At 43.9% G+C, this 47029-nt stretch carries 60 protein-coding genes and 1 pseudogene; 27 read left to right on the forward strand and 34 right to left on the reverse strand.

The window, feature by feature from the left end:
* The first annotated feature begins 240 nt into the window (after positions 1–240).
* Positions 241–783 carry a helix-turn-helix domain-containing protein gene (locus tag BET10_RS06145; protein ID WP_070984069.1) on the forward strand — a complete coding sequence of 181 codons (543 nt, stop codon included), beginning with the start codon at positions 241–243 and terminating at the stop codon, positions 781–783.
* Between the two features lie 72 nt (positions 784–855).
* Positions 856–1119 carry a hypothetical protein gene (locus BET10_RS06150; RefSeq protein ID WP_139158741.1) on the forward strand — a complete coding sequence of 88 codons (264 nt, stop codon included), beginning with the start codon at positions 856–858 and terminating at the stop codon, positions 1117–1119.
* Between the two features lie 370 nt (positions 1120–1489).
* Here BET10_RS06150 and BET10_RS06155 read toward each other — a convergent pair whose 3' ends face one another.
* The 16 genes from BET10_RS06155 to BET10_RS06225 all read right to left on the reverse strand — a co-directional run bounded on the left by BET10_RS06155 (position 1490) and on the right by BET10_RS06225 (position 10552).
* Positions 1490–2623: a phage head morphogenesis protein gene (locus tag BET10_RS06155; RefSeq protein WP_070984071.1), complete on the reverse strand. Its 1134-nt coding sequence runs from the start codon at positions 2621–2623 to the stop codon at positions 1490–1492.
* Between the two features lie 7 nt (positions 2624–2630).
* Complete coding sequence (locus BET10_RS06160) at positions 2631–3155, reverse strand: hypothetical protein (RefSeq protein ID WP_070984072.1); 525 nt, start codon at positions 3153–3155, stop codon at positions 2631–2633.
* Positions 3156–3165: 10 nt separating this feature from the next.
* Entirely contained in the window at positions 3166–3780 is a 615-nt protein-coding gene (locus BET10_RS06165) for a DUF3164 family protein (protein ID WP_070984073.1), read from the reverse strand.
* The gene (locus BET10_RS06170) at positions 3773–5260 is read right to left on the reverse strand and encodes a phage portal protein family protein (RefSeq protein WP_070984074.1); all 1488 of its coding nucleotides are present in this window, start codon (positions 5258–5260) and stop codon (positions 3773–3775) included. The genes BET10_RS06165 and BET10_RS06170 overlap by 8 nt, the downstream gene beginning before the upstream one ends.
* Entirely contained in the window at positions 5253–6992 is a 1740-nt protein-coding gene (locus BET10_RS06175) for a hypothetical protein (RefSeq protein WP_070984075.1), read from the reverse strand. The genes BET10_RS06170 and BET10_RS06175 overlap by 8 nt, the downstream gene beginning before the upstream one ends.
* Complete coding sequence (locus BET10_RS06180; protein ID WP_070984076.1) at positions 6992–7495, reverse strand: DUF1804 family protein; 504 nt, start codon at positions 7493–7495, stop codon at positions 6992–6994. Before BET10_RS06180 ends, BET10_RS06175 begins: the two co-directional genes overlap by 1 nt.
* Position 7496: 1 nt before the next feature.
* The gene (locus BET10_RS06185; protein WP_070984077.1) at positions 7497–7748 is read right to left on the reverse strand and encodes a hypothetical protein; all 252 of its coding nucleotides are present in this window, start codon (positions 7746–7748) and stop codon (positions 7497–7499) included.
* Positions 7745–8158 (reverse strand): glycoside hydrolase family protein, encoded by a 414-nt coding sequence (locus tag BET10_RS06190; protein ID WP_070984078.1) that lies wholly within the window; start codon positions 8156–8158, stop codon positions 7745–7747. The genes BET10_RS06185 and BET10_RS06190 overlap by 4 nt, the downstream gene beginning before the upstream one ends.
* Positions 8124–8393, reverse strand: a complete 270-nt coding sequence (locus tag BET10_RS06195) for a hypothetical protein (protein ID WP_070984079.1) — start codon at positions 8391–8393, stop codon at positions 8124–8126. The genes BET10_RS06190 and BET10_RS06195 overlap by 35 nt, the downstream gene beginning before the upstream one ends.
* A gap of 139 nt (positions 8394–8532) precedes the next feature.
* Positions 8533–8673: a hypothetical protein gene (locus tag BET10_RS21435; RefSeq protein ID WP_170829116.1), complete on the reverse strand. Its 141-nt coding sequence runs from the start codon at positions 8671–8673 to the stop codon at positions 8533–8535.
* On the reverse strand, positions 8670–8897 hold the full coding sequence (locus BET10_RS06200) for a hypothetical protein (protein WP_070984080.1): 228 nt from the start codon (positions 8895–8897) through the stop codon (positions 8670–8672). Before BET10_RS06200 ends, BET10_RS21435 begins: the two co-directional genes overlap by 4 nt.
* A gap of 171 nt (positions 8898–9068) precedes the next feature.
* Positions 9069–9233 carry a hypothetical protein gene (locus BET10_RS21440; RefSeq protein ID WP_170829117.1) on the reverse strand — a complete coding sequence of 55 codons (165 nt, stop codon included), beginning with the start codon at positions 9231–9233 and terminating at the stop codon, positions 9069–9071.
* Positions 9230–9628 (reverse strand): Mor transcription activator family protein, encoded by a 399-nt coding sequence (locus BET10_RS06210; RefSeq protein WP_240503656.1) that lies wholly within the window; start codon positions 9626–9628, stop codon positions 9230–9232. The genes BET10_RS21440 and BET10_RS06210 overlap by 4 nt, the downstream gene beginning before the upstream one ends.
* Positions 9618–9812, reverse strand: a complete 195-nt coding sequence (locus tag BET10_RS06215) for a hypothetical protein (protein ID WP_070984082.1) — start codon at positions 9810–9812, stop codon at positions 9618–9620. The genes BET10_RS06210 and BET10_RS06215 overlap by 11 nt, the downstream gene beginning before the upstream one ends.
* A complete protein-coding gene (locus BET10_RS06220; protein ID WP_070984083.1) occupies positions 9790–10200 on the reverse strand; it encodes a phage protein GemA/Gp16 family protein in 411 nt (136 codons plus the stop codon). The genes BET10_RS06215 and BET10_RS06220 overlap by 23 nt, the downstream gene beginning before the upstream one ends.
* Before the next feature lies 1 nt (position 10201).
* Positions 10202–10552: a hypothetical protein gene (locus tag BET10_RS06225; RefSeq protein ID WP_070984084.1), complete on the reverse strand. Its 351-nt coding sequence runs from the start codon at positions 10550–10552 to the stop codon at positions 10202–10204.
* Positions 10553–10613: 61 nt separating this feature from the next.
* On the opposite strand from BET10_RS06225, the gene BET10_RS06230 reads away from it, so the two are divergent.
* Positions 10614–11108: a hypothetical protein gene (locus tag BET10_RS06230; protein WP_070984085.1), complete on the forward strand. Its 495-nt coding sequence runs from the start codon at positions 10614–10616 to the stop codon at positions 11106–11108.
* Between the two features lie 14 nt (positions 11109–11122).
* On the opposite strand, the gene BET10_RS06235 is transcribed toward BET10_RS06230, so the two are convergent.
* Genes BET10_RS06235 through BET10_RS06255 form a run of 5 tightly spaced genes read right to left on the reverse strand, consistent with a single transcriptional unit; the run spans position 11123 to position 15738 of the window.
* Positions 11123–12361, reverse strand: coding sequence for an AAA family ATPase (locus tag BET10_RS06235; RefSeq protein WP_070984086.1), 1239 nt, complete (start codon positions 12359–12361; stop codon positions 11123–11125).
* Positions 12362–13999: a Mu transposase C-terminal domain-containing protein gene (locus tag BET10_RS06240; protein WP_070984087.1), complete on the reverse strand. Its 1638-nt coding sequence runs from the start codon at positions 13997–13999 to the stop codon at positions 12362–12364.
* The gene (locus BET10_RS06245) at positions 13999–14904 is read right to left on the reverse strand and encodes a hypothetical protein (protein WP_070984088.1); all 906 of its coding nucleotides are present in this window, start codon (positions 14902–14904) and stop codon (positions 13999–14001) included. Before BET10_RS06245 ends, BET10_RS06240 begins: the two co-directional genes overlap by 1 nt.
* 58 nt (positions 14905–14962) lie before the next feature.
* Positions 14963–15391 carry a hypothetical protein gene (locus BET10_RS06250; protein WP_070984089.1) on the reverse strand — a complete coding sequence of 143 codons (429 nt, stop codon included), beginning with the start codon at positions 15389–15391 and terminating at the stop codon, positions 14963–14965.
* Between the two features lie 29 nt (positions 15392–15420).
* Positions 15421–15738, reverse strand: coding sequence for a hypothetical protein (locus tag BET10_RS06255; RefSeq protein WP_070984090.1), 318 nt, complete (start codon positions 15736–15738; stop codon positions 15421–15423).
* A gap of 132 nt (positions 15739–15870) precedes the next feature.
* Between BET10_RS06255 and BET10_RS06260 the strand changes: the two genes are divergently transcribed.
* Genes BET10_RS06260 through BET10_RS06270 form a run of 3 tightly spaced genes read left to right on the forward strand, consistent with a single transcriptional unit; the run spans position 15871 to position 19625 of the window.
* Entirely contained in the window at positions 15871–16350 is a 480-nt protein-coding gene (locus tag BET10_RS06260; protein WP_070984091.1) for a hypothetical protein, read from the forward strand.
* A gap of 11 nt (positions 16351–16361) precedes the next feature.
* On the forward strand, positions 16362–16886 hold the full coding sequence (locus BET10_RS06265) for a hypothetical protein (protein WP_070984094.1): 525 nt from the start codon (positions 16362–16364) through the stop codon (positions 16884–16886).
* 51 nt (positions 16887–16937) lie between these two features.
* Positions 16938–19625: a sensor histidine kinase gene (locus tag BET10_RS06270; RefSeq protein ID WP_070984098.1), complete on the forward strand. Its 2688-nt coding sequence runs from the start codon at positions 16938–16940 to the stop codon at positions 19623–19625.
* A gap of 181 nt (positions 19626–19806) precedes the next feature.
* On the opposite strand, the gene BET10_RS06275 is transcribed toward BET10_RS06270, so the two are convergent.
* Entirely contained in the window at positions 19807–20217 is a 411-nt protein-coding gene (locus tag BET10_RS06275; protein WP_070984100.1) for a GNAT family N-acetyltransferase, read from the reverse strand.
* 9 nt (positions 20218–20226) lie between these two features.
* Positions 20227–20583, reverse strand: a complete 357-nt coding sequence (locus BET10_RS06280) for a hypothetical protein (protein WP_070984102.1) — start codon at positions 20581–20583, stop codon at positions 20227–20229.
* 173 nt (positions 20584–20756) lie between these two features.
* Between BET10_RS06280 and BET10_RS06285 the strand changes: the two genes are divergently transcribed.
* Complete coding sequence (locus BET10_RS06285; protein WP_070984104.1) at positions 20757–21116, forward strand: hypothetical protein; 360 nt, start codon at positions 20757–20759, stop codon at positions 21114–21116.
* Here BET10_RS06285 and BET10_RS06290 read toward each other — a convergent pair.
* The 5 genes from BET10_RS06290 to BET10_RS06310 form a co-directional block, all read right to left on the reverse strand.
* Positions 21113–21343: a hypothetical protein gene (locus BET10_RS06290; protein ID WP_070984106.1), complete on the reverse strand. Its 231-nt coding sequence runs from the start codon at positions 21341–21343 to the stop codon at positions 21113–21115. The two genes, BET10_RS06285 and BET10_RS06290, sit on opposite strands and share 4 nt — an antisense overlap.
* A 300-nt stretch (positions 21344–21643) precedes the next feature.
* On the reverse strand, positions 21644–21907 hold the full coding sequence (locus BET10_RS06295) for a hypothetical protein (protein ID WP_070984109.1): 264 nt from the start codon (positions 21905–21907) through the stop codon (positions 21644–21646).
* A 26-nt stretch (positions 21908–21933) separates the two neighbouring features.
* On the reverse strand, positions 21934–22416 hold the full coding sequence (locus BET10_RS06300) for a hypothetical protein (protein ID WP_070984111.1): 483 nt from the start codon (positions 22414–22416) through the stop codon (positions 21934–21936).
* 10 nt (positions 22417–22426) lie between these two features.
* Complete coding sequence (locus BET10_RS06305; RefSeq protein WP_070984114.1) at positions 22427–22669, reverse strand: hypothetical protein; 243 nt, start codon at positions 22667–22669, stop codon at positions 22427–22429.
* Positions 22669–22992, reverse strand: coding sequence for a hypothetical protein (locus BET10_RS06310; protein ID WP_070984116.1), 324 nt, complete (start codon positions 22990–22992; stop codon positions 22669–22671). Before BET10_RS06310 ends, BET10_RS06305 begins: the two co-directional genes overlap by 1 nt.
* 150 nt (positions 22993–23142) lie before the next feature.
* Between BET10_RS06310 and BET10_RS06315 the strand changes: the two genes are divergently transcribed.
* From BET10_RS06315 to BET10_RS21780, 20 genes are all read left to right on the forward strand, one after another.
* Positions 23143–24291 carry a hypothetical protein gene (locus tag BET10_RS06315; protein WP_070984119.1) on the forward strand — a complete coding sequence of 383 codons (1149 nt, stop codon included), beginning with the start codon at positions 23143–23145 and terminating at the stop codon, positions 24289–24291.
* Positions 24291–24671 carry a hypothetical protein gene (locus tag BET10_RS06320; RefSeq protein ID WP_070984121.1) on the forward strand — a complete coding sequence of 127 codons (381 nt, stop codon included), beginning with the start codon at positions 24291–24293 and terminating at the stop codon, positions 24669–24671. Before BET10_RS06315 ends, BET10_RS06320 begins: the two co-directional genes overlap by 1 nt.
* An 11-nt stretch (positions 24672–24682) precedes the next feature.
* Complete coding sequence (locus BET10_RS06325) at positions 24683–25621, forward strand: capsid protein (RefSeq protein ID WP_070984124.1); 939 nt, start codon at positions 24683–24685, stop codon at positions 25619–25621.
* Between the two features lie 61 nt (positions 25622–25682).
* Entirely contained in the window at positions 25683–26147 is a 465-nt protein-coding gene (locus BET10_RS06330; RefSeq protein ID WP_070984126.1) for a phage protein Gp36 family protein, read from the forward strand.
* Complete coding sequence (locus tag BET10_RS06335) at positions 26147–26590, forward strand: phage virion morphogenesis protein (protein WP_070984128.1); 444 nt, start codon at positions 26147–26149, stop codon at positions 26588–26590. The genes BET10_RS06330 and BET10_RS06335 overlap by 1 nt, the downstream gene beginning before the upstream one ends.
* Positions 26591–26604: 14 nt before the next feature.
* Positions 26605–27042: a phage tail terminator protein gene (locus BET10_RS06340; protein ID WP_070984130.1), complete on the forward strand. Its 438-nt coding sequence runs from the start codon at positions 26605–26607 to the stop codon at positions 27040–27042.
* Entirely contained in the window at positions 27039–27194 is a 156-nt protein-coding gene (locus BET10_RS21445) for a hypothetical protein (protein WP_170829118.1), read from the forward strand. The genes BET10_RS06340 and BET10_RS21445 overlap by 4 nt, the downstream gene beginning before the upstream one ends.
* 1 nt (position 27195) lies before the next feature.
* Positions 27196–28095 carry a hypothetical protein gene (locus BET10_RS06345; protein ID WP_070984132.1) on the forward strand — a complete coding sequence of 300 codons (900 nt, stop codon included), beginning with the start codon at positions 27196–27198 and terminating at the stop codon, positions 28093–28095.
* Between the two features lie 5 nt (positions 28096–28100).
* A complete protein-coding gene (locus BET10_RS06350; protein WP_070984134.1) occupies positions 28101–28280 on the forward strand; it encodes a hypothetical protein in 180 nt (59 codons plus the stop codon).
* A gap of 2 nt (positions 28281–28282) precedes the next feature.
* Positions 28283–28609, forward strand: coding sequence for a hypothetical protein (locus tag BET10_RS06355; RefSeq protein WP_070984137.1), 327 nt, complete (start codon positions 28283–28285; stop codon positions 28607–28609).
* A gap of 29 nt (positions 28610–28638) precedes the next feature.
* Positions 28639–28974 carry a DUF1799 domain-containing protein gene (locus BET10_RS06360; RefSeq protein ID WP_240503657.1) on the forward strand — a complete coding sequence of 112 codons (336 nt, stop codon included), beginning with the start codon at positions 28639–28641 and terminating at the stop codon, positions 28972–28974.
* Positions 28925–31918: a tape measure protein gene (locus tag BET10_RS06365; RefSeq protein ID WP_070984141.1), complete on the forward strand. Its 2994-nt coding sequence runs from the start codon at positions 28925–28927 to the stop codon at positions 31916–31918. Before BET10_RS06360 ends, BET10_RS06365 begins: the two co-directional genes overlap by 50 nt.
* A gap of 15 nt (positions 31919–31933) precedes the next feature.
* Complete coding sequence (locus tag BET10_RS06370; RefSeq protein WP_070984144.1) at positions 31934–32947, forward strand: hypothetical protein; 1014 nt, start codon at positions 31934–31936, stop codon at positions 32945–32947.
* A gap of 77 nt (positions 32948–33024) precedes the next feature.
* On the forward strand, positions 33025–33630 hold the full coding sequence (locus BET10_RS06375) for a hypothetical protein (RefSeq protein WP_070984146.1): 606 nt from the start codon (positions 33025–33027) through the stop codon (positions 33628–33630).
* Positions 33630–34217, forward strand: coding sequence for a hypothetical protein (locus tag BET10_RS06380; protein ID WP_070984148.1), 588 nt, complete (start codon positions 33630–33632; stop codon positions 34215–34217). The genes BET10_RS06375 and BET10_RS06380 overlap by 1 nt, the downstream gene beginning before the upstream one ends.
* Positions 34195–34599 (forward strand): DUF6950 family protein, encoded by a 405-nt coding sequence (locus BET10_RS06385; protein ID WP_070984150.1) that lies wholly within the window; start codon positions 34195–34197, stop codon positions 34597–34599. Before BET10_RS06380 ends, BET10_RS06385 begins: the two co-directional genes overlap by 23 nt.
* Positions 34592–38593: a hypothetical protein gene (locus BET10_RS06390; protein WP_070984152.1), complete on the forward strand. Its 4002-nt coding sequence runs from the start codon at positions 34592–34594 to the stop codon at positions 38591–38593. The genes BET10_RS06385 and BET10_RS06390 overlap by 8 nt, the downstream gene beginning before the upstream one ends.
* Before the next feature lie 2 nt (positions 38594–38595).
* Positions 38596–39963, forward strand: coding sequence for a hypothetical protein (locus BET10_RS06395; protein WP_070984154.1), 1368 nt, complete (start codon positions 38596–38598; stop codon positions 39961–39963).
* A gap of 8 nt (positions 39964–39971) precedes the next feature.
* The gene (locus BET10_RS06400) at positions 39972–42644 is read left to right on the forward strand and encodes a hypothetical protein (protein WP_070984156.1); all 2673 of its coding nucleotides are present in this window, start codon (positions 39972–39974) and stop codon (positions 42642–42644) included.
* A 9-nt stretch (positions 42645–42653) separates the two neighbouring features.
* A complete protein-coding gene (locus BET10_RS21780) occupies positions 42654–43355 on the forward strand; it encodes a DUF4376 domain-containing protein (protein ID WP_070984158.1) in 702 nt (233 codons plus the stop codon).
* A 107-nt stretch (positions 43356–43462) separates the two neighbouring features.
* Here BET10_RS21780 and BET10_RS22070 read toward each other — a convergent pair.
* The 6 genes and pseudogenes from BET10_RS22070 to BET10_RS06425 form a co-directional block, all read right to left on the reverse strand.
* Positions 43463–43912, reverse strand: a pseudogene (locus BET10_RS22070) (DEAD/DEAH box helicase family protein); the annotation flags it as partial.
* Between the two features lie 61 nt (positions 43913–43973).
* A complete protein-coding gene (locus tag BET10_RS21325; RefSeq protein WP_139158573.1) occupies positions 43974–44138 on the reverse strand; it encodes a helix-turn-helix domain-containing protein in 165 nt (54 codons plus the stop codon).
* The gene (locus tag BET10_RS06410) at positions 44138–44569 is read right to left on the reverse strand and encodes an AcrIF11 family anti-CRISPR ADP-ribosyltransferase (protein ID WP_070984161.1); all 432 of its coding nucleotides are present in this window, start codon (positions 44567–44569) and stop codon (positions 44138–44140) included. The genes BET10_RS21325 and BET10_RS06410 overlap by 1 nt, the downstream gene beginning before the upstream one ends.
* A 600-nt stretch (positions 44570–45169) precedes the next feature.
* Entirely contained in the window at positions 45170–45313 is a 144-nt protein-coding gene (locus BET10_RS21450; protein WP_170829119.1) for a hypothetical protein, read from the reverse strand.
* Between the two features lie 230 nt (positions 45314–45543).
* On the reverse strand, positions 45544–45681 hold the full coding sequence (locus tag BET10_RS21785) for a hypothetical protein (protein ID WP_240503658.1): 138 nt from the start codon (positions 45679–45681) through the stop codon (positions 45544–45546).
* A 100-nt stretch (positions 45682–45781) separates the two neighbouring features.
* A protein-coding gene (locus BET10_RS06425) for an IS3 family transposase (protein ID WP_096348924.1) occupies positions 45782–46959 on the reverse strand; the annotation gives its coding sequence in 2 pieces (ribosomal slippage) (positions 45782–46701 and positions 46701–46959; 1179 coding nt in all).
* Positions 46960–47029: the final 70 nt, after the last annotated feature.

The following is a 47029-nucleotide window of genomic DNA, read 5'->3' on the forward strand; positions in this document are numbered from 1 at the left end:
CCTGAGCTGAGCAGTTGAAAAAATACCCCGTGATTGTATTACGGGGTATAACTCCCAGCTAAACTATGGGCTTCAAGATGTGACCTGTTAAAAATATTAACATGGCCTTATTTTAATAGGGCTGCATAGCAGCTCATATTTTAAGGCTTATAGAATTGTGGGAATTTATATAAATACATGTTGTTTATTATAATGACGTGTTATATATTTTTACTGGTCATTATTTTTAACGGGTAAAATATGCAATCATTGCCTTTAAATGCTGTTTTCGAGTTTGACTATAAGTCCATGTCACTTAAACCTGTTGAACAGCTTGTCTGTATACGTATGTTTCAGTTTTTGCACTCTGGACAGTCTTTTTCTTTGAATGGGTTATCTGACGTGTGTAACTGTTCTCGTCAAACTGTTTACACCAGCGTTTCTAAGCTTGTTGATTTGGGTTTCTTTGAGTCTAAGCATTCAATCGGTAAGAAGTCCGTTTACAGCCTTGGTAGTCTTTTTCAGTTTGATGAACAGGTGATTGATGAGCCTTTGCTTGTTGATGAAAAGAATTGCTCTTCTCAGGCTGATAATGAACCTGATTTTAGTAGTATTAAAAGCTGTTTTTATGATTTACCTCACCCGGATGACTTTGATGATACTGATAGTAAGGTAATCCACGATGTTCCTGTTGATGCTCTGCTTTCAATGGGGGAAAACCCTATGGGGTATATTTCTAATCACTGTGCTCCTTCGAATTCGAAGAGGGCTAGTGCAAGGCGTAAAAGAAAGAAAAAGAAATGATTTTTGATTCCCATGCATGCGCTGCAACGCATACATGGGGCTTTACACACTAAACCATACTGGAGATTTAATATGTCTACTAACGATAACATTTCGGTACCAACAATCAATGTGGTATCAATGCCAGATAATTCAATCCATAAAAATTTTTCATGTGAAAATATTTTGATGAACGCTAATTCACATCATCAGCTATGCGTGGGCCTGTATGCAGTATTAACAGGTGGTGCAAGTTTTGAGGATGTTGAGCCTTTAATCAGTTTGATAATGGACCAATCTGAAGAGATAGCATGCAATTTGAGGATGAGGGTTCACTTAGACTCAGTGGCTAATTAAATTTATTTTCCGTGTAATTTCATAGCCCATAATTTACGTTATGTTAAATACGCTAAAACCCCGCACAATGACGGGTGTTCTTCTACGTTTTAATCAAAATACCATTCTAACTGTAAGGGGTTGTTCATTTCTAGATTTAAGAGGGATTAGAATTTTAAGATTCGATTGCTCTGAAGCCCCTATTAATTAAGGACTTCGAATATCCTAGCCTTAAAATTCATCAAAATCAAATTACGTTTGTTTTTAGACAAAACCAGCTCATTTTGACTCATTCTGCGATCATTCCTGCTCATTCGACGTTTAGAATTAGACCGAAATTCGCCGTTTTAAATTGAGTTTAAATAGCCTTTAAACGCACATTAAACACGGTTTAAATCTTTTGGATTGCTACCACACGATTAAAATCACCGTCTATTTGCACAGTGATGATCACACCGTTTAGTTCTAGCTTAACCACACTTGTATTGAACGATACATATGTACCAGCTTGCACAATATTTATTAGCTCGGTGGCTTTTTCATAACCTAATACATTTATAGCGCTCATCATTGCGTGGTGTTCTATGACGATTAACGTGCTTTTTGTTTTTGGTGACTTAGCTATGACTTTCTCGAATACATCGCTTTGCATATGGCCTAAAACAAACACGGTACCAGAATCTATTTTGCTTAGTGCTTGTTTAGCTGCAGCCGTTGCCAACTGCTTTTTAAAATAGCTTTCGCCTTGGTTTATGATCTCGTTGAAAATGGGTGTGGCTACTTCTCTTAAATTCTTATCTAAGCGCCCCAACATTTCCCCCGTTGATTTGTCGGCACCTAACCATGCTTTACCAGGGTTATAATTCCAGCCGAGATCGATGCCTGGCAACTTTTCTAACTCTTCGCCCGTTTCTGGGTCTGCCACTTTGAATGGTTTTAGTAATGGCTCGACTACGTGGTCAGGTGTAACCGTTATGCCCATACGCTCTATATCAGCATCGCTCAGACTGACTACTTTACAACGGCACATCCAGCCATTTGGCGGATAATGTGAGTCCCAAAACTTATGATCCAACGGTAGTAATATATAGTGCCACTTTTGGTGCTCTTTTCTTACTCGTTGATCACCTGCTGTCAAATACAGTAAATATGGCCTGCGGTGCTTTATACGTTCTTGCTGTTGCCAACGGCCCGCAGCACGGGCAGTATTCTTATTATTTTGGTAAATAACTTGAGTTCGCCAGCCTCGCTTACCATTGTACGACCAGCCATGTTTTGCGACTACTTCATCAAAACGTTTTCTAAAAGACGTGATCGTCTCGCCTTGTTCAATTGACGCTACCACTGACTTGTATAAGTCATCCAAAAGCTGTGTTTTGGTAGCACCTGCTACTGTAAACGCCCGAGCATGAATATGGCCCAGTAAATCTTTGTAGGACTCTGTAGGAATCTGGATTTTTTGTTTTAGATGTGAAACGGCCTCGTCAAACTTAATGATTCGGCCATACTGCGGAGAAACTGGCATAAGCGCCCTATTTTCTTAGTAACTTGTCGGTCTTTTCCTTTGAACCTTGGCTAGAGCCATAGAAAAAGTTAAACATACCACCTAAGGCAGTTGCTAAAATAAATCCTAAAGCGGTATCAGCAAAGCGTTCAGACCCTTCTGGTATCTTAAGAAATGTTACAGCTGCTACATATAAAGAAGCCGCTATGGCCCAAAACCATGAAAATCGATAAATAAAGCGTTTAGACTCTAAGTCATCTTGCTTTAACGCTTCTTTTTGCATGTCCCTCGCGCTTTGAAGGTTTTGTAGTGCTATTTTCTCTAATAGTTCTTCTTTATTGAGCACTGCGGTTCTAAATTGATGTTGTAACTCTGGGTTTTGGCTCACTCTATCAACGGCTTTGCTTGGGTCACTTTCTCCTGTAAGTGTTTGTGCCATATCTACTACTCTTGAAGCTACTTCAGCGCCATTATCACCACCTATCCATTTTCCTATTTTTTTGTCTAGGCCCGTCAGCTTTGCCAAACCGAGTGCAATTGTTACTGGTTCCATACTTTTCACCTCACAGCTTGGCTATATCGAGTGAAACGGCGCTGTCGTTGCCGTGTTCATCTTGTTTGTAAAAGCGAATGAAGCGCACACTATCTATTACGTTTATTGATTCAGCCAATATGTCCATAGCTCGTTGCCATTTGCCCGTTTCATCAACAATCTCCAGACGGCGTAGGCCTAAAATACGCTGCGGATTAACCTTGCCTTGTTTGTCAGTAGAAAATGCTTTTTTGACGACAGCTTTAATGTTTTTATTACTACCTTCAGACCATTCATCTAGGCACTGGAATATGAGTTCTGTTGCTAGCTTCTCCTCAGGGCCTAGTTCGATACGCTCTTGAGATTGTATGCTTACAGCAAGCTTATTATCGAAACTGCGCAGCGTGACATTACCTTTCTTTCCTCCCATATTAACGTTGTACTCTTGGGCCAGTAGCTCCATAAAATTGTCAGCCTCTTCCATTTGCTGGCGTTTGAACTCAGCCAATGCCATTTGCTGTTTTTCAGCCAACGCTACGGCTTGCGTAACAAAATCATTTTTAATTAAGTCGGCTGGTTTGATGTTTGCTATGGCAACTAGATTGCCTTTGCCGTCTTTCATGTAACCGTCAGGTATATCAGTCATTGTTTATCTCCGCAGTGTTGGCTTCGTTCATCCCTTGCAAAAACTCAAGCTCAAATGCTTTGCTTGCCACATCGGCCAGCGCGCTTGAGCTGATATTTGGGAATTCAGAAAGGATTTTTTGTTTTAGTTCATCGAGCGACTCAGAGCCTTTTGCAAACTCAAAAATTTTGGTAATTTCTGTGTGTGTAGCTTGGTCAAATTCGTCGAAGTGGGTCACATCAGTGTGGTTGTTGTCCGTAGCTGCAAAGTCCTGTTTTGCAGCGGTGGCAATTCCAGCGCCGTCGTCTTTTATTTCCAGTAATTTTTGGCCGTCTTGAGGCTTTGGAACACCCAGTGTTTTATAGGCATAGTCTTCGGTGACAGGTATTATTTTCGCGCTTTCACGAACGTAGCTTACGGTGTCTAAATTAATGTCTTTTTTGTCACGCCAAATGTATTTGGGCGGCTCACCACCTTCAAAATTAACTTGGTGAATGGTTTCTAATATTTGGTTTCGGTAACTTGAAACAAGCGCCCTATCTGCACGTTGGTTTTCACCTGCGCGTTTAGCGTGGGTTTCGCTTGCAGCGCGTGCACCCCCCGATTTTTGCTCAGTCGCCAATGTTTGAGAGGTAATAGCCTTACTCATTTCAGCGTTACACAGGTCTATGAGTTGCTTTTGTACTGGCTCGCCGCTCAGTTTGCTTTCAATGATCTCAATTGACGAGTCATCAGGAATTACTGCTATTCCATCAGTGATTAGCTTGGCTAACCCTTCAATTAGTTCATTAACTTGATCATCTGTTTGGCCTATTGGGTGTTTTCCAACAGGGAACGGAACACCAAAACGCTCACAGAGCTGGACAAAAAACTTGAATCCGCCATGCTTAAACATCCACGGCCAGAAGCAGCTACTCAGCAGTGCAATACCGTATGGGTTATCGGCCTCTGGCATATGCCTAACGCAGGACCAACGCTGATCTAATAATGGTTCACCTTGTGGGTTTTCTTTAGTGCGTAATAACAGTTCGTGATCAGGAGTAAATACAAACCGTCGTGATGGCCACATTTCAATTTTGCTGGGTAGCCAACTGTTGTCCGACTTTTCAAATGCGCCTAGGTGAGTAACCGAGAACCCGCGTAAAATTGCGCTGTAATTGTGCCAATCAATATCCATCCATTCGGTATTAATTGCGGGTTTGCTAGCCATGAGTGACTTGGCGAGTTCATAGCTTTTTTTACTCGCAGCGTCATCGCCACCTGGTACCAACTCGGCATTGAATGCGAACATGCCTGAACGTAGTGAACGTAGCTCACCAATCATATGAGCATCGCGGGCAATTTCGTCGTACACCATGGCTGACTTACCTGCTTTTCGCAGTATTTGGTCGGGGTTTGGTAGCTCGCGCATCATCGCCCATGTATTTGGGTCGCTTTGGTTCATGTTGAACATCTTTTGTAATGCTCGATAACCCTTATAGCTTAAATGCGGTTTAGACATGGTAGCCCCCTATTGATTTAGTTACTTTTCTACTGCGTACTTTGGGCATACCGCCAGCGCCTGTACTGGCAATCATCCATAGAATTGTGAGCGCACTGCTCAAGTCGTAGTGGTGGGTAGTTTGTTTGTCGGGCCAGTTTTCTAACTCATCAATGATGAGTGGGCATCTTGAGCTAAACGCTATTTGTGCTGGTGAATTGGTAACGTATGGCTCTAAACCTTCAATGCGTTCTTCTTGGCTAACAGTTGCAGTGACACCACGCAAAGGTAATGCAATTCCCTGATCAAGCCCACGTTTAATGTAGTCTGTGCGCATGTACTCAAAGGCATTGTTGTTTTCAAACCCCCATAAAATACAGTTGTATTCTTTCTGTGCTCTTATTAGATCGTTTAGCAGTTTACTTGCACCGCGTACCTTTCGGCTTTCGTACTCAATGTGTAGTTTGCCCAGCTCTTTACTAAATAGGCCGACTAACAAAGCACTGGGGTCCGCCCCCGCTGATTTCCCCATGCTTGGGTCACACGCACCGTAAGGTATCCATGTGTTTAAGCGGTCTACCCAAAACTCAAATTGAAAGAATATTTGCTCTTCATCGCTTTTGGCTATGCCCTGCATTTCGCGGTTAAACTCGCGTTTATTTGCAGCCCACATACACATTAAATCGTAGAGTGAACGTACGCTTGGCCAGCTCGTTTTAGCCCCTTTACTCATTTGCTTTTTATTCTTAAGCCAAAATTTAAAGCTTGGCTTGTCTTGTGTGGCAACCGCGTTACCTTTTGCGGCTTCGCGCTTTTCGTACTCTTTATCTTTGTGTAGCATCAGCTCGCGGCATTGCTCCCATAAATCCATGCGTTCAGGAAATTGAGAGATTGCTTTGAACTTGTGAACGATATGCCCTGGTGCACTCTCAGCACGTGATATAGGGTCGTCGTTGTTGAGTACGGTGTTTACACCTAGGAATTTAACTGAGCCGTCAGGTGGGCCAAGGTATTGCACACCAGCCTCTAAAAATCGCCAGCGGTTTTCTCGCTCTGTGGCCGATTTTGCCTCTTTATCGGTAATAATGTCGTCAGACAAAATAAGTTTAGGGCGACTCGCATTGTGGAATGCACCACGTACTGCTTGGTCAGCTCCGCGCGCTTCAAAACGCACACCTTGAGCTGTAACAAACTCGCCAATTTTCCATACGCTTGTTGATATGCACACTTCAGGGAAGTCTAGCGCAAGGTTGTTGTTATTAAGCAATTCAGTTTTGACTACTTCCAGCGTTTTTGCTGGCATTTTTGTCTCAGCGCCAAATAATATGGCGTAGTCAATAAAAATAGCTGGGCGCTCTAACCCAAGCGCATTGCAGACATCCTCATCTTGTAGTAATGCCAATATAGCAACGTAGATGGGGGAAATTTTTACCGCCAGTGTACTTTTTGCCTCTCCACGAGGGGCTGCAAACCAATTTTTCCAACCGTTTGGTAGCACAATAGCGTTAGGAAACCATTTATTAAAATAGTCTTGAAACTCACTTGCCTCTTGCCCTTCATCAAGCCACATGTGGTGCGGAAAGTAGGTATAAACAAAAAACTCAAAGTCACCGCCAAGCACGCGTTTTCGGCGCTCTAAAATAGCGGCAGGGCTTGGGTCGATGTTGCGCTCTTTGGCTTCAATATCGCGGCGTAGTGTGCCTGCAATGTCTTCGAGTTCTCGCAAAAACTCTTTGGAGTTCATATCTGCCATTAGTCGTCTAGCTCTTTGTCTAAACGTGGGCCAAATGCGTGTAGGATTTGCACTAGCGCTTCTGCAAATTCAGGGTGATGAGACGATACAAACTGAGCGAGCTTTTTAATTACCTCGGCTGCAATAGCGCGCTTTTCTAAGCGTTTGTTACCACCGCTATTTTTCATCACCTTATACATCATGTCATTTAATGAGTTGAGTGCTTTTAGGCGCTGCTCTAACGTCAGTTCGTCGCTTTGTTGCTTGAGTAGATTGAACGTTTCATTTATTTGGATGGTAAATTCTTCGATGAAATCTTGCGTAAATTCCCCTGCTGGCCCTACAGATTTGCGCGCTGCAGCACGGGCTAAATCCCAATCGTCACCGTCGGCTTTGGCCTCTGCTTTCCAACGTCGTGCAGTGCCATCAGCCACACTATGTTTTATCGCTGCAACAGATAACGCCAATAGCTCGTTTACATAGCTATGGCGTACGGCGTTTTTAATATCTAAACTGTGGGCCATGTTATCCCCCAGTTTTAATTTTTAGAATTTCGACAGCAATTGCGACAGCTAGACTTGTTGCACCGCCTATTCCAGCCATTTTAATTCGATTTTTAGTGACTTGTGTTTCTACCTTTTCAACGCGTTGTTCTATACCATCGACCCGTTTAGTGAGGTCATTTTTAATTGTTGTCACTTCTTTTAAAATCGCGGTTTGTGTTGCTTGAATTTGGCCTATTGATTGGAACAACAAATTCTCTTGCTCAGGACTCATAGCTGCCACTCCCCTGTTGCCATTTGGTCGGCCAGTTCGTCAGCGCGGCTACCTACCTGCACGGCCCAGCGAGAGTTGAGCATTTCTATTGCTGCGGTTTCCCATTGGCCTGCCTGAACGGCTGCAATGGTATTTTTGAATTTCAGTAGGCCAGAGATGCCGAGGTTAAACGCCATGTTTACTAATACGGCTTTTCGGGCAGGGTTACACTTTGATGTGTTGATGTTGCTTTCTACTTGCTCTGTAAAATACTTTAAGTCATTACGTAGTAAATACAGTGCTTCGTCTTCTGTTATGCCTCTGTCTTCTAAGTTTCGACCATAACCTATGGTTTGCTTACCCTGTGTACAGAGGTAGGCATTGGGCATAAACCCCTCATGGCGTTTTAGTTGTTGTAGTTGTTTTTCCATGGTTCACCTGCGCAGATTGCTTTAGTTTGTTTTTGATACGAACAAAACATTCAGGCACAGGTTTAGGGGGCTTTGCAGCTCGTTGTTTGGCTAACAGCGCTTTTACGGCGTTGCGCAAAAGCTGTAAATACCGCGGCTCGCATAACGCAGCAATCGCTTGTTTTTCTTCTCGCGTTTTTGCAGCAACAATACGCTGAGCCAATTCCCACACAGGCAATGATTTTGCTTTGCTCATGGGGCAATAATGGCTATTTTTTTAAGGCAGTGGGATATGTAAACTAATTTGCAAAGGTGGGATTGAGGCGACTAAATTAGGCTAAATTAAAAACGGCTAGTATGCAATACCAGCCGTTTAAATTGGGTTTAAACATGGTTTAAACTTCAAATTCTTCATCACAATGTTGGCAAGTTACATATCCAGCCTTGTACTCATCTTCATACACTGACGAATCTTCGTCACAATGAGGGCAACGTGCTTCTACATCGAATTTGGTCACTTCTGCTTTGTCTGTCATAAATTTTCCAACCCTAACTCTAAGCGAGGTAAGTTTGCATAAAGCTCGTCAGCTTCTGTAACAATGCCTCTCAACTCATAATGGTTCACCTTATTACCAGATTCATCTTCATATTTTTCAGCCACAAGCCGAGCTATATCATGCTCGTCAATTTCTACTACACCATGCAGTTCGTTGGTAGCAATTCGTGCATCTTTCCAAAGCAGCACTACAAATGTATTCATACTATTTCTCTCTTAGCCTCTTCTAACTCTTGTTCTAGGTCAAACAAGGGTAAGCCGAGGCGTTTTCGTTGTTTAATGTGGTTGTTTAAAATTTTTAAACCCGTTTTAAACATCCATGATTTGGGTGTGTTACCACCGCTTAGTTGCAAAGCGGTAAGTAACACAAAGTTATCACCCCGCATCGCGCGGCATATCAGGTGGTATAGACAGCCCTCCGTTACGTCCTGGGCAGTCGTTTATAGCACTTACTTGGTCGGCATTTTGGGCTGTTGCACCCATCACATAGCCCAGCGCAACCAAGCAAACATAAATCAATTGTTTTACCGCTAATTTCATAATTTAAACTCCAATTGGTGCTCTTTGTATTCGCCCTGCTCTTTGAGTATTTTCGTGATCCACTGGCGGGTGATTTTAAAGCGCCTCACTAGCTCTTGGATTGTTGTGCCATTGGCTACTTCAGCCACTATTGTTTGGTCGCGAACTTGCACCAGTACTTTGTGAAGCATCGGTATTTGATACTGTTGCTCGGCGTAGCGTTCAAGCGCGATGCACATATCTAACCCAAACGCTTTTACAAACGCACATTCGGGTGTTGGGTGTTTGGGAATGTAAAACATTTGCCCCTGCTGCTCGGTTAAAACCGCAATAGCTCGTTCTACCCCCATCACTTTTACAAACTCGCGAATACCTGCAGGTAGTGCACGTAAATCAATTTGTGGTTCAGTCATCATCGAGAAGCCCATCCAAACTATATGCTTTATCAATTGCTCGTCTGTCTAGCTCATCTTCAAGCTGCCACCGCTTACGGCAACGCTTAACATCCTTTGCACTAGGTGGGCGTGAACCCACGTTCTCAGTGTATGGCACACGATTAGGGTTTATCGCAAACTTATTAAACTCGTTGATTGTGCACATCGGTCTGCCCTCTCTCTAACCAGTTTTTGAGAATTTCAATTAACCTTTGCCAGTGTTTTTTGGCGTTATACAACGATTGGCCATTGGTGTATTTTGCGCAAAACGTTTCGCAGGCTTGTTTGCTGTCAACATCGACTAGTCCTTTTCTAGCCAGTAAGCCCCAAAGGCGATAAATGTGCCTTAGCGCTTCTGGTAGTTTGGCTTTTGCTTTTGGCTTGTTAACGTTCATTCCACGATAGCGGCTGAGCAACTTCTTCTGCTCATCAATCGTCAGTTTTGTACAGGTAGAAACGCGGTAGCGACTTACCTCTAATACGTTTTGGCGGTGTGCATCGTCACTTATATTCGCGTGGCGCTGAGTAGCTTTGATTTGTTGAATGAGGTTCATGCTATGCCACCTCTTCAATTGAAAAGTCAGGTAGCAGGCAGAATTTGGAGATTTTTACATCCCACCCCTGCCAGTCTGATTTGTACAATATCGCTATATCCGAATAACGATTGGTAAATTCGTTGGTAAAACTTACCGACGAATTTACCTTCTCAAGTTGTTTGCATTCGTATAACTTAGCACCAAGCAAAATTGCATACGCGGCTTTTGTATTGCCGTTAACGCTGTCTAGGATTACTCCGTTTGGGTCGTATTTACCTAATACACTGAGTATTCTTGTGTTGTTTATGTTGTTGCTAACTACAAACTTAGCGCTGAAAAATCCTTCGTTAATTTCTATTGAATATGGCATGTTGTGTATTCCTGTTAATTAGCCTTGTTGCAGCAAGGCTTTTATTTACTTAAGGGTTAAAATGGATTTCAATAAAATTGCTAAACTATGCGGTACTTTAAAAACAGCGCTTGTAACCGCGTTACCTGCCTCGCACACCAATGCGCTACGCAAAATAATCGGCGAAATGTCGACAAATGAATTTGTTCAACTGGAGCACGAATACAACCAGCAGTCTGAGGCGTTGCTAAAAGCGCTTCTACTAGCTGAGTACGAGTGCGGGTTAAGTTCTCAAGCCTTTTCATCCGCCGTGTCATGTTTAGTTCCAGACGTTGAGGATCAAACGACTTTGCTTGTGTACTACTATGTTGTGAGTCAACTGTGTGAGGCTGAGCGGGTTTATCAGAACCTTGCAGAAGAGCCTGATATCTTGAATCCTCAAATGTTTTATCTTGATCGCATCCAAGGTGCTTCCCGCTTGTGTCAGGGCGTGCTGCCAGATGATTTAATTGAATGGCCGTTTTCGGGGGAAGCTCCGTACCGTGTTGGCCAACTTGTGCGTCGAGTTGTTCATTAGTCATGTTCAGATCCTCAAATAGTTGGTTTGTTTAAAATCGCTGAGAAGATTGAATTAACCATGAGGCGGTCAACCTTCTTGTTCGGGTTTTTGCGAATGTGGGTAAGCAAGTGTGGTAGTAGGTTTTCGACCAACATACGAGCATTGCCCTCTACGCGTTTGTGTAACCATTGCCACCATTTTTCGTTGTCTTCAGCCACTTGAATGGTGTTTTGGGTAAGCTCAAAAAATAGGGTTTTGATGTCTGTAACGGGTAGTTCACCAACAGGGCTTGGCCAAAAACAAACGCGGCTTGAAATCAGCTCGTAACGTTCCTCGCTTTGTAGCTTGTCAATCAGTTTGATATTGCCGACCAGCACCACACCAACGCGGGCTTGGTCTGAAATGGTGCGTAATGGGTCTAACGCGTTTGGGCGGCATTTGTCGGCCTCATCTAGAATGATCAAACGTTCTGAGTCTTTTAACGCATTGATGATTTTTTGTAGGCGCTTGTAGTTAGAGGCTTTACCAATACCCAGCTGAATGGCTAAGCTTTCTAGCACCTGTGTTGAAGCGGTTTCTTCACTGCCGTAAATAAGCAGTGCATCGTCGTGATCATCACAATAGCGCTCAATACCCTTGGTTTTACCCAACCCCGCTTGGCCTGCAAACACTGCAATCCGGCGGCGGTCACGCGCTTGCTCACACGCCATTTTAATTAAGTTGGGTACACTGGTGTGTACAAACGGCACTTCACCGTAACGTATACGTATTGGTTTAATGTCAGAGACTTGTTTAGGCTCTTCGGTTTTTTCATCTAGCCCAGCTGGCTCCAGCATGGCCCATACTTCGTGCAAATATTTACTTGGGTTGGCCGCATATTTGCCGTTTAACAGCTGGCTTACCATGCCAGTTGTTTTACGGAGTCGTGATGCAATTGAGCTACTTGTAACCCCTTGACCTCTAAACTCTTTATCTTGCATACGCTTTTTAATGCGTGCCAACACCAGTTTGTCATCTTCTGAATATGTATTGCTGATAGCTGAGTCAGTACCAAAGTTTTCAGCGTCAAAGTCGGCAAAAAAGTGCTCCCAAAGTTTGTCTAAAACCTTTTTTGGGTTGATGGGGCTTTCGCCATTTAGAATGGTGTTGACTTGATCTAATGGCCAGCCAAGGCAATATTCCGTTGGGTTTATGTCAAACAACTCAATCTCGGCATTTAAAATGGCTACTTGCTTTTGCTGTAGCTCGCTGTAGTGCTGTGTAAATTTCATTTATTCGTCCTCCAAAACAAATACTGGCTCTTGTTGGTATTCGTCTAAGTTCACTGAAAAGTCGTTAATATCTAGGTCGTAGGTTTGCGGTTGTTTTTGCGTAAGCGCGTTGGTGTCAGCAGCTAGTTGCTCCACTGCTTCAACGTCTACAATGCGAGACTCAGCCGCTTGTGCTTCAATTTCGCGTTGGTGTTTAGCCAAGCGTTTAAGGCGGTTTTGGGTGCGCTCTTGTATGCGCTGCTCAATGCGCGACTCTGGAATGGCTGATACTTTGGTTTTAAGCCGTGCAGTTAACAGATACTCGCCTGTTAGTTCATAGAGTTTTATGGTTTTATCGCTTTTCATGCTGTAACCAGCAAGCAGCTGCTGACCATTGAACTGGTGTAAAAAGTCTGCTGAGTAAGTTCGTTTGTCGTGTACTACTTGGCCTCTGCGAACGTTTACTCTGGCTTTGGTTAGGTAATCAAACTCTAGTGATATGGGTTTATCTTGAACTAAGTTCTCATCCCACACTTGGTTGCGGGTTTTGCCCTTTTCCTCGGGGTGCTCTGAGTTGTGGTAGTCTTCTAAAAATGCTTCAAATTCTTCTATCCATTCTGCAAGGGTTGGTAACTGGCGCTTGCCTTGTTTTGCCTCCTTTAACACTAACTGCTTAAAACGTTCGTCGTGGCCACGGCCACAAAAGCTGTCAAAACGCTTACCTACATGCTCTTCCATGTGTTTAAAAAATCGCTCTATCCACTTAGCACGTGCATTACCAGGTATGGCAAAAATAGGCTCTATATCGAGCTGGGAGTACACACCACAACACTCGTCTGTCATCATATTGGCTTTATAGCCAGAGCCGTTATCAACATAAAACATAGCGGGGCTGTGGTTGAGCGTTTTAAGTGAATCCGTCAGTGCGCGTAACGTAGCCAGTGAGTTTTCTGCCTCGCTTAAATCCCAGCCAACTATTTTTCGGCTGCGTACATCTTGAATTGCTGTTAGCTCATATCTGAATGCATGACCGCTAACATGGTGCGCTAAATACACATCAATACAATGGCCATCGGCGTTATACAAAAAGCCTGCGGGTATGTTTTCAGTGGTGCGCAGCTTAAAGTCTTTGTGTTTTTCACGGTATAGCTTTGCGCCCATGCGGTAAGGGCTTTGTGGGCCAAGTTCGTGCGGCATCGTTTTTATAAAGCGGCGTACTTGAAAGTCTTGCGCGTCAAACCCTTCTTCGCGTAAATCTTTAGCTACCAATGCAAACGACGGTGAATTTGGTGTGTGATATAACGCTAATGCTCGTGCTGCCCAAACAGGTGCTTGTGCTACACGGCCTTTATGATTGGGTAGCAACCCCTCAATACCCTGCTTTTTATAACTGTTACACCAGTTATACGCTGTAGCACGAGATGGAAACTTACCGATAGTGGTTATGGCTTGGCTTAATGCTGGCGAAATTGCTCCCGTATCATGCATTTTTTGAAGTTGCGCCAGTGCAACGTCTATTGAACCACTACTTGTTAATAGCTGTTTTACAATAGTGGCGCGTAAGTTGGCAATTTTACGGGCCTTTTCCCCCGCGCTTTGCCATTGGGTTTTTTGTTCAATAACAGTGAGGTTATTAAACTTAATAACGGCTGGGTGCATTATTTATCCCCCTTGTTTAAATCGAGTTTAAAGCTCTCTAAAAGGCGCTCGCGTTCAGTATCAACGTACTGCCATTCGGCATCGTCAAACTGAGGCAGGTTGTCGATACCCTGCACATGGTTGCCAAATTCCATATGTATTTGGCTGAGCATGGTGCCAATTTGCGTGTAAATGCTGGCGTAGGCGTGGTGGACTACTTGGGCTGCGCTAATGCGGTCTGTTAGATCAAGTGATCGCAACTCGCATAGTTGCCTAACGCCTGCTTGGGCCTGTTGAAGTGCTTCGTTTAAGAGTTCGGTGTGTACAACCGCGTCTTTGCGTATCTCGCTAATAAAAATTGGCAAGTCAAAACGCGTTGTAGGTGCCTTGCGTAAGCGCTCGTTTTCAAGCTCGTTGATTGTTTGAGCGAGTGTGTCTTCGAGTTCAGTCTTTTTATCGATAAGCTCGGCTACTTGCTTTTTAATCGCTGTGCCGGATGTTTCTGCTAGTACTTCGTAGTCTTCATCATCCAACTCCTTAAGCGTCTCAATAGGTACTTTGGTTAGTTCGCTGAGTTGATGTTGATTCATATTCAAAACGGACAATTTGTCCGTTTTGCTCTTAGGTAAAGAGAGCAACATTTTTGCAATTGCAATTGAGCGCCGAGCAAGTCGCTCATGTATTCCTTTTTCATTTAGTAGCGTTGTATATTCACCATGTTTGGTAACAGACTTTAGCCAAAGCAAATGCATTCCCATTTTTGCAGCATCACAAAACTGTCTATTTGCCAGAGCAACGACTTTGTTCATACAATCTTCAACGGACTCAGGCAGTTCAACGTGTAATGAACTACCAAGTTGAGAAAATTGATGCATGATCTCATCGGCGGACTCATCACCAACCATGGCAACTAACTCTTTACTCATAGCAAACCCCAAATTTTAAGCAGATCTTGGTCTTTGATTGTCATGGTCTAAGCCTTGATTATTGGTCCGTGGGAATGGTTATTGAGTTAAGGATCTCTTGCTGAGATTTTTCGATTTGCTGCTTTTGCATTTCCATTTCTGCATGTTTTTGTAGAAGCTGTGCGCGTTGGTCAAAAGCTTTAAACATTAAAGGGCTAAGTAATATATTTACTGGTTCCATACTTTTTGTTGCCCAACAAAGAGCTGGTAAATAATGAATTGGCATGTGATTTGGCTGACTTGGTGCAAACCATTTATTTAACTTCGCTTCATCTACCTCAACTTCTAATACCTTTAGAGCTTGATTCATTCTGGTAGCCAAGCCAGCTCTAGTAAAGCCGCAACGACGCATACATGCATTCACGCAATGTACGAATTGATGATATACGTCACAATCAGGCGGTATTTCAGCATCGAGAATGTTGGTAAGTTGCTGTTCGTTATTCATAGTAATTTTCTCCTGAAATTAACCTAGCTTTAGCCAGCTTTTGCGCTCATGCTGATAGGGTCTGGAACATGTCTGCCCGCTCGAATAGCTTTTACAACTTCGTTCCTTCGGGCGCTTCTGCCTGAAAAGGCTGGCATATAATCAGTACCAAAGACTTGATTTAATGGGAGCTTCAAAGCATTTGCGATTGCCTCAGCTACACGCTTTGATTTGCCTTTGCATTTAGCTATTTGAGTGACATGGCTAACGGTTACTTCTAAGGCGACGGCAATGTCTGTAAAAAGAATATCTTTGCTTTTTAGCTTTTCTTGTATCTCTGGGAATGTTAACTTTTTAGGTTGACTCATTTGTATGACCTCGATTGTACGTATGTATGCTTAACTCGTTAAATTAATACATGTGTATATTTCTTTGTCAAATAAAAATACAAATATATTTAATTTTATTTTTTTATAATACATATGTATTGACGGTGGGATATGGTTCTTGATACAGTTCAGAGTGTTGATGTTCAAAAAGTGTACGTTCGACTGTATATGTTATTTAACGTAGACAGTGATGCGGGACTTTCTAGAGCGTTAGGGCTTTCAGCTTCTGCTGTTAGAAATGCTAGAAATAGAAATAGTTTACCTTGGGAAGGAGTTATAAACGGATGTATTTCTCATGGTATAGATCTTAACGAAGTGTTTACAGGAAGTGCTCTAAAGGTCAACAATGATAAAGAGAAGCCATCAGATAATAATGACACTGAACGGCTAGCTGTTACAGATGTACTTGCAGCGCATAAGCTCGTAGTAGAAGTATTAGATGACATTCTTACTAATAAACATTTAAATGCCGAGCGCGAACTCTTGGTACGGAACAAGTTAACACCACTGCTTTTAGAAAAAGTTTTCGAGTACAACTTTAATGAGGTAATGGTAAAAACAGTTGCGGAAGGTGCGCTTTATATGACTTAAAGGAAATCCAGATGTTAAAAAAATTATTACTCCCCCTCACTGCAGCGGTACTAAGCATCAATGCAGCTGCGCTCACCCCTCTTGAGGACCGTGCCCGCGTTTCTCGTATGAATGCTGATCTATTATTACCTGACGGTTCAACGCTTAACGTAGATGTGTCATTCGACTGTGGCAGTGACTACAAAAACACTGCATTGATGGTGATGAGCGACTCTGGTGCGCAGCTGTTAGCTGCAGCCTACACACACTTGTATGGTGTTAAAGCTGGCGAACAGGTTATGACAGCATGGAATACCAAAAAAAATAATTCTGACCCTCGCAAACCGACCTATTTATTTGTATTAGCTGAGCGTACAAAGAGCTTTAATTGGCAAAATTCACAGAGTAACACCAATAAACTTAACAGAAACTTAAAATCTGTTACAATGAATGGTGCTCACGTTGAAAATTATGAATCAATAAGTAGTGAGCAATACGTTCCTGTAGTTGTAGCTGGTTGTGGAGTAAGAGACCATAATCCATACGAAGTAAACTAGGAAGTGCTGGCCAACTGGGTGTGTTGGCCAATTTTATGAACGGAATATCTCATGCGTGTACTTTTATTTTTGTCCTCATTGATCTATGCGTGTTGCGCAACAGCCTTTGATTTTGAAAATTTAAATGCTGTTGAGCAAGATGCAACAGGCAACTTCTATCTATCGTCTCACAATGGCGTTTATAGATATGATGGACGTCATTATATTGCGCTCAGTGATGTGGCTGAACTACCCAATGGTTTAGTTAGGGATATAGAATATCACCAAGAAATTCTATTTACGTTGTACGCCAATGGCGATATTTGGAGAACTAATTTAACTACTTTCACATCAGAGCGTATTGCTACAGTTTCATCCACCAAAATAGCTGTTACGAACACAGAACTACTTACTCTATCTGCAAGTGATGTTAAACAAATTGATATCGATAGTGGTGTTGTAAAGAGTATTTACAATGGAGTTGGCCGAGTTATTGATCTGGATTCATTTGGTGATAGTGCTTACTTGATGACAAGTGAAGGTGTGTTCTTAGTTAAGAATGGTACTGTAACTGTAATTGAAGCGGTTCATATCAAGAAGGGGGATCTCGGTGCCACTCCTCACGGAGTTGTGTATTTCGCTAATGATAGGCTTAGTTACTACTCTACAATTCAGCAAAAAATAATCACTAACACCAGTATAAAGGATGCTGATAATGTCATCTTTGCTGCTCCTTACTTCGTATATATTACAGAGAACGAAAATGTACATGAACTAACGCTATCGGATTTAAAAGTTTCTAGAACAGCGATTAACCCGAGAAAAAATAGCTATAGCGAGCTATTTTCAGATAATAAAAACAGGATTTGGGGCATAGGTCTAAATTCATTTGAGCCCGTTGAAATTGGACTAAAGTCTACCCCTATTAACCTTGGTTCAAAATATAACGTGATTGAATGGGTAGCTGGCGACTTATGGTTAGGAACTACCAAAGGCTTATACGTCAAGCAGAAAGATAAGTACGAGCCTATCGACTGGGTGAGTGAGCAAATAACACTGGGCCAGTATGAAGTTACAGCTATGCAGTTGTTTAGAAGTGGGGTAGCAATTGGTACAAGCCTCGGCGCTTATTATGTGGATTTGAGAACTAAATCTGTCACTAAGTTGCACAGTGACTATGTGCTCAACTTTGCTGTAGCAAATAGCACCTTACACATAGCAACTAATGAAACAGGCGTGATCAGTGTAAGCGATGACTTAGAACTTCTACCGAATAAGCAATTACAAGAGCTACTACCAAGTTTTGAGGTGTTAGACTTTAATATACACGGTCAATCAAAATACATATCTACAACCAAGGGCTTGCTACATGTAAAAGCGAACAATTGGTCTGAGCTAACATTAGATGTTGATGCAATAGTTACAGACAGCTTTGTGTTAAACAATACATTGTATGCAGCTACATATGGCATGGGCCTTTGGCAAAAACATGATGGCCAACAGTGGGAACAGTTAAGCTCTCCAAAGTTTGTTAAGGAGCTAGTAGAATTTAACAGTAATCTATACCTTTCTACTAACAATGGCGTACATATTCTAGAACATGGGAAAAGCTACACTAAACTGATAACCGGAACAGAATCGCATTCATTTACTATTGGTAGCTTAAAAGCTCTTGGTGAACGCTTATATGCAGCTAGTACAGATCATATCTTTGAGCTAACCACTGCAAGTTCTGTTGAGCTCAACGCCCCAAGGCTGACCAGCATAGTAGCTGATAACAAAGTCAACTTTAGAATTAACGATACTGTGATAATTAAACCAAACATAGAGATTACAGTAAGTGACTATCAGTTTTTTGGTGATAACAACAATGTATTTGAATTTCAATTAAATGATAATGTGTGGCAGAGATTATTTTCGCCAGGTGTTCAGTTACACAATCTAAAACCTGGGTCATATACAGCAGCATTTAGAATCGAGAATCAAGGGCGATATAGTCCCGTTACAGAATTTAGCTTTCAGGTTACAGCGCCCTGGTATTCATCCCCTACTGCATTTATGGCCTATGTTATTGTAACGCTTCTAATTGGCACTGCTGTTACAGCATATTTGTACTTTTGGATTCAAAGCTTTCATAAAGTGTTTCGAAAGAATCAACAGCGTTACCAAAGTGACGAATTAAGTGATGCAGTTTTAAAAGTGCATGAAGCAAAGGCGCTGTGCGGTGGTGATCCAACAATGGTAACAGAGGGCTTGGTAAAACTTGATGATGCACTATACAAACTAGATCCCCTTGCTCGTGGCCAAGCGGCTCTAGGTAAGGAAAAGCTAAAAGTTGCAATTGATATGTTGCAAGTACATTGCTCTATAACTAGTGATCTTAGACTTGATTTCGGAGTTTCTTTAGGTGACGAACGCTTAGAGCGTCAACTTGAAAAAGACATTTATAGTGTAATTTATCACAGCGTTGATAACACGCTTAAACATGCGACAGCTACAACATTGAAGCTCAATGTGCACAGGTACTTAGATACGATTCATGTAAGTATTGAGGACAATGGTAAGGGCATTAATCTATATTCACGCTTCCACTTTGGCACTGGTATTTATTCAATGAGGCGTATAGCTAAAACCTATAAGACTAGGCTTAACGTTAAAGCCTCAAAAAAAGGGACTAAGGTTGCAATGATCTTCCCTTTGCTTGAAGTTGGAAGAGTGAGCAGAGATGATATTCAAAAAGAAGTAATGGAAAGGATGTAACAAAAAAAGAGCAAACTATATAAGGAATCTATATGAAAAGTAGCCAAATAAAAGAACTGAATATTGAGCACGTGAAAAAAGTGTTCGGGGGATTAGTCACTAATAAACGTCCTAAGCAGCTGACTTATAGCATATATAAGCCTAATAAGCCTTTATAAAAATCCGCTTAATAACAGAGCTTTTAAGCTGCAGCTCTGTTTTTAAGTTTTTCAACCGAAACACTCCACACCTTATTAGCGATTTCTTGAAATCCATGAGCCTTACAAAATGCAGTGGCATTCTGCCCCGCCATTTCAACAGCTATATGTTCAATACCAAACTTAGGCGCTACAGACACAAAGAACCTGAGTAAATCGGTGCCGTGGCCACGGCGCGTTTTATAAAAAAACACTCTGGCAATTACTAAAGTGTTTGGGCTATATGGGTCATAGTCTGGCTTGTAACGAAGGTAAAGCTCAAACTTTCCTCGCTTAGTATCGATAGTCTTGCCAAAATTTGTTACGTCAGCTGGGTCTGATTTGTAGTTAAAACGCGCTTTTAAATAGGTGTTTAATTCAGCGGTAAATGCAGATATTTCTGGGTACTCTTCCATTGTGTACTCCTAAAGTTGGCTGAAGGATGCTAGAGCCTGTTGAAAATGCTCCTCTGAAACTTTTGTTAACGTACAATGGTTCCATACTTTGTCGAAAGGTCTAAACCTAACATCTGCCTTGTACGTTGTCCCTTTGTGCTCATGTAAAAATTTCCAGCTTGCTTTAGATGTAATTGTACAGGGTTCTTCAATATGTTCGTTGTAACCCTTAGGGTCTACGAGAGCGAATACGTATGCGTCACCATTAATTGAAGCAAGTTTGACTTCTTGCTCGTCTGTTTTAAGTAGCCCGTGGAGGGCTGCGAATGCACCTAGGCTCACCCCTGCAAGTATTGTGTAATATAACCATTTTAATTGATCAAACATCCAATCGCTCCTTTTAATATGTTGAGGGTTCAATTTATCTAACTTGTATTTGTGATAAAAGCAAAAAGTGGGAATTTATGAGAATAGCTATGTAAAGTGGTTTCTATATGCGTTATTACCTCACGCGCGCGTAAGCTTGGTTTCTAATTTATTGACCTTTTATAGGAAACCCAATGAACGATGTAACGTATATTTTGAAGCCAGTACTTGAAAGCCTAGAGCAAGTAAACGCTGAACTTGAGCTGCTAACACCTGAGGAACTAGCACTCGCACAGGAAATGGTTGCAGAGTATTTTAAATGTGAAGTAGAGCCGGTAGATGGTGCTAAAGAGGCGTTGAATTTTATTATTTACAATAGCATTCAACAAGTCGTAGAAGCTGAGCGCGGACCAACGGTGCTTGGAAAGCGCCCTGCTCTACCTATGTTGCCGCTAACTTCTGTGCTCCATAAGGTAAAAGGTAAACAAGACAAGCTGTATGACGCTTTGCTAAAAACCTTAACTACGCTGCATAGTCAGGCGGTAGCCGACTAGCTTTTTGTGTCTTTTAAGCTGTCTATCGTTGCTTGGTAGTCTTCACTAAACTCTACCTTTTTAGTGCTGGCGTAAATGTTGATCCCTTGTTTTTTAAGTTCACTGTAAAGGTTAATGGCATCTTGTACAGCGTCTTGTTCAGGTGAAAGTTTTGATGAGCTGTGATTATCTGCTGCCATTAGGTGTACAGCCGCGTACGCAATGAATTGGTTTTTGTTGTTAAACATAGTTATTCCTTTTAGTAAGTTAAACGCCCTGTAGCCCCAACGCTCAGGGTGTTTATTTTTTATCACAAAGTAAGTTTTGTAGACAGTGTTACCCCTATTTTTAAAATAACGCCTCAAACGCGCTCTGACGCGTTAAAACTCATTTGTAGTAGTCAGGTTCATCTAAAAAGGGTTTAAACAAATTTAAACGCCGTTTAAACACGGTTTAAACATGGTTGCATGCGATTGTGTTGGGTGAGTTTGTGATTGGTGGGTAAAAAGCGCGGTGAGAGTTACCGCGCTTGTTCTAAAACTAACGCGTTAATATGTACTAAATCCCCCACATTTAGCAAAAAACTCGACATACATTTGTTTATTAGCATTCCAAGTTTCAGGTGGCTTCCAGTTGCTCACAATTTCGCTTAGCTTGATTGCCTGCTCTTCAGATACTTCTAGCGGGTCGTTAGTCAATGGGGGGTTATTTAGTAATACCTGCACTTCTTCAATCTTTAGAATCTCAAAAACGTGACCATTTGGTGCGCCAAAATTGAAAATATCTTTTGTCGGTACAAATTCAACTGTCATATATATATCCAAAATAATTAATCGGGTTAATCACATGAACTGCTAGAACTGGATGAGCTAGAGCCAGAGTCGTAAGACGAGCCACTAAAACTAGATGAACTGCTGAAGCTTGACGAACTTGAACCCGAATCATAACTAGATGACGTACTCGAACCGTTACTGCCGCTTGGTAGGTTAGACATGGCAGAATCAAAGGCGCGGGATGCGCTATCGCTAGATAACGGGCTATTTTCAGATGTGAATGGAATATGGTCTGTGTCAACATGCCCCTTACTGCTAGCTGTTGGTTCTAGGTCTGTATCAGTCAGCGCATGGTGTAAATCGGTTTCAGTCACATGTTCGCCAGCCGCATCAAATACGTCATCAACGATTAAATGCCAGGTTAACCATTCATTTGTTGCTGTGTGATAAATCTGTGTGCGGCCTTTGTGAACTCGGCGAAAACTAAACTCAGTTAGTTGGTATTGCTTTTTAGGCTTCTTTTTAAAAATTTTGAATAGGCTAAACATAGTGACCCCCTTAGTCTTTATGCTCATAGATGATTTGCTGTTTATCGGTAGATAGGATTTTCATTTTCCAATGCGGGTGGCAGTTGTATTTGTTCCCATCAACGAATAGAACATCAAAATTGGCTGATGAGTTGCCATCCATAATTACCCCTTCTTCACCATTAACAATACATGGCTGGCCAACGGTTATCGCTGGTACTCCACGATGCGCGCAAACAGAGTCGATCCGTTCTTGTTGTGTTGGGCTTGGCATTATGCTTTCTCTCCTTCTTGCAGCGTAGAATCTAGAGGCTGTTCTAAATGGAGCATGAGTAGCTCCGCAGGCCAACTAGGGTCCATGTATGACGTGATCCTATCAACGGCATCCTGGTCGAACTTTTCGAAGTAATGCTCAGCCCTTAGCATTGCAGTTTCTTCTGGGCCGTTAAATGTTGCGCCTATGTCGACCTCGGTACCGCAGGCACAATAGAGAATGATTGATACTTTAGGCGGTTCGCTTTCTTGCTCGTTGCCATTGAACTTTCTAATAAGCACTTGAAATCCATTTGATTCAAACACCTTCGCAAATATATACATAGTCAAACCTTAATTAGTTGTTGATCGTTTTGTTTGCGGTGTTTAGTCTATTTAAATGCTGCATGAGCACAGTATGTAAACCACTTTCCAACTCCCCTACTTTTTTTAAATCGCTAATCTAGCCACATGTTTTAAACGTGAGCTAAGGCAATGGCGCAAAAGAAACCCAATACAAAATTCAACTGGTTTGAGATATTCAGAGCGGGTAAGCACACAGACTCAAAGGGCAATGAGGCTGAATTTAGTAAGTCTGATTTACAAAGCGTGGTTGAGAATTTTAAACCGCGTACCTCTCCGCTAGTTATTGGCCATCCTAAAAACGATGATCCTGCATGGGGTTGGGCTGAAGAACTCAAGATAGAAGACGATGTTTTGTATGCGAAGGCTGAAGCTGTAGACGCTGATTTTGCTGAAGCAGTTGAAAACGCGCGTTACCCAAACCGCTCTGTACGACTACGTAAAACCGACAATGGCTTTGAGCTTGGCCACATTGGCTTTTTAGGGGGCAAACCGCCAGCTGTTGATGGCATGCAATGGCTATTTAGCAAAGACGAAAGCGGCGAGACTGTTGTTTTAGAATTTGCCGCGAGTGACCGAATAGAGCAAATGACCATCGACAATACACAAGGTTTTGTCCGCCTAGTTCGCAACCTAAAAACATTGATTACCGATAAATTTGGTGCCGAAGAGGCTAACAACGTTTTTAGCGAATGGGAAGCTGAACACCTGCAAGAGCAAGCTACGCTGGCACAACACGAAAAACACACCGAACAACCCCCTGTAGAACCAAGCGCGGAGTTTTCTGCGCATATAAATACCGATGAGGAAAACACCGTGACTAAAGAAGAGAAAGAAGCGCTCGAAGCAAAGCTAAAAGATGAGCAAGCCAAAAACGCTCAACTGCAATTTAACCAAGCTAAGTACAACGCCCAAACGTTTATTGACCAAACCGTAAACGGTGGCAAAGCCCCACGCCTAACTAACACGGATGGGTTGGCCGAGTTCATGGCGCACCTAGAGACTGGCCAAGAACAAACATTTGAGTTTGCGGCAGCTGACGGTGAGCAAAATACCACTGTAAAGCCTGCTGAGTTCTTTAAAAGCTTTTTACAGGCACTGCCAGAGCAAAAAGGCTTAACCAAGGACTTTAGCAAAGACGATGGCGGCGAGACTGAAATTGATGATTCGGCCGAAGCGCTCGCTGCTAAAGCGTTGGATTTTCAGCAGAGCCAAGCGAGTAAAGGTGTCACGATTAGCATCTCAGCGGCGCTTGAACATGTTCAGAAGGAGGCAAAGTAATGGCGATTCCAGGGTTAATTCGTAATTTTACAGCTACTGGCGAGATTAAACCAAACCGTGTTGTGGCGGTAGATGTGGGTGATTTTATGGCATCGCAAGCAACAGGCGTTGCGTCAAATGCACTGGGTGTAACGGAACAAGGGACCGATAAGCATTTACGCGTTGATGTGGTGATGGGCCAAATTGCGCCCGTGGAGTTCGGCGGAGATTTTAATGGTGGCGAATGGGCTGTACCTGACACTCAGGGCCGTGTTGTGCCGTTTGACGCAGTTACTTTTGCTGAAGACGAGGTGATCAATATCGTCGGCAAAGTACTCGAAGCTGGGGACACTGGCACCATCGGTGATATTCATGTCACCCCATTTTTAATTGTTAAGTAAGGAGCTAAACCATGAGTAATGGTATGCCATTTACCCCAGATGTAGAGCAAACAGCGGTTGCAATTGCGTATACTAATCGACGCTTAATTGCTGATACTGTTATTCCCTACGCGCCTGTTGGTCGTAGAGAATACAAGTGGACCCTGTACAAAGCTGAAGAGAAGTTTACGGTACCAGATACTAAAATTGGTCGTAAATCGTCGCCAAACCAAGTTGAGTTTAGCGTTGGTGAAATGTCTGGCTCAGTTACAGATTACGGCTTGGCCGATGTGATCCCTAATGATGATGTAGACAACGCGCCAGCAAACTACAACCCAAGAACCCATGCTGCCGAGAATATCACTGACTTAATTCTGCTAGGTCGCGAAGTGCGCGTAGCCAATTTATTCAACACGCCCACTAACTTTGGCACACACAAAAAGCTTGGCACAGCAGAGCTTAAACGAATAGATGATCCTGAATTAGATATTCTACCGTTCTTGCTCGAAGTATTGGATACACCACTAATGCGCCCGAATGCCGCTACTATGTCTCAACGTGTTGCTACAGCATTGCGAACCAATAAGCGGTTGATTAAAGCTTACAATGGCTCCCTTGGTGATGAAGGGTTAGTACCTTGGCAATTTATTAAAGACCAATTAGAGCTTGAACACATCAATATCGGTCAAGCCCGATTAAATACCGCTAAAAAAGGTAAAGAAATGATGTTGCAAAAAGCGTGGAAAGACTCGCTTAGCTTTACGTACCACGACCCTCTAGCCAACTTCCAAAATAAACGAATGACCTTTGCTTTGACTGCTCGTTACGGAGACCGTAAATCAGGTTTTAGAGAAGTATCAGCGGGTTTAAATGGCGGTGTTGAAGTCATGGTCGGTGAATCTGTTGAAGAGCAAGTAATTGCTAAAGACTGCGGCATTTTGCTCACTGATGTACTGACCCCTGCAGCTTAATTCTCTTGTGTCCCAACCATAGGGCGTCGGCATAGCGCCCTATTTTCTAAAAGAGGTATTTATGTTTGTTAGCACATCTCACACAATCAATACCATTGGCATGCATTTGCTAGTGCAATTTGCACAGGGCCGTTTTAATAGCGACAGCTACGCGACGGAAGAAGACCTAACCACGGCGCTACTCCAAAGCCCTACAACCGAGTTGCAGCAGCAAATTTATGATTGGTTTAGCACAGCAAAAACCAACGTGGATGCATTGATTTTTGGCTATGTGGCTAAGTTCAGTTTATCGATGGATGACATTGAGCAGAGCTTATTGCCAGGGCTGGCCGCTGACTTGATGCGCTACGAACTGTGCACCAACGATGCCGACGAGGGTATTTCAAAGCGTCGCGATAATGCGATTAAACAGTTAGAAAAAATCGACAAAGGCGTAATTCAGCTCAAAAGCTCAACGCCGAAGTTAAGCTCTAAAACCATTAAGACTATTAAACCCGCTTCACAGTTTAATTGGAGTGGCTACTAATGGCGGGCGTCTATATCGAAATATCGGGCGATGCGCTTGAATCGTTGCAGCTCATTAATAAAAAGAGCGCTGCGCCTGATGACATTCTAGACGACATCGGCGCGTATTTAGACATGGATGTAACCACCCGCTTTTTAGATGAAATGGCTCCCGATGGTACCAAGTGGATACAGTCAGAAGCCGCAAGAACGGGCAAAGGCCGTAACCCTGAAAAGCCAGGGCTAACACTCACGGATACTCGCGATTTAGTGGGGTCTGTCACACACAATGCTGATAACGGTGAATTAGAGCATGGCTTAGGTGAGGTTTATTCCGCAATTCACCATTTTGGTGGCAAAACTGGGCGTAATCACGCTGTAAACTTACCCGCGCGCCCGATTATTGGTATAGAACAAAAGCAAGCTAGCACCATTGTTGAAATGGTCAGCGGCTGGCTGGTTTAAAGGGGGTTTAAAGCATGTTTAATTTTGATTTAAACCACATTGAAAACGCATTAAAACGTGAGCGTATCGCCAACGTGGGTATGGCCGCAGACTTTAACGAAGCGCGCAAGCGCCCGGTTCAATCGCCCCAACTTTACGTGTTGCCGCTCGATGAAGACTACGACCAGGCACAGTCGATTACGGGTCAAGATGAGTACACCATCACTGAGATTTTTGCGGTGATGATTGTGATCCCTTGTATTCGTGGCAATAAAAAAAGCGATGAGCAAATTAAACAACTGCGCGGCCAAGTTAAACAGGCAATCGCTGGGTTAACGTTTAAGCCTTGGCAACCCATTCAATTACACCGTGGCCGCATCGTTGAGCTAAACCACGCCACTAACAACCTTATTTATCAATGCCAGTTCAAAGTCACTGGCCACATTACGGTAACTACAAAGGCCGCATTATGAAAAAAGACACCGCAGAGCAAAAACCAAAGTTAACACCCGGGCAAATAGCGGAGCAAGCGCGAGCTGCATTGGCTGAACAAACTGACCGCCAAAACCTAGCTGGCGCGTTTACGCTCGATGACAACAACAAACTAACCACCGGGGGTAAGTGAGATGAGTTCATGGCGCTTTAAAGACAAAATTCTATTAGCAGACGGGCTGGGTACTACGCTCACGGGGTTGCACGCAATTTATGCCTCAGATATTGAGTTTAGTATCGAGAGCGAAACCGACTCAGACGAGCTGGAAACCGCACACAGCGGTGCAAGCTTGCAGGTGTATTACGGTCAACATGTATCGCTTAACTTTAAAACCCCGCTGGCAATGTGCGGCACGGCGGGTAGTAGCCCAGCTATTGCGCCTTTATTGTTGGCCTGTGGCATGGTGCAAGTGTCTACAGCATCGAGCGTCACCTACACCAAAGGCCAACCCACTAAAGCTAAATGCCTGCTGCGCTTTGGTAGCAATACGCATGAAATTAGCGAAATGCTCGGCACGTTTAGCTTGAGCTTAGAGAAAGGGATCCCTCGTATTAATTGGCAGTTTAAGGGCTTGTTTAGCCCCCCTATTCACTCTGCTGTTGCCCCTGCTGTTGATTGGGACCGTTGGAAGCGCCCAGAGGTGTTAGGCGTTGCGTGTAACTCCGCGTTTAAATTAAACGACGTGGCGCGCACGCTTCACAAGCTCACGATTGATGTTGGTAATAATGTGATCTTTGACCGTGCGATTAACTATGAAGAAATCGTTTTAACGGGCCACGAGTCAAAAGCGCAAATGACGCTCAGCGCCGATGCGTTAGCGAACTTTGACCCATTTAAAGATGTTGGCCAAGTACAAAACTTTGAGTTTACGCATGGTACTGATGCGGGTAATAAAGTCTCAATTTTGGGCCGCTATCAGATGCCTGTGCCTAAATACTCATCGTTAGAGAGTGAGCAAACGGGTTATGAACTGGATGGGAGCTTAGTGCCAAGTGGCGCTGGCTATGACGAGCTAACGTTAGTATTTGAGTGATCTGTATGAAAATCACAAGTAAAGAGGAATATGAAGACGCCAAGTTGCGTTTGGATTTTTTTATTGGGGTAGGTTATGAAACCTTGGATGACAATGAAGAGGCTGAGTTTGAAGCACTGCTAGATGCGACTGCTGAGTACGAAGGACAGCACTTCAATCTTGTAAACATTGAAATAGGGTTGTAAGCATGAATTTAAAACTTTTAGAGCAATTAGAAAACGCAGTCATTAAAGCCCCATTGAATTTCGATTTTGGCGGTGTGAACTTTCAATTTACGGCTCATATTAAAATGATCAGCACTGAACGCATCGATGAGCTAACAGTAACACAGCGCGCCGAAGACAAAGAGCTGGTGACTGAATTACTCGTTGGTTGGGATGATTTTGTTGATCAAGGTGAAACGGTAGCATTTTCGCACGAGGTGCTAGCGCAGTTGCTGAAGTATGGCGGGATAGCTGGGCGCTTAGCTGCGGAGTGTATTAACGCGCAGTATCGAGTGCAAGAAAAAAACTAACTGATGTTGCCAAGTGGTTTTTGGGCGACTTGGCAGCAAGCAAGACAGTAGACGATGATTTGGCCCACTTTGGTGGGCCGATTACTAAGCCCCAAAAAAATGAGCTGTATGTATTGCCGCAGAACTGGCCTGCAGTGAATGCCCTAACATTGGCAAGCTCACAATGGCAATACTGTAAAGACGGTGTCGAAATTGGTTTAGATTACGCGCGGGCAGAAATAGCCTGGCGCTATGCAGAGCTTAAATTAACGCCCTCCGACTTTAACAAACTGCAATTTTTAGAGCGCACAATAATAACAATACAAAGGCAAGGCGATGAGCAACAAAGATTTGAATCTGGCCCTACGTTTACGATACGAAGGTAAATCGGTCACATCAGGTACCGCACGCAATGTGCGCGATTTAAATCAATTGCCGGTTGCCATACGAAAACAAGTGGCTGCAAACGAGCGACTAGGTGCAAGCCAGGCATCGCTGATGCGACAACAAACCTCTATGGGCCATCAACTCGGTATTTTGCAAAGCGGTTACCATGGTTTAGCGGGGGCGATATCTGGTATTGTAAGTTTAGGCTCTGCCGCGATGTTTGTGCGCGACACAGGTAACGCGCAGTTGCTCGATACGCGGCTAAGGGGGTTAACCAGCTCAGCGCGTGAGTATAATGCGGTGCAAAACTATCTATTTGCAACAGCCGATAGGCTAAACACAAGCTACACCACCCTTGCTGATTCGTACTCTAAAATACTCAACTTGCAAGATGTCGGTATTATAACTCAAAGCCAAGGCATACAAATACTTGAGGGCTTTGCTAATGCGGCCGCTAAAACAGGCGCTGGTAACGAGCAGCTAAAACAAAGCTTGTTTGGTATGACTCAAGGTATGACGACGGGTGTGCTTAAGGCAGAAGAGCTAAACCAAGTGACTGAACCACTCCCAGGCTTGTTGCAAAAGTTAGATAAAGCGGCAGGCACAGCTGCAGGCGGCTTTAGACACATGGTGAATGATGGCAAAGTCACCAGTCAAATGTTTAAGCGCTACCTCATCAAAGCGTTAAATGAGTATGCAGGCGCGGCCGAGGCCACTGAGGGCAAAATTAACGCAAGCTTTGCGGAAATGGGCAACGAGTATCAGCGTTTAATACGTGAGTATGAAAAGCCCGTAAACTTTGCGGTTACTAACGTAGTTAGTGTGATTAAAAGCGCGATGGTTGAGCTACGTGAAAATAAGAGCTTGGTTGAGGGGCTAACCACATCGGCCACGGCGCTTGCCATTGTGCTTGGCTCAAAATTGGTGGGCAGTGCTGCACAATCCGCCACTGCGTTTGCAAGCCAAGCTATTTCGAAAAACAGAGCACTACAAGCAAGTTTAGCACTCGCAGCACAAGAGCAACGCAGTGCTGTAATACAGCATAAAGCAGCGGTACAAGCGCAGCAATTTGCACAACATCAACTAAACGTAGCCCGCACAACAGAGCTAAGAAGCCGCGCCATTGCGCAATTAGCGATTGCAAATCAACGCGCTGTAGCAACGCAAGCGACTCTCACAGCAGCTACAAATACGTATACCGCTGCGGCTAGTCGAGCCAGTGTTGCTGCTCGTGCTGCGTCTGGCGCAATGGCACTAATGGGTGGACCAGTTGGGGCAGCAATGATGGCAGGTTTAGCCATTGCCTACTTTGCGACACAAGGTGATACAGGCGCACGTTCAGCAAGCGAATTGAAAGGTAGAGTTGATGAACTAGCGGGCGGATTTGATAAATTAACAACTAAAGCACGTGCTGCAAGGCTTGTTGAAGTAAACCGCACATTTGAATCAACCAGCGAGCAAATCCAAAAAGCTAAGCAAGAGATAAAGCAGCTAAAACATGAGGTTGAAAACGGGATCTTAATCTCTAACAATTCAATTTTTGGGGTTGGCCAAATGGCCCGTCTTTCTCTTAGCAAAAATCAAATCAAAGAATCTAACGAAAAAATTACATTACAAGAGGCCCAAGTTGAGAAGTTGGTTGCAGAGCAAAATCGTTTGCTTGAGCTACAAAAAAAGCTGAAGGCAGAAATTGCAAAACCAGAGCCAAAGCTCGAAGGCAAAAAGCCAGAAGTAACAGCCCAAAGTGAACTACCCGAAAACATCAAACGCTTACAAGCCAGCTTGCTCAGTGAAGAAGCAGCACTTAAACACAGTTACAACAAACGCAAAAAGATGGTTGAAACGGCGCGTGATAATGATGCGGCTAACACCAATAAATACAACGCCATCTTAAAGCAACTTGAGGCGAAATATAGCGATGATTTAATACAGCTTAAAGAGAAAAAAGAAGCTGAAAAAACACGTATACAAAACCAAGCGGAACGTAAACGTAAAAACGACCAACGGGCAGCGCTTGAAAACCGCATTGCGCAAGTTAAAGGCTTTGCTAACCGTGAAGCACTGGAAGCTTACAATAGTACGTTGCAAGTTGAGCAAGCTCGACAGCAAGCGCGCATCGATGCAAAACGACGTGGGCAACTTGGTTTAGCTGCGAATGACGATGCAGGTGAAATAAAATACAACACAGATAATGAGATTAGAGACTTAGAACGCCAGCAAGAACTACTGGCTGCTGAAGGTTTTCAATCGGAGATGGAAAAGCGCGAATGGGATCATCAAGAGCGCTTGATGCAGCTAAAAACTAAAAATACGGGGGCGTTGCAACAACACCTTGTTCAATTTGCAAACTGGGAGAAGAAAAACGCTGCTGAAAAATCTGATGCTGTATTAGGATTAGGTGCGGCAGGTTTACAAGCGCTTGGGCAGCAAAGCAAAACCGCCTTTAAAATGTACAAAGCGTTTGCAATTAGCCAGGCACTAATCAAAACCTATGAGTCAGCAACAGGCGCTTATGCTGCGCTATCCCCTATTCCGGTGGTCGGCCCTGCCCTTGGTGCGGCAGCCGCAGCTGCTGCGGTGGCTATGGGTATGGCCCAAGTTAGGCAAATTAAAGCACAGCAACCCGCAGGTATTGCACACGGTGGTTTAGATTACGTACCAAACGAAAGCACCTATCTACTACAGCGGGGCGAGCGTGTTCTTTCACCTAAGCAAAACGTAGAAATTAGTTCAATGGCTCGCCATTACAACGCGGGTGAACGGCAGGGAAATGCTGGTCCTATCAACTTTAACATTACCAATCAGATTGTAGTACAAGGCGGCGCAGATGAAGCGAGTTCTAATCGCGTTGGACAAGATATAGGTAAGCAAATCACCGCGTTGATCGTTAAAGACATTCAAGAGAATGGTGTTATTATCAAGTCAATTAGAAGTGCGGCTTAGATTAAGGGAAATGACTTGTATACATTAATTTTAACAATTTTCATCATTTGCATTATTTTATCTAAGCGGCGTTGGCCAGATATCGTATCAAAATTATTCAATAGGTTTTTTTTAGGTTTTTTGCTCATTTTTTCTTTAGCTATTCTGCTCATCTATGAGATAAGCTTCGGTATTGATTCGAGTAATACTCATGACTTTGAATTGTGGGAAAGCGTCGCCGTTTATTTTAACAACATGCTACAACCCATTTTACTCGCTGCGAGTATATTTCTTCTCTACAAGACATGGCGAACAAGCGAAACTGAGTTAAAAGAAACAAGAGAGGTCCTAAAATCTCAAACAAAAGCTCAGTACACCCAACATAACTTTGAAATTTTTAGCCATCGCTTAGAAAAGTTTAAAGAAGTTGGAAATACCAACTTAAGTACCTTTCATTACAAAAATGTTTTTTATGAATTAGTGGGAGAATTAACCAATACATCTCATCCTCGATTCAGTAAAATTCACAATTATGCGAATGAAACTCTAAAAAGTGACCGATCCAGTCAAGAAACTGTAAGCAAAGCTCTAAAATTTTTAGGGGTTGAGAACGAGTTTTATGATAACGCTGATGATGAACAGACAACAATTTTATTGCATCTTTCGTATATAATTTATAACAGTAAAAAAACACCTCTTGAATTAATACACGGGGGAGCTGTTGATTCAGTAAATGATGTAAACATTCAGGTAGAAGCTGAAACATTTATCCCTTACAAACATTATGTAAATTGTGCTTTGTTAGCCGATTTTGCCAAGCATTACTCCCAATCCCCTCATGAAGCAGAATTTATGGTGCGGTTTAGAAAACTTCTAACACACATAATGGAAATAAAGTGCGATGTTACTAGAAAGCTCCTTTCAGAAGAGCTCTTATGCACAATTAGCTACCGGAGGTTGGAGCAAAGCTTATCAGTTGTTCCAGATCTCTTTGAGGATGATTTGTTAAGTTTTATCAGGTCTGAACTAAGAGAGCGCTCAACCATGTAAACCACTTTCCACCCTCCCTCACCGCTCCATAATTTTTATACTCGCTCTAACGATTCGAACACGAGCGATGAGAAATAATGGAGCATTTACCACTCCCCAAACCCCCAAAATCTTGTGTATTTAGGCTAGTACCTAATAGCCAGTTACACGTTAATAAAGCGAATAACGCCACCGAAGTATTTGATAATGAGGGTGCATACTGGGAATTTGAAATTGAACTGAACAATGTGCCTGAAGCTGAAGCGTTGGTGCTCGACGCGTTTTTAGCAAAGCTGCGCGGCTCAGTTGGTGCGTTCCTAATGCATGACTATCGCTACGAGCAAACACAGTTAACCACAAATGCGTATGTAAGCGGTTCATACCAGGACGGTAATACACTTGCTGTTACTAACCTACCTGCTGGCCAAACTTACGCGCGTGCAGGCGCAAAGATTCAAATCGGCACGGGCGCTGCCGCAGAGCTAAAAATCCTCACACAAGATGTTGTACCAGCAAGTTATGGCGCAACCATGCTGCACTTTGAGTCGCCCATGCGCCGCATTCCAGCGCATAACACCCCTGTTTACTTTCGCCGTCCTGCGGGCGTGTTTCGGCTCGCTGATAACAAGCAAGGTTTGGCTGATGTGCAGTATAAAAATGGCATTGTAACGAGCTGGCGAATTAAAGGGCGGGAGGTGTTTTAATGGAGGCTGTCAAACTCTCGCTGATTGAGAAGCTACCAGCTGGCCGTATGCGCTATTTTGTGCGTTTAAATTTGCCCGATGGTGATTTGCTGTTACACACAGGTGTTGGCGAACGCCGCTTTTTAGATGCCACTTGGCTCGGTTTGGGTGCACTTGGCCAAGTGAGCGAAATACCCGCCAATGACTCAAATACGGTAAGCAGCATTCGCCTATCGCTCACCACCCCAAACTCTGACATTTTGGGCGAAGTTGCCGCCAATGACCCCATCGGCTCACAAGTGGATATTTACCTCGTGAGTGTTGATGAACATTACCGCGTAGATGAATACCAGTTAATCGAGAGCGGCTTTATTGCAACGTGTGACACCGAGCGCGGTGCACTCTCAAAAATTACCCTATCTGTTACGGGCGAGTCACAGCGCTGGCAGCAGGCCCGATTACATCAACGTTGGAATGATGCAACACAAAAAGCACTTTACCCGGGGGATGAATTTTTCTCAGAGCACGCATCAACCGTTGAAAATGTGTTGCCAGACACGCAACCAGGTGGACGTGTTGGAGGGCATGATGCATACCGTCGTCACTAATTTAAATGAGTATCTAGAAAGCTGTTGGGCGAAATCATTTGCGTTTGGCCAGTTTGATTGCTGTTTGTTTGTAGCAGACTGGATTAAGTATGTACGCGGCTTTGACCCTGCCCCAGAGCGTGGCACTTACACTACGCTTAAACAGGGTTTAAACATCATTAAAAACGACTTTAAACACACATTTGAGCAACGTTTAAACGTGAAACCTACATCTGTGGGTTTTGCCCAGCGTGGCGATGTGGCTTTGTGTGAACATGAAAATGAGTTAGTCGGTGGTATCGTTGGCCTTGGCTGCGTGTATTGCGTGTCTGATGAGGGGGTAACTACCCTGCCCCTAAACTCTCTGCGCTACGTTTATGCGCTGGAGGATATCCATGAGTAAGGTGGTAGGAAAAGTTGGAGATGTAGCTGAGAGCATATGGGATGCGACAGTTGGGGCCGTGTTTGATAAATTAATGCCTGATATTGACCAGCCAGAGCAAGACAAAGCAACACTCGCTAAAGGCTTACAAAAAGGCATTGATAAACCACGCCGTATCACATTTGGCCGTGACCGTATTGGCGGTGTAATTGCACACCAAGCTACAGTTGAACGTGGCGACAAAGAAATCATTCAGCTGATTGTCCTGATCAACGGCGCGCCCATTGATGCACTGGAAGGTATCTACATTGCCAATAAACCACTCTCAGACTATACGGCGGGCACTTATGACTACGTTCTTGCAGACGGTAGACACACAAGTGCTATACAACTGGCTGTGCAGCGTATGGAGGGGTGGACGACTCAGCATATTGGACATGGCCAAGCGCACATCTATTTAGAGTTTGAGAACAATCGTGATGAATTTCCCGACGGAATTAGTGACTGTGAGTTCTTAATACGCGGTGCACGTGTATGGGACCCGCGCGACACAAGCCAAAACCCAGACAATGCATCAACATGGAAATGGTCACAAAATGCAGTGCTATGCACCCTGCACTACGTGCGGTTCTACGGCGCGAATCATGTACCAACAAATCATTTGCCGTTGAACTGGTGGAAAGCAGCAGCCAACGTATGTGATGAGCAAGTACCCTACACCACAGCCAGTGGCCAAACTAAACACGAACCACGCTACACCGTCAACGGTACGTTTTCATTTACGTCAAAGCCTCTCGAAGTGTTGCAGCAGCTAGAGCGTAGTTTTGCTGGGAAAGTTTTCAGGCAAATGGGCCATTGGTATGTTCGGGTCGGTGCCTGGTATGGCAACCCGTCGTACACAGTCACAATGGCGGATATTCGCGGTGATGTAAAAATCAAATGGCACGCTGATTTGCGTTCGCGCGCAAACATCGTGCGCGCCCAGTTTGTTGATCCAAACCAGCAATATGAGCGTACCGATGCCCCGCCAATTGTTGCTGACGGGTATTTGAATTCCGATGGCCAGCAACTGGAACAAACGTTAAACCTACCGTTTGTGCGCAGTAGCGCGACGGCCCAGCGCCTAGCTGCAATACACCTAGAGCAAACACGACTAGGCGCAATAGAATTGCCACTTAGGCACGTTGGCTTGCGTGCAGCAGTCGGTAGAACCATCAAAGTAAATATACCCGAGTATCATATACACAATAAAACATATCGCGTTGTTGAGCGTAAGTTTAACATCGGTGGCTCTGTCACAATTCAGTGTGTTGAAGACAGCCCAGGCATTTGGCAAGACGGTATGGTACCAGGTGTAAAAGACCTGACACCAAACACAAACTACGTGCCAGGACAACTCAAGCCCGTTGAGGCGTTAACCGCCTCATTGCGTTCCGATGGGCAATACCAACTAACATGGACACACGACACGCCCGATGCCGTTGAGCACTATCTCGTTGATGTGTATTTGTTAGAGCCGTTAGACGAAGAACCTGAGCCAGATGCTGAGCTACCACTAAAACGCGAGATGAGCCGTGTTGACCGACAGCGCGTTAACTTCCCAATTGCGCTACTGAGAAACCTACAGGTTGGCGAGTACATCGTAAAAGTGAGCGCGGTGAATGTACGCGGTAAGTCCAGTGTCCCCAACGCGCTTGAATTCGCTATTGATATACCCCAGTCGCCACAGATTAATGTCGACGTCAGCGATGTGAGTGTGACGCTTTCAGCCGTGTTAAATGATGACACGCTGGGTACTACGGTTGAATGGCAGTGGCTCGGCACCGAGGACGACCCTACAACTAGCCCTATAGTGACGTCTAACGTTTACACAAAAAATGGGTTAACCCCGCGCACAACATATCAATATCAATGCCGCGCAATCAACGAAATTGGCGCGAGTGAATGGACCATTTACAGTGTAACAACAGAAAGTGCTGTTAATCATATTCCTTTATCAACCCTATCATTTGAGCTTGAGCAAAGTCCCTCATGGACAGGCCTTGGTACGGGGTGGATGCCAGATACGCTGGTGCACACAGCGCGCGTCGTATTAATCAACAAAGTGACAAAAGAGGAATTGGCATACCAGGCGTTCACCGTCTCATTAGATGACTCAAACGACGCGCTGATTTTTATAGAACTGACTGACGATAGACTCAACAAAACGGAGTTGCCATTAGAATTAAATATAGATGAGAACGGCACCAGCTCAGTCACAGTCACAGCAACCCATGACAGCGAAATCTCACGTCAAACATTTAGTGTTGTGGGCGTTGGCCCGAAAGATCTTGAAGAAATCACAGAGCGTTTTGAAGAGTTAGATGCGATTGCAGAATCCGTGTTAGAGCAAGCCCTCAACGCTGAACAAATTTTTGATGCTGATTTACACAGCACGCTACAGCTAGAGCAAAAAACAGATACAACGAATGCGACAATCAATGAGTTTGTTGCTGTACAAGCTTCTGAAAATGAGGCCATGGCTCTGAAAGTCAGTACCATCACGTCTGAAGTAGACGCGAATAAAGCGCAAATTGTTGATGTGAGCCAAACGCTGGCGACAACTGAACAAGCGCTAGCAACAAAAATTACACAGTTAACGTCGACTGTAGACAATAATCATGCGCAGCTAACGACGTATTACATCACACGCGCAGACGCAGAAAGTGCTGTTTCACAAGCAAAGACTGAACTACAAAGCCAAGTCGATGCAAATTTGGCGTACCTTAATCAAACGTTTTATACCTCAGCTGATACGGAAGAAGCGATTGCAGCAAAGGTGGATGTACTGCGCTCTGAAGTTGACGGCAACCACGCTCAAATAACTGACAACTACTATACAAAAGTTGCCGCTGATGAAGCGATTGCCGCAAAGGTGGATGTACTGCGCTCTGAAGTTGACGACAACCACGCTCAAATAACTGGCAACTACTATACAAAAGTTGCGGCGGATGAAGCGATAGCAGCGAAGGTGAATGTACTGCGCTCTGAAGTAGACGACACAATTACAGGCCTAGACGAGGTTTATTTTACAAGAGCCGACGAGGATAGCGCATTATCGGAATTTGTTCGCAATGTGAATGTGAGTACGCCAAGCGGCACAGCCAGTGTCGTTAGTGTAATGAGCGCTCATGCTAACCAGCTCGGTGAATTAGAAGCGCGAGCCTCCCTAGGGGTAGATATAAATGGGTATGTGACTGGGTTAGACATCACACCAGGTAAAATGAAATTTGCATCAAATACGTTTGAATGGGCACTTGGTTTAGATCACAGTTTACGCTCAACTAACGGCTGGCTCGCTGGCTACAAAGGTAGCGATTATATGTGGTACATAACAGGTACTGGGGCTGCACAGCTTAGCTCTATGTCTGCAAAGTACAGTATTAGTGTGGGTACAGAAACATCATATTCATCTGTTGGTGCGCGTATCCGCGCTGGCTACACGGGCGTAAACGTTAATGCAGAAAGATGGTCGCTCTATTCTGAAAGCGGTGAAGTTGGCCCGCACACCTCAGCGCATGAAACCCTGCTGCCCAAAGCGCTCACCCCAGAACCTGGGGATATTCTGTGTGATGATGAACTGATGCATATCGCCAGTATCTCTAATGCGATTTGTACTGCCAAAATAAGTAGTACCCCGATGGATGTTACTGCCCGTGGCATTTATACCCGTCGCTACAATTTAACTGACTCACAACCTGCAGGGCTGAAAGGGTTTGAAGAGTGGGAGCAGCTGGCTTATTTATTCGATGTGGCTTGCATCAACGCAGGTGGTGAAGGGGCCATGAATGTGTGCGGCGAAGGCGGCGACTTACAAACGGGCGATTTAATTTGTTCAAGCTCCATGCTTGGCAAAGGCATGCGCCAACCTACCCAAAGTGAAGAGCGTTACACCATTGCACAGGTCCGCCACAACGTCACTTTCGATTCCCCCGACCAAGTGAAGTTGGTCGCCGTTATCTACAAGCGAGGTTAATCATGGCTTACTCTATCGGCGCAATCTCAATACAGCAAAACAGCTCAGTTATCACTGGCACAAACACGTTGTTTGAGCGTGTTGCAAAAACGCAAATTGGCGACCTACTCTATCTCAGAGCGAATGAGCAAGACACGATATTACAAGTAACTGAGGTACTCAGCGACTCTCAGCTACGTGTTGCGTTACTCGATGGCCGACCGTTTAACCCCACAAGCAGTGCAAGCGGTTTGCACTATGGTTTGATACAAAACTTCACGACAACGACCACAGCCAAACTTGCTAAGGGTATTGCGGATTTGCAAAGCAAATGGCACTTGCGTGAAAGTCAGTTAACTGACTGGTTTGTAAGTAGTGAAGATAGCCACTCAATCACCAACTTTTTGGGTGAACAAACCACTATACCCACGCCCACAAAAATAGCCCAGTTGGCTGAGGTGGCGATGACTGCCAGTGCTGATTTATCCACTATGGCACAGGCCATTGCAGATAATAAGCAGAGCTTGGCAAGCGTTGAGCCACGTATTACACAGTTTGATGAGCGCTATCCACAGGTTATGGCTGCCCAGCAAGAGGTGCTTAATAAGCGCAATGAAGTGGTGCTCGCCCACGATGAGGTGCACTTAAAGGCTGCGCAAGTGGCAGAACATACAGCGCAAGTAGCCACAACTGAGCAAACAGTACTGGCGCTACAAGGCGAGATTGAACAAGCTGCTCAGCAGGTTGAGCTTGATAAAACCCACAGCCAAGCTGCGGCAGAGCTATGTGTGGTTGCGCAAAACCAAACACAAAGCGATGCACAAACAGTCAATGCGGATAAAGCCGTAGTAACGCAGCTTAAAGCGGATATGAATGTGTTAAATGATGCGCTCAATGTGGCCATCAGCGATGCGCAGTCACACATTGCTAATAGCGCCGCGCAAACACAAGCGCACGCAACACAAACGCACAGCGATATTGCAAGTACCGCAAGTTCAGCTAAAGACGATGTAACACGTACCGCTGTCAACTTTAGCGAGCAAATCGCGCAGACCGAGCAGCGCGTGCAAGGTCATGCTTTTAAAGCAATCAAGGCGTGCGATAGCAGTGTGATTGCACTGGATGAGGTGGCACATATTGCCTCGTCAGTCAGTGCCGAACTAGCTGAGGTTATGGATGCGAAGTCCGTGTCACTGGCAGCAAGCGAGGCAGTACAATTAGCGGCTCAAACAACCTCATTAGATGCAATACACAGCCAAGCCTATGCATCTTTGTGTGCGCTGAGCGCCAAGCAGCTTAGCGAGCAAAACAGCAAACTCAATACCGCACTCAATAGGTTGTTAAACAACACATTGAGCACTGAACAAATCAACGAATTATTCCCAATTTAGAGGTAATCATGAGCGAAGAACTCACAAACGCCGTCACTGCGCTGCAAAATGTCAGCAACAAACATGAGCAGCTAAATGCCCAATACCAAGGCACCCATGATGCGCTGACAAGCAACACCCAAGCCATGACAGACTGGCAAACCCAATCAGGCACGGTAGAGCTGACCGACCAAAACGGCAACAAACACGCCACACCCACACTAAAAACACTGGTTGCACAAGCGCAAAGCGTGAACCCTCATCCCGATGTAATGAGCAAGGCGCAATTTGAAGCGCTTTGTCAGATGCGCAAACAGCAATATGCGGGTTCAGGGTTTGTTGAGTGGGGCAAGCATAATTCTGGGCATCCAAAAATAAACGAAGGGCTATGGCAGTATGTTGCAGCTGGTGCTGAAAACTCTCTAACACTGGGTGATATAGAGCAAAATACCTATACGGGTATATCTCGCTCATTTAATCCAATTGTTGTGATAGACGGTGTGCAACATGTTGTCGCGTATGTTGGTCGGCCAAATACACAAAACAGACCGACATTCCCCAAAGCCCCCGACGGCACTAAAACCTATGACTCAGCAACAGGCACAGTCACACAACACAGCAATGCTGAGGTTGCCTTTGCCTCAGAGACGGACACCAACAAAGTCATCACTTCTCGCAAAGACTTGGTATTCTTAGAGTCTTGGCATGAAAAAATTGCCGACAAAGATGTGGTTTATCCACTGGGTAATGTTCAATACGGTGCAAGTAGCTATGAAGGCATCACACTTCTTAACAACCTAGTTGCACAAGGCTATAGCGCCTTTGGTGAATGGGACCAAAACACCAAAGGCTATGGCGTAAAATGGTCAACCCTCACAGACGAACAAAAGGCCATATTTTTAGGAGAGCCTGAGCACAATATTTACTTTGACCCTAAAGCCAAAGCGTATATTCAGGTGCGTTATCGAGTGCGGGTTGTTGAAGGGACATGCAATAGTTGGAGTGAGTTACGTCCATCGGTGAGTGAGCGTACAACTGAGTGGGCACTCGTAGACAGACGACGTATAGCATACGTTCAAGGTTCATCAGAAGACATTTCTCCGCGAATATTCTTGATGAAAGGGCATTCTCAAACAACATTAACGAAGGAAGATAAGGGGGTTGCTGAAGGGGAAGGTTCAACAACTGGATTGTTCAGTTACGGTCAGACCAAACCACTCGGAATTCCAATCGCATTAGTTCAACGCTTAAACCAAGGGGCCTACCACCCAAGCTATAACCCAATGGGTGTTTGCGGCTTGGCAACGGTGAGCAACCCTGATAGTCAAGCGCATTGTACTAAGTGGTATCAAGATGTGGTGACACAACCTACTAGCGCAGCAGATTGCTTTGATGTCAATGTTAGTAGAATCCCCTCAGGCGGTTACAATTGGGGATCAATCGAGCTTGGGTGGTCGGGTCGTTCAGACCAATATCAATATTATGATGCGATTTACGCAGGGCAAGTGGAAGACTTACGCTTAAACGCCAATAAACTCGATGTTAATCAGCTTCGCGAAGAGACTATGCGTAAAGCGGTTGCAGGGACGTTGAGAGGCCAAGGCAGCCAGCTATTTACTCGGTTTAAATCATTAAATGAGTTCTTTTTCTCAAATTACAATGTAAATAGTAATGTGTACTTCAGAACTGGACCTGATCATGGCGATGAGCTAATAGATTTTCAGCAGATGGGGTTTGATGTCAATGAATCCATCATGGTGTGGCAACCATCTACTGGATATGTGGGTTATGGCGCACTGACGCAACATACTGGGCATTTATCATTACATCAATCTCAAGAAGGTTTGGGTAAATTAAGCGGAGATTATAAGAGCAGCCTTAGTCGCCATGAGCGCTGCTATATTGCAAGCGTACAAGAGGTGGGATGCTTTGATAATCTACCCTGGGTTGATATCGTCGGCACGCCCGAAAACATAGCAGCAACCTTCCCTGATGGGGTTGTTGGACAATGGCTCCCAAAACAGCCAGATAGCTCAAGTGGTTATCCGCTAAATAAGAAAATGTCAGGCGCATCGTTAAATGCGACCTATACGGCAGATCAGGGCCAAACATGGAACAATCAGAATGTATCGTTTGACGAGACGACCAATACTAATACGAGTAGTTGGGGTTCAGATGATGTAGTGCTATTGAGCTATCAAACACAGGCTTGTTTTACTCATGCAGGCAGTTCTGCACCTATCTTGGGTTCGGTGGGGGATGTTTATGCAACACAGTCAAAATTAGAAATGTACGGTAATCGCCTACAGCCTAGTCTCATTTGCAAAATTGGCACTCGTGCAAATGGTGCATTTATACATGAACAGGTGAAGGTAAGCAGATTCAGTAAACATGCACCAACGGGAAAGTTGTATTGGACAAGCTTATCAGGAGATGAGCCTAGGCATGATGGATTGAGCCTAGACAGCCAGAGTGAGCCATCAAGCGCGATTAAAACGCTTTACACGCTTATTGAAAAAGATGGCTTGTTATACCTGCAATTTAACGGCACAGAACTAAAACATAACGGCACCGACTGGGGAGATGACCAAACAATCCCAATTATCAACGGTGAAAACGTTAAAACCGACATGAACGGCAACACGGTAAAAGTCTTCTGCCACCACACACAAATCCCCATCGGCATTGCATACAACAATTAAGGCCCAGCTATGAGTGAACAAATAACTGAACAAGTAAACGATTCAATTGAAACGCAATTACCCATTGTCACATACTCAGATGTGGCGACTAAACGCACGTTACGCCACCCCGCAGCGCAGATCAAAGCAACGCTTGAGCAGGCAATTGCACAAGAAGAAGCAGAGCACGCGCAAGCCCATGCAGCATGGCAAGCATTATTGGCTGATATTCAAGCACAGATTGAACACGCGCAAGCCCACAATGCTGCAAACCCTGACGACCAGATTGATGTGCCAGAATTGCCAGCAGAGCCTATGATTGATATGGCAAAACGCCGCGCGTGTTATGAGGTTAAAAACGTAGAGGTAGATTTAGAACTCACAACAGAAGCACAAGATTCGCACATTGTTTATGATGATGATGCGCTGATTGCCTATCATCACCCCAAAACCATCGCCCACAGCGATGAACACATTGAAGCTATAAAACGCGAACGATTCAAAACTCAACGCGCTGAAAATGTCGCTGCAATAACAGTCGAAGTCGATAAAATGCTATTTGATGGTGATGAGTTAAGCCAAAGCAGGATGACGCGAGCTATTATTTTAATGTCCGATACAGATACCCAACTTTGGGTTTTAGCTAATAACGAGGTTGTTGAAGTGACTCGCGAACAGTTGAAACAAGCGTGTGTTTTGTCTGCGCAAAAGCAGTCGGAACTTTGGGTGTGAAAAAATTGTATTACACCAAATTCCAACATTGCCATGATTTTAAGTTTTAAAAATTTTAATCCGCTAAAACTGTGGCGATGTTGGAATAGTCCTAGAGCCTCATCAAGAACAGCAAAATCGAAAGAGAAACCATCTGGCATGGCTTTGGCTAAGTTGTGAGATGACTGATAGGTGCAAAGAAGCACTGTTTTTTTAGTGTTTTCTTTCGATGCTTCTAGAGCTTTACTAATACTTTCGTGACTAGAGTGTACCGGTATTTCAAGTTCTTCCTTTTGTATATCGTCAAACACCCCTTGCTCTGAACATATCCCAATCACTTGAGTTGAATCTCGCCAGTATTCTAGTTTTGACCACTCTTCGTATGTTTGCTTCATTAGCCACAGCGACGGCGTAAACACGATGGTGACTTTACTCATTATTTTTTCAGCAATCCAAGCTGATGTAAGGGTTTTGCCTATGCCACATGGCATCACTATCGTGCATAAGTCAGATTTAGCAAGCTCACCCATAGCTTGTGCAATCGCTTCTTTTTGGTGTGTTCTGGGTTGTATTTTCATATATAGCAACTTTTAAATTATGGTTTTAACCGAGGGAAGCTAGGCACTTATGTATTTTTTATCAGTCATGATTAAGATCCCTTCTCGGGGAGTAAAGCGTGTGGCCAATGACAATAAATTGCTTGTTAAGCCACTGTGTTACTTGCGGAAGTTTTACGCCTTGCGCCCGAGCAAACGCGGTTTGATTGCCGTCGAAATACTGTTCAATGTATTGTTTTAATGGCATTAACGCACCTCTTCTAATGTCAATTCACTTTCACAGCCAAGCATTGGCACAATGAATACAGTGCCTTGCTCATCTTGTGCTTCAACTGCTTTGTAACCCATTCTTTTAGCGCACTCCCCCTGTTTTGCCTGAATCCACCAATCATCCTCACCATCTAAGCCGTGGTCAAAAGCGGTATCTCTACCATCTAACATGCGCTCAGCCACTTCCTCATCAACACTTAATACATCACTGATATGTGCAATAAGCTCTTCATCATATAAATCTGAAACGCGTACTATATGCTCTTCATTTAGCTCAAGTGAGTAGACATAAACAGTGTTGCTTGCGGTCATTGTATAAACATCGTGAGAGAAGAATAAACAATCATCAAATGTACCCGTTGCTTTGATGTTGGTGATTTCGTTTGGGCTAGTGTGAAATGCTTTCATTATGTATGTTCCTTCTCTCAGTTGATGAATTCAGTATATAAAGCATTTTACTTTATGTAAAGCGTTTCACTTTATATTTTGCACTTTTTTTATTCGGTGGGTTTTTGTGCGGTTTCGTTGCGCTGCGGAGCATTCCAATCCTACGAGGTTCTGGACTGAATGGACAAATATTAAGGTGATTTAACATAATTCATTTGCGTCTAAATTCAAATGTGTTTTTTTCTAATTCCGAACGCCGCGTTACACTAACGCCTTGTTTTTATTATTTATTGCAACGCACGACTCGTTATCATGAGAATCAAACAGCTAGCCTACAAGCTGAAATTGAGCATTTAAGGGACATTGTGGGTGCGCGAGACAAACTTAAGGAAATGCGCAAAGACTTGATTGCGATAAGTGATCGCTTCACGTTCAAGGATACTATGTTGAAGTTTGAAAGAGATTCATCAAGCGCGTTTGTTGACTATCCTTAAATTAGATTGGTTCCAACAATATATCGTCATATATTGAATAAGACCCGTTTCTAAAGTTAACATACTTACCGCAACTAGTTTGAAACTTAACAGATCCGTCAAAGTAATGTGACAGCTTGAGTTTAAATTACTTTGTCTCCAATTGCTTAATTCTCTGCTCAAACGCGTTAATAATGACTCTTATCCAGTTAATATCATTCTTAAGCGTTGCCACGGTGGCGATATACCCGCCTATATTCGTGCCTATCAATATCATTAAATTAGTGTTCATGTTTCGTACCTCGTTTTAGTCACAGCTGCGATTGAACCAGCCGTAACGGCTTGACCTAACAGTGGCGTAAATTGCGGTTTAAGCACAAAAACCCAATCAAAGATTTGCTCTATGTAGTCTTGATGGTCATCGACATCGCCTTAAGCCATTTAGGGTCTTTAACGCGATAGTTTGTGTCCAATTTCTGAGGGTCTAAGAGGAACCCAGCGTTAGGCACTTTGATATAATTGCTACCATTGTATTTCGGCCAGCGCTTGGCCGATTGGCTTTGTGATGACCTTTGATGACACGTTTATCTTTTGATAGAGCCAGTAGCCAGCACCTAATGTAAGTAATAGCGATAGGTTCTTACTAATAAAGTTACCCATAGAACCCCCATTCAAAGCCCTGCTTGATTTCGTCCATTGTGTACGGCTGCAGGCCGTTCTCCATGTTGACCATTGCCGCTAAAACATTGGGGTGTAGTGGTCAATACTTTTTGGCCACCTCGTTATAAGTTTCCCAGTATTGCTTTTCTTTCATAATCGGTGAGCAACCATTATTGTGTTTGTGAGGTCGATACCGATTGTAATAACCCACTATATATTGCGAAATTGCTCCCGATGCCTCAGCCATACTTCGATATCCCACTCTAGGCATCCATTCTGTTTTAAAACTTCTAAAAAAGCGCTCCATTGGCGCATTATCCCAACAGTTTCCTCTGCGTGAAAGACTTTGCTTCATGCCATAACGCCAGAGTAACTGACGAAAGCTCTTGCTCGTATAATGACAGCCCTGATCACTATGGAATAGCACTCGCTTTGGGTTACCTCGGCTTTCATAAGCCATTCTTAAAGCTTTTTTCGTTAGGTCACTGTCCGGTCGAGCTGATGTTGCCCAACCTACAACTTTGCGAGCGTAAAGGTCAATTACAACAGCCAGGTATAGCCAACGAGAACCGCACCAGACATAGGTAACATCACCACACCAAACTTGATCTGGTGCTTGTGTGCTAAATGCTCTTTTCAATAAATTAGGTATGCTTAAGTGCTCTTTTTCTGCCTTGGAATACTTATGCGTTGGCATTTGACGACTAACCAATCCCTCTTGTTTCATCAGCTTACTCACCAACCAGCGGCTCGCTTTGAAGCCTGACTTTGCGAGCAGTTGAACCAAGGTTCGTTGGCCTGCGGAGCCATGACTTAGCCCAAACCAACGTTTCATTTCGGCAATTAAACGTAGCCGCTCGGGCGCTATAGTATGTGGTGTTTCGCGCCAATATCGGTAACTACTGCGCTGTACTTTAAATACAGCACACAAACGCTTCACAGGCCAGCTCTCTTGAAGGGAGCGGATCAGCGCAAACCTTTGATGGAGTCCTGCATCAAGAGAGCTGAAGCCTTTTTTAGGATCTCATTGTCCTCTTCTAGGCGTTTGAGTTTACGCTCAAGTTCGCGGATTTTAAGTTGGTCAGGGGTCAGGGGAGTCGCACTAGTGAGGTTACCGTTACGCTCTTCTTTTAGCTGGCGTGCCCACTTATCGACAGTGGATTTACCTAATCCCATCGCCTCGGCAACGTCTCTAACAGAGCGTTGTTCATCGACGACTTGTTGAGCGACTTCGAGTCTAAATTCAGGAGAATAAGTTGGACGAGTTCTTTTTGTCATATTTGCACCTAATCAGTTATGGTGATTCTATCACCTCTAATCAGGTGGCCAAATTTATTGTGCCACTACA

Source organism: Pseudoalteromonas amylolytica, from assembly GCF_001854605.1.
GTDB lineage: Bacteria > Pseudomonadota > Gammaproteobacteria > Enterobacterales > Alteromonadaceae > Pseudoalteromonas > Pseudoalteromonas amylolytica.

Bases quoted from the DNA above. Each gene is read 5' to 3' on its own strand.
- BET10_RS06145 (WP_070984069.1), top strand. From the start codon at position 241: ATGCAATCATTGCCTTTAAATGCTGTTTTCGAGTTTGACTATAAGTCC.
- BET10_RS06170 (WP_070984074.1), bottom strand. From the start codon at position 5,260: ATGTCTAAACCGCATTTAAGCTATAAGGGTTATCGAGCATTACAAAAG.
- BET10_RS06350 (WP_070984134.1), top strand. From the start codon at position 28,101: ATGAAAATCACAAGTAAAGAGGAATATGAAGACGCCAAGTTGCGTTTG.
- BET10_RS06410 (WP_070984161.1), bottom strand. From the start codon at position 44,569: ATGAAAGCATTTCACACTAGCCCAAACGAAATCACCAACATCAAAGCA.
- BET10_RS21325 (WP_139158573.1), bottom strand. From the start codon at position 44,138: ATGCCATTAAAACAATACATTGAACAGTATTTCGACGGCAATCAAACC.
- BET10_RS06270 (WP_070984098.1), top strand. From the start codon at position 16,938: ATGCGTGTACTTTTATTTTTGTCCTCATTGATCTATGCGTGTTGCGCA.
- BET10_RS06255 (WP_070984090.1), bottom strand. From the start codon at position 15,738: ATGAGTCAACCTAAAAAGTTAACATTCCCAGAGATACAAGAAAAGCTA.
- BET10_RS21445 (WP_170829118.1), top strand. From the start codon at position 27,039: ATGAAAAAAGACACCGCAGAGCAAAAACCAAAGTTAACACCCGGGCAA.
- BET10_RS06340 (WP_070984130.1), top strand. From the start codon at position 26,605: ATGTTTAATTTTGATTTAAACCACATTGAAAACGCATTAAAACGTGAG.
- BET10_RS06180 (WP_070984076.1), bottom strand. From the start codon at position 7,495: ATGGCCCACAGTTTAGATATTAAAAACGCCGTACGCCATAGCTATGTA.
- BET10_RS06310 (WP_070984116.1), bottom strand. From the start codon at position 22,992: ATGTATATATTTGCGAAGGTGTTTGAATCAAATGGATTTCAAGTGCTT.
- BET10_RS06275 (WP_070984100.1), bottom strand. From the start codon at position 20,217: ATGGAAGAGTACCCAGAAATATCTGCATTTACCGCTGAATTAAACACC.
- BET10_RS21785 (WP_240503658.1), bottom strand. From the start codon at position 45,681: ATGGGTAACTTTATTAGTAAGAACCTATCGCTATTACTTACATTAGGT.
- BET10_RS06155 (WP_070984071.1), bottom strand. From the start codon at position 2,623: ATGCCAGTTTCTCCGCAGTATGGCCGAATCATTAAGTTTGACGAGGCC.
- BET10_RS06390 (WP_070984152.1), top strand. From the start codon at position 34,592: ATGAGTAAGGTGGTAGGAAAAGTTGGAGATGTAGCTGAGAGCATATGG.
- BET10_RS06160 (WP_070984072.1), bottom strand. From the start codon at position 3,155: ATGGAACCAGTAACAATTGCACTCGGTTTGGCAAAGCTGACGGGCCTA.
- BET10_RS06280 (WP_070984102.1), bottom strand. From the start codon at position 20,583: ATGTTTGATCAATTAAAATGGTTATATTACACAATACTTGCAGGGGTG.
- BET10_RS21435 (WP_170829116.1), bottom strand. From the start codon at position 8,673: ATGACAGACAAAGCAGAAGTGACCAAATTCGATGTAGAAGCACGTTGC.
- BET10_RS06295 (WP_070984109.1), bottom strand. From the start codon at position 21,907: ATGACAGTTGAATTTGTACCGACAAAAGATATTTTCAATTTTGGCGCA.
- BET10_RS06240 (WP_070984087.1), bottom strand. From the start codon at position 13,999: ATGCACCCAGCCGTTATTAAGTTTAATAACCTCACTGTTATTGAACAA.
- BET10_RS06225 (WP_070984084.1), bottom strand. From the start codon at position 10,552: ATGCCATATTCAATAGAAATTAACGAAGGATTTTTCAGCGCTAAGTTT.
- BET10_RS06210 (WP_240503656.1), bottom strand. From the start codon at position 9,628: ATGATGACTGAACCACAAATTGATTTACGTGCACTACCTGCAGGTATT.
- BET10_RS06400 (WP_070984156.1), top strand. From the start codon at position 39,972: ATGAGCGAAGAACTCACAAACGCCGTCACTGCGCTGCAAAATGTCAGC.
- BET10_RS06290 (WP_070984106.1), bottom strand. From the start codon at position 21,343: ATGTTTAACAACAAAAACCAATTCATTGCGTACGCGGCTGTACACCTA.
- BET10_RS06260 (WP_070984091.1), top strand. From the start codon at position 15,871: ATGGTTCTTGATACAGTTCAGAGTGTTGATGTTCAAAAAGTGTACGTT.
- BET10_RS06190 (WP_070984078.1), bottom strand. From the start codon at position 8,158: ATGGAAAAACAACTACAACAACTAAAACGCCATGAGGGGTTTATGCCC.
- BET10_RS06380 (WP_070984148.1), top strand. From the start codon at position 33,630: ATGGAGGCTGTCAAACTCTCGCTGATTGAGAAGCTACCAGCTGGCCGT.
- BET10_RS06195 (WP_070984079.1), bottom strand. From the start codon at position 8,393: ATGAGCAAAGCAAAATCATTGCCTGTGTGGGAATTGGCTCAGCGTATT.
- BET10_RS06220 (WP_070984083.1), bottom strand. From the start codon at position 10,200: ATGAACCTCATTCAACAAATCAAAGCTACTCAGCGCCACGCGAATATA.
- BET10_RS06235 (WP_070984086.1), bottom strand. From the start codon at position 12,361: ATGAAATTTACACAGCACTACAGCGAGCTACAGCAAAAGCAAGTAGCC.
- BET10_RS06365 (WP_070984141.1), top strand. From the start codon at position 28,925: ATGAGCAACAAAGATTTGAATCTGGCCCTACGTTTACGATACGAAGGT.
- BET10_RS06215 (WP_070984082.1), bottom strand. From the start codon at position 9,812: ATGTGCACAATCAACGAGTTTAATAAGTTTGCGATAAACCCTAATCGT.
- BET10_RS06230 (WP_070984085.1), top strand. From the start codon at position 10,614: ATGGATTTCAATAAAATTGCTAAACTATGCGGTACTTTAAAAACAGCG.
- BET10_RS06305 (WP_070984114.1), bottom strand. From the start codon at position 22,669: ATGCCAAGCCCAACACAACAAGAACGGATCGACTCTGTTTGCGCGCAT.
- BET10_RS06150 (WP_139158741.1), top strand. From the start codon at position 856: ATGTCTACTAACGATAACATTTCGGTACCAACAATCAATGTGGTATCA.
- BET10_RS06245 (WP_070984088.1), bottom strand. From the start codon at position 14,904: ATGAGTAAAGAGTTAGTTGCCATGGTTGGTGATGAGTCCGCCGATGAG.
- BET10_RS06355 (WP_070984137.1), top strand. From the start codon at position 28,283: ATGAATTTAAAACTTTTAGAGCAATTAGAAAACGCAGTCATTAAAGCC.
- BET10_RS06395 (WP_070984154.1), top strand. From the start codon at position 38,596: ATGGCTTACTCTATCGGCGCAATCTCAATACAGCAAAACAGCTCAGTT.
- BET10_RS06385 (WP_070984150.1), top strand. From the start codon at position 34,195: ATGATGCATACCGTCGTCACTAATTTAAATGAGTATCTAGAAAGCTGT.
- BET10_RS06165 (WP_070984073.1), bottom strand. From the start codon at position 3,780: ATGACTGATATACCTGACGGTTACATGAAAGACGGCAAAGGCAATCTA.
- BET10_RS06200 (WP_070984080.1), bottom strand. From the start codon at position 8,897: ATGAATACATTTGTAGTGCTGCTTTGGAAAGATGCACGAATTGCTACC.
- BET10_RS06265 (WP_070984094.1), top strand. From the start codon at position 16,362: ATGTTAAAAAAATTATTACTCCCCCTCACTGCAGCGGTACTAAGCATC.
- BET10_RS06185 (WP_070984077.1), bottom strand. From the start codon at position 7,748: ATGAGTCCTGAGCAAGAGAATTTGTTGTTCCAATCAATAGGCCAAATT.
- BET10_RS21440 (WP_170829117.1), bottom strand. From the start codon at position 9,233: ATGAAATTAGCGGTAAAACAATTGATTTATGTTTGCTTGGTTGCGCTG.
- BET10_RS06345 (WP_070984132.1), top strand. From the start codon at position 27,196: ATGAGTTCATGGCGCTTTAAAGACAAAATTCTATTAGCAGACGGGCTG.
- BET10_RS06315 (WP_070984119.1), top strand. From the start codon at position 23,143: ATGGCGCAAAAGAAACCCAATACAAAATTCAACTGGTTTGAGATATTC.
- BET10_RS06250 (WP_070984089.1), bottom strand. From the start codon at position 15,391: ATGAATAACGAACAGCAACTTACCAACATTCTCGATGCTGAAATACCG.
- BET10_RS06335 (WP_070984128.1), top strand. From the start codon at position 26,147: ATGGCGGGCGTCTATATCGAAATATCGGGCGATGCGCTTGAATCGTTG.
- BET10_RS06375 (WP_070984146.1), top strand. From the start codon at position 33,025: ATGGAGCATTTACCACTCCCCAAACCCCCAAAATCTTGTGTATTTAGG.
- BET10_RS06175 (WP_070984075.1), bottom strand. From the start codon at position 6,992: ATGGCAGATATGAACTCCAAAGAGTTTTTGCGAGAACTCGAAGACATT.
- BET10_RS06330 (WP_070984126.1), top strand. From the start codon at position 25,683: ATGTTTGTTAGCACATCTCACACAATCAATACCATTGGCATGCATTTG.
- BET10_RS21780 (WP_070984158.1), top strand. From the start codon at position 42,654: ATGAGTGAACAAATAACTGAACAAGTAAACGATTCAATTGAAACGCAA.
- BET10_RS21450 (WP_170829119.1), bottom strand. From the start codon at position 45,313: ATGAACACTAATTTAATGATATTGATAGGCACGAATATAGGCGGGTAT.
- BET10_RS06320 (WP_070984121.1), top strand. From the start codon at position 24,291: ATGGCGATTCCAGGGTTAATTCGTAATTTTACAGCTACTGGCGAGATT.
- BET10_RS06300 (WP_070984111.1), bottom strand. From the start codon at position 22,416: ATGTTTAGCCTATTCAAAATTTTTAAAAAGAAGCCTAAAAAGCAATAC.
- BET10_RS06285 (WP_070984104.1), top strand. From the start codon at position 20,757: ATGAACGATGTAACGTATATTTTGAAGCCAGTACTTGAAAGCCTAGAG.
- BET10_RS06325 (WP_070984124.1), top strand. From the start codon at position 24,683: ATGAGTAATGGTATGCCATTTACCCCAGATGTAGAGCAAACAGCGGTT.